Source organism: Halobium salinum (assembly GCF_026586625.1).
GTDB classification, from domain to species: domain Archaea; phylum Halobacteriota; class Halobacteria; order Halobacteriales; family Haloferacaceae; genus Halobium; species Halobium salinum.
In genome coordinates this window covers 320161-374948 of record NZ_JAODIW010000006.1, presented here as the reverse complement: position 1 = coordinate 374948, position 54788 = coordinate 320161, and the positions used below count along the sequence as shown (strand labels likewise).

Below are 54788 nucleotides of genomic sequence, written 5' to 3'. Positions count from 1 at the left end.
CAGCGCGACCCGACGCAGAAAAAGGTCGGACGCAATGCTTTTCTATCCGTATTGGTAGCGTTCGCTAACCGAATGGAGCCGACCATCCGCGTCCTCGTCGTGGACGACGACCCCCAGTTGGCGGAGCTGACGGGGCTGTGCCTCGAGCGCCACGGTGACGACGTCGAGGCTGTCGTCGAGACGACGGCCGCCGACGGGTTCGACCGCCTCGACGGCGTGGACTGCGTCGTCAGCGACTACGACATGCCGGAGACGAACGGGCTCGACTTTCTCGCGGCGGTCCGCGAGCGCGACCCCGACCTCCCGTTCGTCCTGTTCACTGCGAAGGGAAGCGAGGAAATCGCGAGTCGCGCCATCAGCGCCGGCGTGACGGACTACCTCCGGAAGGGAAGCGGCGGCGAGCGCTACGAGATGTTGGCGAACCGCGTGCGAAACGCGGTCGAACGCCATCGAGCCGAGACCGAACTCGAACGGACCGAGACACGCTACCGACGGCTCGTCGAACAGGAACTGTTCGGCATCTACATCGTGCAGGACGGCCGCATCGAGTACGCGAACCCGGGACTCGCCGAGATTCTCGGACACGACCAGGAGGCGCTCGTCGGGATGGAGTTCGCCCGCTTCATCGACGACGAAGACCTCTCCCTGGTGCGCGAGCAGGTCCGTCGCCGCGTCGAAGGGGAAGTCGACGACATCCAGTACACCTTCACGATTACGCGTTACGACGGGCGGGAAGTCGACGTGGAAGTCCACGGGGGCGTCGTCGACTACGGGGGCGAGCCGGCGGTGATGGGTGCCCTCGTCGAGGTGAGCGACCGCGAACGACGGAGTCGCGCCATCGGCGCCCTCAACCGCGCGAGTCGCGAACTGATGCGGGCAGGAAGTCGGGAGTCGGTGGCCTCGGTCGCCGTGTCGGCCGTCGAGGACATCCTCCACTTCGAGGCGGCGGGCGTCCACCTCGACCACGGAGCGGGGGCGCTCGCCCCGGTCGCGACGAGCGAGACCGTCTCGGCGGAGTTCGACGGCGACCCGGAGACGTACCGCGAGGACTGCGGGGACCGGCGACACCGACTCGTCTGGAACGTGTTCCGGAGCCAAGAGCGACGAACCGTCGGGGACGACGGGCCGAATGACCGGCGCAGAGGCGGCGTCGTCGCCCCGCTCGGTGACCACGGCGTCCTCCTCGCGTTCGGGGAACGGAGCGCCGAGCCCGACGAAGCGACCGTCGAACTGGTCGACCTGCTGGCGGCGAACGTCGAAGCCGCCCTCGACCGGACGGCACACGAGGAGCGCCTGAACGAGCTCCACGCCGCGACACGACGGCTGATGACCGCACCGACCCGGGAGGACGTCGCGGAGGCCGCCGTCGACACCGCACGCGACGTTCTCGGCTACGAGATGAACGGCGTCCACCTGGTCGACGAGTCGGGGGAACGGCTCCCCCCGGCGGCAGTCAGCGAGCGCTCGATGACACTGCTCGAGTCGGCACCGACGCTCTCGGTCGACGACAGCGTCGCCGGCGAGGCGTTCCGGAGGGGTGAGGTGCGAGCGTACGGGGACGTCCGGGAGGCGTCCCAGGTCGCGAACACGGAGACCGTCATCAGACGGGAGCTCGTCGTCCCCCTCGGCGACCAGGGAGTGTTCATCGCCGGCGGGACCGAGCCCGGGTCGTTCGAGGAGGCGGAGGTGTCGCTGGCGAAGGTGTTCGCCGCCAACGTCGAGGCCGCGCTCACCCGGGCGTCGCGGGAGGCGGCCGTCAGGGAGCGCGAGACCGAGCTCCGCCGACAGAACGAGCGACTGGAGGAGTTCGCGGGCGTCGTCTCCCACGACCTGCGCAACCCCCTGGAAGTCGCCCGCGGCTACACCGAACTCGCCCGCGAGTCGGCGGACACGGAGGAGCTCGCGGCGGTCTCGCGGGCACACGACCGGCTGGCGACCAGGGTCGACGAGCTACTGGCGCTCGCGAGAGAGGGTGCTCCCGTCGAGGCGGTCGAGACGGTCGACGTCGGCGAGGTCAGCCGCGAGGCGTGGCGTCGAATCGGCGACACCGCCGGCCGATGCGGAGAGGGCGACCCGGACGAGCCGACACTCACCGTCGCGGAGGCGACCCCGACGGTGGACGCCGACCCCGAACGCCTCCGACTCCTCCTCGAGAACCTGCTGTCGAACGCCGTGGAGCACGGCGGGGAGTCGGTCGCGGTCCGGGTGGGGCCGCTCGGCGGCGAGAGCCGGGGAGCGGACGAGAGCGGGAGCGCCGAGACCGGGTTCGCCGTCGCCGACGACGGTCCCGGCGTCCCGGCCGAGGAGCGCGAGGCGGTGTTCGACTACGGCCACACCACGACGCAGGAGCGTGGCGGCAACGGGTTCGGGCTGGCGGTCGTCCGGACCGTCGCCGACGCCCACGGCTGGGACGTTCGGCTCGTCGGAAGCGAGTCCGGCGGGGCGCGCTTCGAAGTCGTCGTCTGAGCCCCAGGTGTGGAAAAGAAAGCGAGAACGGGAGGCGAGGGAATCAGGCCGCGTCGGTGTCGAAGTCGTCGTCGGCCACGTCGATGTCGACCTCGTCGCTCTCGTCGAACGCGAGGTCGTCCGGGTCGAGGTCGGCGCCGGGCAGTCGGCTCCGGACGGCGTCGACGCCGAGGTAGGGGAGGACGGCCGGCAGCCCGAGAACGAGCGTGCCGAGAGCCCAGCGCTTGTCCCGGCCGGTACGGACGGCGTCGACCAGGACGAAGACGGCCATGCAGGCGTGAAGCAGTACCGTCAATTGTGCGAACTGTTTGAGGACGCGTCGTTGCATGGGCGGGGGGACGTGCCGGGGGGTGATAGAAGTAGGCGGTTCGAGAACGCCGGCGATTCGGTGCGCGGCGCCGGCTCCCGGCGGTCACGGCTCGAACGACTCGTCACGGTCGGTCACAACGAATAAGGCCGGGCCATCGGTATGCAGTCTATGTCGCTTACTTCGGGAGCGATTCCGGTGCTCGTAGCCGTTGCGCTCCCGTTTCTCGCGGCGGCGCTGGTCCCCCTCCTCTGGCGCGTCCTGGGCGAACGGACCGGGTACGCCGGCGCCGGGGTCGCCCTCGTCTCCTTCTCCCTGCTCGCGGGCGAACTCGGCCGGGAGGGGACCGTCGCCGTCCCCTGGATTCCGTCACTCGACGTCGCGCTTCGGTTTCACGTCGACGGCTGGGGGCTCCTCTTCGCCCTCCTGGCGAGCGGAATCGGCGTTCTCGTCTTTCTGTACTCGGCGACGTACATGCACGGCGAACGGGGCCTCCGACGGTACTACGGGTCGCTGCTGGCGTTCATGGGGGCGATACTCGGTGTCGCGCTCGCGGCCGACCTCGTCGCGCTGTTTCTCTTCTGGGAGCTGACGAGCGTCGCCTCCTTCCTCCTCATCGGCCACCACGACGGCGACGCGGAGTCGCGGTACGCCGCCCGGATGGCGATGGTCGTCACCGTGGTCGGCGGGCTGTTCCTGCTCGTCGGATTTCTCCTCCTGGTGGTCGCGTCCGGCCGGGCGTTCGGGACCGAGACGTTCGACCTGACCGCGATGCTCGCGAACGCCGACGCCATGCGCGCGGCGCTGCGCGAGACGGGGCTGTTCCTCCCGGCGCTCGCCTTCGTCGCCGTCGGCGCCGCCTCGAAGTCCGCCCAGGTGCCGCTTCACTTCTGGCTGCCGAACGCCATGGCGGCGCCGACGCCCGTCTCCGCGTTTCTCCACTCCGCGACGATGGTGAAGGTGGGCGTCTACCTGCTCGGCCGGCTCCGGCCGCTGTTTCTCGGCGTCGAGTGGACGCTCCTGCTCGTCACGCTCGGGCTGGCGACGATGGTCGTCGGGGCCGTCCTCGCGGTGGCCTCGACCGACATCAAGGAGCTGTTGGCGTACTCGACGGCGAGTCACCTCGGACTGATGGTCGCCGGGTTCGGCTTCGCGTCGGCCGCCGGCGCCGAGACGGGCGCCTTCCACCTGTTCAACCACGCCCTGTTCAAGGCGGCGCTGTTTCTCGTCGCCGGCATCGTCGCCCACGAGGCGGGGACGCGCCGGCTCGACGAACTCGGCGGACTCCGTCGGGACCTGCCCTTCACCGCGGTCGTCGCCGGCGTCGCCGCCCTGTCGATGGCCGGCGTCCCGCCGTTCAACGGGTTCTACTCGAAGGAGTACCTGTTCAAGGCCGCCTACGAGGCCGCCAGCGCCGCGGGCGGGCTCTGGTGGCTCTACCCGACGGCCGCCGTGGTCGCGAGTATCTTCACCGTCCTCTACTCCGCGCGCTTTCTCGCGCTGTTCTTCGGCGACCGCCCGGAGGCACTCGGCGAGGTCCACCGACCGCCCGCGACGATGCTCGCTCCCCCGGCGCTGCTGGCGGCCGTCGCCTTCGTCGTCGGCCTCGCCCCCGGCCTCGCCGTCGACGTCGCCGTCGGGGCGGCCATCGACGCGACGGCGGTCGGCGCCCCCGAGTTCGACCCGCATCTCCCGACCGAACTCTCGCCGCCCGTGGCGATGAGCGTCGTCTCGCTCGGCGTCGGCGCCTCCACGTATCCCGTGTACGGGCGCGTCCACCGCGCGATTCGGCGGGCGCGGGCGTCGGCCCCGGCCCTCCGGCCGAACTGGTGGTACGACCGGACGCTCGGCGGAATCGACCGCGTCGGCGCCGAACTCCTCCCCCGAATCCAGACCGGGCTCCTCCGGACGTACGCCGCGTGGGCGCTCGGCGCCGCCGCCGCGCTCGTCGTCGCCGGGTACGTCGCCGCGGGCGTCGCCCTCCCGACCGAGGTGGGGGTGGACGCGCCGCCGGCGACGCTCGTCGTCCTCGCGGTCGCACTCGTCGGCGCCGTCGCCATGACCCGGGCGCCCTCGCACGTCGTCGGCGTCCTCGCCCTGTCGTTGCTGGGGTTCATGGTGGCCGTGTTCTACACGCTCGCGAGCGCCCCCGACCTCGCGCTCACGCAGCTGGTCGTCGAGACCCTGTCGCTGCTCGTCTTTCTGCTCGTCCTGGAGAAGCTCCCGGAGTACTACGGCGAACTCGACCGACGGCTCGCCCTGCGCGACGCCGTCCTCTCGCTCGGGGTCGGCGCCGCCGTGTTCCTCACCGTCCTCGTCTCGACGCGGGGGCCGGACGGCGAGACGGCGCTGGCGCGCTACTTCGTCGAGAAGGCCGTCCCGGAGGGCGGCGGCACCAACGTGGTGAACGTCATCCTCGTCGACTTTCGGGCGTTCGACACGCTGGGGGAGGTCGCGGTCATCGTGATGGCCGCCCTCTCCGTGTTGACCCTGCTGACCATGCGTCGCCGGGGGGAGTCGCCGTGACGACGGTCATCATGCGGACGACCGCGCGGACGGTCGTCACGCTCATCCTCCTCGTCGCGGCCTCGCTGTTCCTCCAGGGCCACAAACAGCCCGGCGGCGGGTTCATCGGCGGCGTGCTCGCGACTACGGCGTTCGCGCTCGTCTACGTGGCCTACGACCTCTACTTCCTCGAGGAGCGCGTGCTGGGGCGCGAACTGGCCTCCCGGGACAGCGCCTTCGGCGACCGGACGGTCGGCGCGTACCTCCGGCTGTTCACGGTCGGCATCGCGCTCGCGGCGGTCGCGGGGCTGGCCCCGCTCGCCTTCGGCCTGCCGTACCTCTCACAGACGTACGTCATCCTGGAGGGGCTGCCCGTCTACCACGAACTCGAGGTGGCGAGCGCGCTCGCGTTCGACCTGGGCGTCTTCTGTGTCGTCGTCGGGGCCATCCTCACCGTCCTCTCGGTGGTGGGGGCCGAATGAGAGCGACCGGCATCCGCACCCGAGCGGGATTGGCGACGGAGGGAGCGACCCGGCCGTCCGCATCGGCCCGGCGCAGCGAACGGAGGGTGGGCGCGTGACCGCGTTCGGCCTCGCGGCGGTCGTCGGCGGCATGTTCGCGGTCGGCACCTTCCTGCTCCTGCGCCGCGACCTCGTGCGGGTCGTCTGGGGCGTGACGGTCCTCAGCCAGGCGGCGAACGTGTACCTGCTGACGATGGGGGGTATCGTCCTCGGTATGGGTGAGACGGTCCCCGTGCTCGCCCACCACGGCGGGGAGCCGCCGCAGACGGCGGACCCGGTGGTGCAGGCGCTCGTGCTGACCGCCATCGTCATCAGCTTCGGGATGACGGCGTTCGCGCTCGTGTTGAGCCTGCGGGTGTACGAGGAGAACGGGAGCCTCGACCTCTCGAAACTGGAGGGGGACGCGTGAGCACGTTCGTCGTCGCCCCGATACTGACGGCGCTGTTCACCGCGGTGACCGCGCTGCTGCTCCACAGGCGCACCCGCCTCCAGACGGCGGCGAGCCTCGCGGGGACGGTCGCGTACGCCGCCGCGGTGGGGGTGCTCGCGTGGCGCGTCGCCCTCGCACCCGACCCGGTCGGCGCGACGACCTACCAGGTCGGCGGCTGGCCGGCGCCGTTCGGCATCACGCTCGTCGCCGACGCGCTGGCGGCGTTCATGCTCGTGATGGTCGCGACCGTCGGGGTCGCCTCGCTCGTCTTCTCCACCCGGTACGTCGAGGCCCCCGAGGAGAAGCGCTTCTACCACCCGCTGTTTCACTTCCTCCTGGTCGGCGTCAGCGGGGCGTTCCTCACGGGCGACGTGTTCAACCTCTTCGTCTGGTTCGAGGTGATGCTGATGGCGAGTTACGTGTTCGTCGTCTTCTACGGCGGCCCCCAGCACACCCGGGCGGCGCTCCGGTACGTCGCGCTCAACCTCGTCGGGAGCGCGCTGATGCTGCTCGCCGTCGGGGGGCTGTACGCCACGACCGGGACGCTCAACATGGCGGATATGTCGCGTCGCCTCGCGGAGCCGGCGGCGTACGGCATCTCGGTCGAGCCGGTCGTCGGGCTGTCGGCGCTGCTGCTCTCCGTGTTCGCGCTGAAGGCCGGGCTGGTCCCGTTCCAGTTCTGGGTCCCCTCCGCGTACCGGGCGGCGCCGCTCCCGGTGACCGCGATGCTCGCGGGCGCGACGAAGAAGGTCGGCATCTACGCCCTCGTCCGGCTCTACTTCACGGTGTTCGCCGCGGCGGAGCTCCCCGTCTCGCTCCCGCTCCCGGGGGTCGACGGCGGGTCGCCGCTTGCGTTCTTCGCCCCCGCGCTGTTCCTGATGGCGGTCGCCAGCGTCGTCGTCGGCGGGTTCGGTGCCGTCGACGCCGACAGCTTCGAGGGAGTGCTCGCCTACTCGAGCATCGGCCAGATCGGTTTTATCGCCATTCCCGTCGCCATCGGGGCGGCGGCGTCCTCGCCCGCGCTGCGTCGGCTGGGCGTCCTCGCCGGGCTGGTGTACGCGCTCAACCACGCGCTGGCGAAGGGGACGCTGTTTCTCACCGCGGCGGCGACCCGCAGCGCCGTCGGCACCAGCCGCCTCGAGGACCTCGGAGGGCTCGCCTCCCGGTCGCCGCTGCTGGGGAGCGTCTTCCTCGTCGGCGCGCTGGCGCTGGTCGGCATCCCGCCGCTGTCGGGATTCTTCGGGAAGTTCCTCGCCTTCGACGTGGCCGTCAGGGCGGAAGCCGCCGTCGCCGTCGCGGTGCTGCTGCTCGGGACGGGGCTCACCATCGCCTACACGACCCGGGCGTGGAACCGCGCGTTCTGGGGCCAGCAGTCCGCGGCCGTCGGCGCCGCGGACGTCGACCCGGTGCAGGCGGCGGTGCTGGTCGGACTCGCGCTGACCATCGTCGCCGTCGGCGTCGGCTTCGACCCCGTCTACGAGTTCGCCGAGGCGGCGGCGCGGGCCGCGACGGACCGCGGGGCCTACGTCGACGCCGTCGACCCGGCGGACGTGGAGACGGGAGGTGAGTCGGCGTGAAGGTCCGAACGTGGCCGGTCGTCGGCGTCGCGCTGGCGGTCGTCTGGCTGTTCGTCCGCGGGGTCGACCCGACCGCCACCAGGGTCGTCGAGGAGTTCCTCATCGGCCTCGCCGTTGGGCTCCCGCTCGCGTTCGCGTTCCGGCGACTCGCCGCCGACCGGGTCGATATCGGGCGCGCCGCCCGCGCGGTGCCGGACGTGCTCAGGTATCTCGCCGTGTTCAGCCGCGAGGTGGTCGTCGCCAACGTCGACGTCGCCTACCGCGCCGTGGCCCCCGGCCCGCCCATCGAACCGGAGGTCATCCTCATCCCGCTGCGCGTGCAGACGCCCCTCGGCATCACGACCATCGCGAACAGCATCACCATCACGCCGGGGACTATCACCCTGGACCACGACGAGGACGTCAACGCCATCTACGTCCACCTGATAGACGGTCGCGACCCGGCGGACGTCGTCGAGCCCATCCGCACCTGGGAGGACTACGCCCTCCGGATATTCGACGAGGAGCACGACCCGGCGGACCCGGCGGGCGAGTTCGTCGTCAGCGGAGGTGAGCGCCGTGACTGAGGCCGACCCCGCCTACCTGACGGTGGCAGTCCGTGCGGCCATCCTGCTCGTCGCGGGGCTCTGCGTGCTCTGTGCGTATCGCGTGGTTCGTGGCCCGACGGTGCCCGACCGCGTGGTCGGCCTCGACGCCGTCGCGACGAACGTGGTCGCCATCGCGGTGCTGTTCGCGCTCCAGACCGGCCGGGGGCTGTTCGTCACCGGCGCGCTCGTGCTCGCCATCATCGGCTTCATCACCACCGTCGCCGTGGCGAAGTTCGTCACGGAGGGGGACGTCATCGAATGACCGCGGTCGGAGAGCTACGGGCCGTCCTCGTGGTCGCCCTCGTCGCCGTCGGCTGTTTCTTCCTGGTCGTCGGGACGGTCGGCCTACTTCGGTTCCCGAACGTGTACAACCGGATGCACGCGACCAGCAAGCCGACCACGCTGGGCACCGCCGCGGTGTTCTTCGCCGGGTTCGTCTACTTCGGCCCCGGCGGCGCCGGCCTCACGTCGCTGCTGGGCATCGTCTTCCTGTTCCTGACGGTGCCGACCGGCGCGCACATGATAGCTCGGTCCGCCGAGCAGATGGGCGTCCCCTTCCAGGGGAGCGTCACCTGGCCCGCCCTCCCCGGGTCCGACGAGGACGAGAGTCCGGAGGAGAGCGGTCGGACGGACGAAGCGGAGGAAGACGACGGTGGGAGCGAAAGCGGAGGCGGTAGCGGGGACGGAGACGGCAGCGCGGGCGACGGTGGAGACGAAGACGGAAACAGCGGACGCGCCGGCGAGGGGTCCGCCGGAGCGTAAGCGCCGGACGAACGGGGCGTGAAGTCCGGCCCGGTCGTCGACGGCGGCCGGTGGCGAGGGTCAGTCGTCGGCGACCTGCTTGTCGATACCGGCGGCGCGGAGGTCGTCGCCGTCGACCGACGACCGAAGCGAGTCCATCCCGTCGTCGCGGTCGATGCCGAAGTTCGTGCGGTACAGCTCCTCGACGCGCTCGACCTCCTCGTCGCTGAGACGGGGGGTGTCGGGCGCGGCGGCCCACTCGTCGATGTCCTCCTCGGTGCGGAACGTCGGCGTCACGGAGGCGACGGCGTCGTGCGAGAGGAGCCACTGAATCGAGGCCTGGCCCATCGTTCGTGCACCGTCACGTTCGAGGAATCGGAGGGCTTCGACCTTCTCCCAGCCCGTCTCGTACCACGCGTCGGGGCGGAACCCGCGGTGGTCGCCGGCCTCCAGTTCGGTGTCGGGAGTGACCTGCTCGTTCAGCAGGCCCGAGGAGTGGGGGACGCGGGCGACGACGGAGGTGTCCGCGTCCTGCTCGTCGATGTAGTCGAGGACGTGCCGGCCGGGGGTCTGCTCGAAGACGTTGAACACGGTCTGAATCGCGTCGAAGTCGTGGTCGACGGCGGCCTCGTGCTCCGCTATCCAGCCGATGGAGGGGCCCATCGCCCACCCCAGCGCGTCGACGAGCCCCTCCTCGCGCAGGTCGTGGAGGGTGGAAACGAGTTCGGGTGTCACCTCGTCGGCGTTCGCGTTGTGAAGCTGGAGGAGTTCGACGTGGTCGGTGCCGAGTCGCTCCAGGGACCGCTCGACGCAGGTGCGGACCCAGTCGGGGTCCAACCGTTTTGGAAGTTCCCCGTGACCGGCCTGCGGGTGATTGTAGAAGTCGTAGCCGACCTTGGTGGCGAGGGTGACCTCGTCGCGGTGTTCGGCGAGCGCGCGACCCAGAAGCTCCTCGCTGTTTCCGTGGCCGTACACGTCGCCGGTGTCGAAGAAGGTGATTCCCCGGTCGAGGGCGTGCTGGACCATGTTCACGGCCTGCTCCTCGGTACGGTCGCCCCACCAGTCGGTGCCGACGACCCACGCGCCGAAGCCCACTTCCGAGACCTCCACGCCGGAGTCGCCGAGCGTCCGGTACTGCATGGACGAGGCTATGGAAGGGGCGCACTTAGCGGGTGCGGTTCGTCGGCCGACGGCGCGACGTCTCGCGTCGCCGCCCCGTGACCCCCGCTCGCGGTGGCGTCGGTGACGCGACTGACACTTTGCCGGCTCCCGCCCGATTATGACAGGTGAGTCCCTAGCACGTTCGATGGCACCCACCCCCAGCAGTAGCCGTCGCACCGTACTGAAGAGCCTCGGCGCGGCCGCCGCGCTCTCCGCCGTCGGCGGGCGCGTCGCGGCCGACGGTCACGACGGGGACGACTCCCCGACGGTCGAGGAGCTGCTCTCGGTCCCCGACGAACTCGTCCCCGAGAACATCGGATTCGACGCCGAAGGGAACCTCTACTTCGGCATCACGGCGGGCCAACTCCGCCGACTCCCCGCCGACCTGACCGACGAGACCGGTCTCACCCTCGACGACGCCGACCTCGTCACCGACGAACTCCCGGGCGCCGCCGGCGTCGAAGTCGGTCCGAACGGCGACGAGGGCGAGGACGGCGGTCCCGTCTACGTCGCCGGGGGGAGCTCCGGTCTCGTCTTCGCGGTCACGCCCGACGGCGACGTGACCGAGTTGGCGCGACTGGTCGAGCAGGGGTCCGGATTCGTCAACGACGTCGTCGTCGACGCCGACCACGACCGCCTGCTCGTCACCGAGTCGTTCGCCGGGACCGTCTACGAGGTGCCGTTGGACGACGGCGACGACGAGGCCGACGGTGACGGCGGCGCGTCCGTCTTCGTCCAGAGCCCGTTGCTCGACACCGCGACGTTCGGCGCGAACGGTCCGGCCATCGGCCCCGGCGGCGACCTGTTCGTCGCCGTCACGCGAGTCGGCGAGCAGGACGCCGGCGGGACCGGGCGCATCGTTCGCGTGCCGGTCTGCCGGAAGGACGGCCACGCCGGCGACCCCTCCGTCTACGTCGAGGACGAGGAACTGTTCGGCGCCGACGGGCTGACCGCCCGCGGCGAGGAGCTCTACGTCGCCGTGAACTCACAGAACAAGGTGACCCGGGTGACGGCGGACCGGGAACTGGAGACGGTCGTCGAGGGTGACCCCCTCGTGTTCCCCTCCGAAGCCGTGTTCGGGACGAAACCCGGCCAGCGCTGTGACCTGTTCGTCTGCAACTTCGCGAACCAGACCCCCGAGGCGGCGGGAATCCTCCGGGTACCCGGCGTCGGGAAGGACGACGACTACGGCGGGGACGAGTCCGAAGCGGGCGGCCCGAGCGGGGGCGGCGACGACAGTGACGACGGAGACGACGGCGCCGACGCATACAGCGACGAGTGACCGGCGGTCGGGAGCTCCGGGACCGTGTCGCCGGCGGGCGCTCGGATTCGGCGAGTCTCTCCGGTAGCGGGCTTCGGTGTCGGGTTCGCACATCCGAATCCATTTGACTGCGCCGCGCAAACGGAGGTGACATGACAAAGCGTCACGTCTCCTTGCCGCCGGACGCCGAGGCCGGGCTCCAAGCCTTCCTCGACGAGGTGGACGAGCGACTCTCGTCCGAGGAGGACACCTGCGCGGTCGTACAGGACACGCTCGTCGACCTCTTCGGCGACCGCGACGCCTACGAGCGCTGGCAGGCCGGCGACCCCGTCTCCCCCGCCGCCCGCGTCCGCCTGCAGGGGTACGACCCCTGCAACGCGACCCTCGAATCCGAGTACTACGCCGAGAAGGACGAGGAGCGCTTCAAGCGCTCGAAGCATCTCCAGTGGCTGTGGCGACAGTTCGACGCGACGCCGATGGCCGACAACATCTCCTTCGCGCTGCGCTTCCGGCAGATGCTGGCGAACCACCTGTTCGAGGAGGCCGGCGACGACCTCCGCATCTTCAAGGGCGTCACCTTCTCGTACGGGCACAACATCTCCGTCGGCGACAACACGGTCATCCACGACGACGTACACCTCGACGACCGCGGGAAGCTGACGGTCGGGAACCGCGTCTCCCTCTCGGACGGTGCCCACGTCTACAGTCACGACCACGACCTCGTCGACCAGACCGAGGTGCTGAACTACCACACCCGCATCGAGGACGACGCCCGCGTCACCTTCGACGCCATGGTCCGCGCCGGCTGTGTCGTCGGCGAGAATAGCGTCGTCGGCGCCCGCTCGGTGGTCCAAGGGGACGTACCAGCCCACCACGTCGTCGTCGGCTCCCCCGCACGGAGCGTGAAGGTGAAGCCGGGCCACGAGGACGACGCCGAACCGGTCGGGGACGGGAAGCTGACCAACCGCGCGGACGAGCGCGAGATTCCCTACGAACTACCCGACGACCTCGACCGCTTCGACGAGTTCGGTCGCCGGATGGACGGCCCGACCACCCCCCACCGCGAACGGTAGGACCGGCCAGCACCCGACACGCGTCCCGACCGGACCGGGCCGGACGGGACGTCGTTTCCTCCCTGACTGACCTGTTAGCCACACAAGCAACACACCGAAGTGAGGTGCCAACGTATCGCACGGTATGGAGGTCTGGACCGTCGTCTTCGGGGTCGTCCTCGGGTTGGTGCTCCTACAGGTGGCCGTCTACCGCTACCTGGGCGCCGGGAGGGAGCCCCTCGTCGACCGCGAGCCGTCCGCCCGCAGTTCGGCCGGCGACGAGGACCCTCGCTTCCGGGAGGGCCACGACCCGGTCGACACGTCGACCGCGGGGTTGGCGGGCGTCGTCGAGCGACCGTCGGCGGCCGGTCCCCGGCACTGCCCGCACTGCGGCGTGGAGAACGAACCGGAGCCGGGGTTCACGTTCTGCTGGAACTGCGCCGGGCGGCTAGCCTGAGACGGCACTCGAAGGAACGAGACGGGGAAGCGGTGAGACCGAGGTCTCAGACCGACGCGGCGAGCAGACCGCTCGTCCGGACGAAAAAGTAGACGACGAACGCGCCGGCGAGTGCGAGGTGGCCGAGGCGGAGCTCGTCGGCGCGACCGGCGAACACCTTGACGATGGGGTAGGAGACGATGCCGGCGGCGATGCCGTACGCGATGGAGAACGTGAAGGGCATCACGAGGATGGTCATGCCGGCCGGGACGGCGTAGGTGATGTCGTCCCACGCGATGTCGACGACGTTGCCGAGCATCACGACGCCGATGACGACGAGCGCGATGTGTGAGGCGTACAGCGGGACCGCGGTCGCGAGCGGGACGAGCGCGAGCGAGAGCAGGAAGAGCACGCCGACGGTGAGGGCGGTGAGTCCGGTGCGTCCGCCCTCCTCGACGCCGGCGGCGGACTCGATGTACGTCGTCACCGTCGAGGTGCCGAGCATCCCCCCGACCGTGGTACCGACGGCGTCCGCCATCAGCGGCCTGTCGATGTCCGGGAGGTCGCCGTCCTCGTCGAGGAAGTCGCCGGCCTGGCCGACGCCGACGAGCGTGCCGGCGGTGTCGAAGAAGTCGACGAAGAAGAACGTGAACACGACGAGCGCGAAGGCGAGCCCGTCGACGTCCGAGAGGCCCGAGAGGAACGCCCCCGCGAGCGGGGTGATGTCGTAGGTCGCGGCGGCGGTCGCGGCGCCGGTGAGTCCGGCGTCAGCGGAGACGACGCCGAGCGCCGTCAGACCGTAGCCGACGACCGTCGTAGCCGCGATGCCGAGCACGATGGACCCGCGGATACCGCGGGCGTACAGCGCGAAGGTGAGGAAGAGGCCGACCACCGAGAGCGCGGCCACGGGGTCGGAGGCGACCGGTCCGAGGGTGACGAGCGTCGCCGGGTCGTCGACGACGAGGTTCATCTCCTGCAAACCGATGATGGTGAGAAAGAGGCCGATACCGGTGCCGACGGCGAACTTCACCGGTTCGGGAAACAGCCGGATGACGTACTCGCGGGCGCCGACGGCGGTGAGGGCGACGAAGAGTATCCCCTCGACGACGACGGCGGCGAGGGCGGTCTGCCACGGGATGCCGAGCGCGCCGACGACGGTGAACGCGAAGAAGGCGTTCAGGCCGAGGCCGGGCGCCTGCGCGAACGGCCGGTTGGCGTAGAACGCCATGACGAGGGTGGCGACCGCGGCCGCGAGGATGGTGACGACCGCGAGCATCGACACCACCTGGCCGTGGCTGAAGCCGGAGACGACGATGCCCGGCTTCTCGCCGGGGATACCGGCCATGATGGACGGGTTGACGATGACGATGTAGGACATCGTCAGGAACGTCGTCAGCCCCGCCAGCACCTCGGTCGTGACGGTCGTATCGTGCGCTTCGAGGTCGAAGTAGTCGGCGAGGCGTCCCCCCGACTGCCCGCTGGTCTCCGTGCTCGTATCGGTGCCCATTACGCGTGAGTGAGCATATTCGTGCTACTCCTCATAAGCGTTCGGAAACGGGGCCGATAGAGTATGCACGAACACGTACAACCTTAGCGAATCGGGCGGCGGGGACTCGTCTACTCGAACGTCGACAGCGCACCGACCGGGGCGTCCACGAGCGTCTCGGCGCGGTCGATACCCTCGTCGCCGACGGCGATGAGTGCGAACACGCCCGTCACCGACGCGTCGGCCTGGAGGGCGATGTCGAGCAGCAGTTCCTGAGTCTCGCCCGACCGGATGAGGTCGTCGACGACGAGCACGCGCTGACCGGAGGAGAGCGCGCTGGCGGGGAGGTAGTAGGTGAGTTCGATGCCGGAGGCGAGGCGCTGGCGGGACTCGATGAACTCCTCGACGGCGGTCTCCTTGGACTTCTTCGCGTAGGCGAGGCGTGCGTCGAAGTAGGAGGCCATCGCCGCGCCGAGTGTGATGCCGTCGGTGGCCGCCGTCAGCACCACGTCGGGGCGTTCGAAGCCGAAGGCGTTGGCGGCGACGGGGGCGACGAGGTCGAGAAAGGACTGGTCGAAGACGACCGCGGAGTTGTCGACGTACCCCTCCTCGTCGAAGGCGACGCGGGCTTCGAGTTCGTCGGAGAGCGCGTCGCGCCCGACGCCGTCGACGACCTCGTGGGCGCGTTCGACGCCCGGGAGGACGTGCCCGTTCACGTACCGGTTGAGGTCGCCCGCCGGCAGGCCGGTGAGGTCGGCGAGTTCGTCGTACGTCCGCGTCTCCTTCAGCATCCGCAGGACGGCGACCGCCTGCAACTGGAGGGCCGCCTTCTCGGCTCGGTTCATGCCCGCATACTCACTATCGCACGAGTATGAACACTCCGGTATCGAGGTCGCGAAAGAATGTGCACGGTCGTGGGAGTCGGTACCGCGGGTGCCGGGCGGGTCGGTGCCCACTTCAACGGTCCGCGAGCAGGTCAGACGCCGTCAGCAGCGAGTCGAGTTCCACGTCGTGGTCGGCGAGCAGGTCGCTCGCCCCCTCCTCGCGGTCGACGACGACGAGCACGCGGTTCACCTCGGCGCCGGCCTCGCGCAGGGCTTCGACGGCGTCGACGGCCGACTGGCCGGTCGTCGCGATGTCCTCCAGGACGAGCACCTCCTCGCCGTCGTCGAGGCGGCCCTCGATGCGCTTGGCCGTGCCGTACTCCTTCGCCTGCTTCCGGGCGATGACGTAGGGAAGGTCGGTCTCGACGCTCGTGACGGCCACGAGGGGGACGGCGCCGAGTGCGACGCCCGCGAGTTTCGTCGCCCCCAGCGACTCGACGCGCTCGGCGAACGCCTCCGCGATGAGTCGGAGACACTGGGGGTCGGTCTCGAAGAGGTACTTGTCGACGTAGTAGTCGCTGGTGCCGCCGTGTGAGAGTTCGAACTCGCCGAACTGGACCGCGTCAGCGTCGCGAAGCGCCGCGACGAGTTCCGCGTACTCCCCGGCGTTCTCGGTGGCCTCGACGTCCCCGGTGTCGTCGGTCGTCATGCGAGCGACTCTGACGGCCCTCGGCAAAACAGTCCCGGATGCGTCGCGTTCTTCAGTGGGCTCGGACCGCCGCGACGAGGTCGCGGACGGCCGGGTCGCGCACGTCGTCCGCACTCGCGAACTTCACGTGGCGCATGTGCTTGCCGGTCCCCGTCAGGAGCCCCTCGGGGTCGGCGCCGTCGAGCGAGGCCCCGTCGTAGAAGCCGAGGTCGACGTGGTCGGTGTAGTACGCGATGTAGAAGCGGTCCTCGCCGTCGACGGCGTAGGAGGGGTGGTTCCACTTCGTCGTCTCGACGGCGTCGGGGTGGCAGTCGAAGACGAGGTCGCGAATCGCCAGGACGGTCTCGCGGTGTTTCGCCGGCACGGTCTGGAAGTACGAGGTCGCGTGCGACATCGAGGGGAGAGACGCCGTCAGCGGGCATATCCTTGTACGGTGGCGGGTGACAGCAGTCGGCAGGGAGGCGGTGGTCGTAGGCTGTGGCGGTGGCAGGGCGCTCGCGGTGCGGTGACGGGTGCGGAGGCGTTCGCAGTCCCCGGGTCGCGCCGCGAGCGAGGCCGAAGGCCGAGCGAGCGGGTCGTTTTTTGGTCCAGCTTTTTTGCCGGGGGTTGAGGCGGTCGAAGGCCGCCGATTCCCCCGGGGAAAAAGGTGGGTGTGCCTTACCAGGGCTCCTCCTTCAGCCCCACGAGGTAGGCGCCGGCGTTGGTGACGACGTGGAGCACGGGCGTCATCAGGAGCACGACCGCCATCACCGGACCCTCGAACTGTTCCTTTCGCCACGTGGGGGCGAGGAGAGCGAGCAGGGAGAGCGAGCCCGCGACGAAGTCCAGTTGGTCGAGGCCGGGGAAGGAGGCGCCGCGCTCCCGCCCGGTGCGGCGCTTGAGGAAGGAGGCGCCCACGTCGCCGAGCATCGCGCCGAAGGCGAGGGCGAACGCCGCCCGAAGGGAGAACTCTGGGAGGTCGACGCCGAGTCGGTCGCCGGCGGCGGGGCGGAGCCGGTTGAGCACGAGCGCGAGGCAGACGCCGGCGAGCGTCCCCGCGGCGGTGCCGCGCCAGGTCTTCCCGTCGCCGAGCACGCGGCGGCCGCCGAGCGAGCGACCGCCGTCGATGGGGCTCCCGCCGGTCTTCCCGGCGAGCACCGCGACGTTGTTCGGCACGTACGCTGGCAACATCGTCCAGAACGCCTTGACCACGAGAGCACGGAGCATACGCGGTCCGTCGGGCGGCTGGCATTTAACCGGAGGCGGTTCGTGGTGGGGGGGTTCGTGGCGGGGCCGGTCGTGACGAAATGGACCGGGGCGGGACGGGCCGAAACGGGGTGTGAGCCGACGGCGACCGAGCAGGAGCGATGGCCCCGACGAATCATTCGCGGGAACCGATAAGGAACAATGAAGGTGGGGCCGTCGGAAACGTCGACAATGATTCCGCCCATCGCCAGCCGGTTCGTCGCCGGGGAGACGCCGCCGGAGGCGCTCGACCACGCCCGCCGGGTGAACGAGGACGGCGTGAAGGTCATCCTGAATCTGCTCGGAGAGCACTACGACGAGCGTCCGCCCGCCGACGCCGACACCGCGACGTACCTCCAGCTCGTGCGCGACATCGAGGGGTCGGGACTCGACGCCTGCATCTCGGTGAAACCCTCGCAGATCGGCCTCGACGTGGGTGAGGGCGCCTTCGAGGAGAACTACCGCCGAATCGTGAAGGAAGCCGACGACCACGGCGTGTTCGTCTGGTGTGACATGGAGGACCACGAGACGACCGACGCGACCCTCGACGCCTTCGAGGCCTGCGCCGAGGAGTTCGAAGGCGACGTCGGCCTGTGCGTGCAGGCGAACCTCCACCGCACCCGGGAGGACTTAGAACGCCTCGCCGACGTGCCGGGGAAGGTCCGGCTCGTGAAGGGCGCCTACGACGAGCCGAAGTCGATATCGTACAAGGACAAGGCCGAGGTGAACGAGGCCTACCGGGAGGACCTCGAGTTCATGTTCGCCCGGTTCGACGACGGCGAGGTCGCCGTCGGCAGTCACGACCCGGCGATGATAGACTACGCGAAGGAGCTCCACGAGGAGTACGGCACCGGCTACGAGGTGCAGATGCTGATGGGCGTACGCGAGGACGCCCAGCGCGACCTCGTCGCGGAAGGGGTCGATGTGTGGCAGTACGCGCCGTACGGGCCGAAGTGGGCCTCCTACTTCTACCGGCGGGTGCGCGAGCGCAAGGAGAACCTGCTGTTCGCGGCGCGGGCCGTCTTGGGCCGGTAGGCGCGGGTCGCCCGCGGTCGCCGGCAGCGTTCGGTTTCGAGCGGCGAAAGCGGAGCGGGTGGTCGTTCACACCGACAGGAAGGCCTATTACAGTCCCCCCTCGCATACCGGACAGAGAATGTCCTCGTGGAAGCGCGACGTCGCCAGCGGGTTGGTCGTTCTGCTGCCGCTTCTCGTCATCGCCTTCGTCGTCAGCTGGGTCTACCAGAAGCTCGCGACGTTCCCGCTCATCGAGCGAATCACCTTCAGGAACGTCGACTTCCCCGTGTGGTTCGTCGAGGCCGGCGGCGAGCAGGTGCTGAAGGTGATTCTCGCGCTCGTCGTCTTCTTCATGCTCACCCTCGCGGTCGGCTACCTGATGCGCACCACGGTCGGCCGACTCGGCGAGGACGTACTCGACCGCGTCGTCAACTTCGTCCCCGGCCTCCGCGTCGTCTACAACGCCTCCAAACTCGCCGTCGAGACCGCTCTCACCGGCACCGACGAACTGCAGGCCCCCGTCCGCATCGAACTCCTCCCCGGCCTCCGGATGACCGCGTTCAAGACCGGCAAACGCACCGACGACGGCCGCGACATCGTCTTCATGCCGACCGCACCGAACATCACCACCGGGTTCGTCATCGAGGCCGACCCCGAGCGAATCGAGGAGACCGACGAGAAGGTCGAGGAGGCGCTGACGCGTATCCTCTCGGCCGGCTTCGGCGACGCCGACGAGGGCGTCGACATCGACGTCACCGACGAGGGCATCGAGGACCTCGGCCGGGTCCGGTAGCTCCGTCCCTCGTCCCCCGTCTTCGTCGCCCGTCCAGCCGACCCGCTGCTTGTCATTACAGCCACAACCTTTTCACCCGAACTAGAGTTATCGAAAGCAACCCCCCAAATGCCACTTCACGAATCACGCGCCGACGCCGAGGCGACCGAGGTGACCGTGGTCCGTCCGATGAACGCCCACGGCGGAATGACGCTCGAAGACGCCTCGGGCGCACAGTACCACGTCGTCGAGTACCGGACGACCGGCCTCCGGAAGACGCTCCGGTCGCTCCCGGTGGGGGCGACGCTCCCCGTCGACCTCGTGGCGGTCGGCTCGCGCGGGAACGCGTGGCGGGCGGTCGCGATGGGCGAGGACTGAGTCACTGCATCTCGGGCCTGAATCGCCGACGAAAAGAGCGATCAGCGCGTCGGGCGGCGCGTTCGACGGCGACTCAGACGTACGTGAACCACTCGTCGTGGTCGTCGGTACGGCGCTCGACGAGGTCGAAGAACGCCTGTTGGAGCTCCTCGGTGACCGGGCCGCGTCCGCCGTCGCCGATGACGACGTTGTCCACCTTCCGGATGGGCGTGACCTCGGCCGCCGAGCCGGTGAAGAACAGTTCGTCGGCGGTGTTGAGTTCGCCGCGACTGATGGAGGCCGTGTCGTTCACCTCGTAGCCGCGCTCCTCGGCGAGTCCGATGACCGTGTTGCGCGTGATGCCGTCGAGGATGCTCTCGCTCAGCCCGGGCGTGTAGATGGTCCCGTCGCGCACGAGGAAGATGTTCTCGCCGGGGCCCTCCGCGACGTTCCCCTCCTTGTTGAGGACGATGGCCTCGCGGAACCCGTTTCGGCGGGCCTCCTCCCCCGCGAGCAGGGAGTTGACGTACAGCCCGGTCGTCTTCGCGTTCGTCGGAATCTGGCTGGAGGCGTGCTTGCGCCACGAGGAGACCATCACCTCGATGCCGTTCTCCAGGGCGTCCTCGCCGAGGTAGGCACCCCACGGCCACGCGGCGATAGCCACGTCGGTCGGACAGTCGCCCGGGCTGACGCCGAGGGTATCGTACCCGTAGTAGGCGATCGGCCGGATGTAACAGGAGGCGAGGTCCTGCCGGCGGAGCAGTTCGAGCGTCGCCTCGGTGAGCTCTTCGGGTTCGAACGGAATCTCCATGTCGTAGGGCTTGCAGGACTGGTAGAACCGTTCGAGATGCTCCTCCCACCGGAAGATGGCGGGGCCCTCCTCGGTGTCGTAACAGCGGACGCCCTCGAAGACGCCCGTCCCGTAGTGGAGTCCGTGTGTGAGGACGTGAATCTGTGCGTCCTCCCAGTCGACGAACTCACCGTCCATCCAAATCGTGTCGACGTCCATCTCGTCGAATCCCATGGGCGGGGGGAAGCGGGGCACCGTGATAAAATCATGAGAAACGACCGGGCGGCGGTCGGCCGGCGGCGACACCGGAGGGGTCCCGCCTCAGCGCGAGCGAAGTTCCACGTCCCCGTTGCCCGTCGTCGCCGTCAGGACCGGCCCGCCGGTGCCGGGTCGACCCGACGCCGAGCGGCGCTCGTCGACCCGGTCGGTCGCGTCGAGGTCGACGACGCGGACCCGACCGACGCCGGACTCCGCGCGGTAGTCCGCCGACAGGTCGGGGTCGAGTCGGAGGACGACGTTCCCGTTCCCGGAGTCGAACGCGACGTCCCGGCGGAGCGAGGCCAGTTCGACGTCGACGTCGCCGTTCGCCGTCCGCGCGCCGTCGACGCCGCGACAGCCGGTCGCCTCGACGTTCCCGTTGGCCGACTCGAGCGTGACGTAGCCGTCCACGTCGCGGACGCGGGCGTTCCCGTTCTGCGTGACGGCCCGGAGGTCGCCGACGACGCCCTCGACGTCGACGTCGCCGTTCCGAGTCTCCAACAGCGCGACGGGGAGGTCCTCGGAAACTCGGAGGTCGAGGTCGACGGTCGCGCGCTGCTGGGTCCCGCGACTCGTGTCCGTCGTCCGAACCGCGAGCACGCCGTCCGTGACCGCGGCGTCGACCCTCGCCCGACCGAGCGCCGCGTCGTCCGTCGCTCGCTTGGTGACGGTGAGGTCGACGCCGTCGCCGTCCCACGAGGTGACGCCGATGGCGCCGTTCAGGTTGTGGACCGAGAGCGACGAGGCACCGTCCAGCGGGAGAGTTCGCCCCTCGGACGAGGAGCGGGTGACCGCGCCGAGGGAGAGACAGCCGGCGAGCCCGACGGCGAGACCGGTCGCGCCGAGCGCGAGGAGGCGACGGCGGGAGGCGTCGGAGACGGGGGTGTCCGGTTCGGCGAAACTACGTATCATCGGGGATCGAACGGCGGCCGCAGAGATGAACGTGTCGAGCGACGGACAGACGTGCGAGACGGTGGCTCGGTCGCGAGCAGGGCCGACCCCCGAGCGGAGTCGCGGCGGTTGCAAGTGTGGACAGTCTTTATTGAGGACCGTTCCACTCGTGTTGGCGCGAGACAAATGACACACCCCAGCACACCGAGGTCGGTTCGAGCGTCGTCGCGGCCGGACGAACACGGGAGTCCGGGCGGACGGAGTGAGCCGAGCGGACGAGGGAGAGAGAGCGCACGTGGCGAGGAGGTTCGGCAGGCACGTGGCGACGAGGTTCGGCAGTGACCCTCTCACGCGGGGACCTGCCGCCGGAACACCGAGAGGCGTTCACCGACGACCAACTCGCGGCGCTCGCGGCGCTGCTCGACCGGCCGGAAGCGGATGCCGGCACCGGAGGAAACGAAAGTGACGGAGGCGGAGACCGTCCCGAGCGAGGCGAGCGGACGGACGGGCGAGTCGATGCCGCGACGACGCTCACCCGACGCGGGACGCTCGCGGGCGGGGCGGCGGTGCTCGCGGGCGGCCTGCTCGGGAGCGACGCGACCGGGCGGGCGAGCGCCGCCGGGGACCCCGACGCCGAGGACGTCGGGTCGCCGGACGAACCCGTCGACGTGTTCGCCGAGGAAGTGCACGCGAACCGACTGCACAACGGCCTGCCGGCGACGGCGACGACGGGTGCGGCACAGCCCCGCGGGTACAGCCAGTACCAGGATTGGTCGGTCGCGTCGAAGACCCCGCTTCTGAGCGCCGCCGACCTGTCGTGGACGACCCGGGACGTGTACTGGCCGTGGGTGCTGAAGGCGGACGAGGTGCTGTCGAACCCGCTCGACACGTACTACCTCTACTTCTCGGAGGACCACACGAGCGGCGGAGTCGGCCTCGCCACGTTCTCGGAACCGGGCGGCCCCGTCACCGACCGCGGGAAGGTGTTCGACGCCCACGCCGGACAGGACGAGACGCCGGCGGTCGTCTGGGACGACCGGGCGGGCGAACTGAAGATGACCTACCACTCGACCGACCTCGGGACGTTCCAGTCGACGGGGGTCGCCACCTCGACGGACGGCGTGAACTGGACCGACGAGGGGCTGTTGCTCGACGCGCCGGCCGAGTATCCGGGGAACTCACACACCGGCTACTTCCGGCCGTTCCGCCACGGCGAGCGCTGGGTCGGCTACCACCTGATGGGCGGCGGCGACTACCCGCGATTCGCCTACTCGACGAGCACCGACTTCCAAAACTGGCACACCTCGGCGCCGCTCGTGAACGACGTGGAGACGCTCGGCGGCGACGACCGGCGCATCGAGTGGAACGCCACCAACGTCGTCGCCTACAACGGGACCTACTACTGGGTCGGCGTCGTGAGCCCCCAGACCTCCGGCGCCGACGGCGGCGGCAAGGAGGTGTACGCCGCCCCGTTTCTCTCCCCCCGGCGCATCGCCCCGCCGACGCGAGTGTTCGGCGAGACCGAAACCTGGGAGTCGGGCGGCGTGTACAACCCGTACTGGTTCGTCCACGAGTCGACCGCGTACGTCGCCTACACCACGAACGGCGGGCTCGCGCTCGCGGAACTCGACGGGGGTGTGTACTGATGTGGGACCGGCCGTCGCCGCGAATCGAGAAGACCCTCCACACCGGGTTCATGACCGGGACGCCCGACTGGCTTCGGGGGTACGGCGGCGTCACCCTCGACGAGAACCTCCGGAAGGCGCAACTGGAGATTCAGGCGCCGAACACCGCCGGCGGCGTCGAGTTCGCGACCGAGGACGGGGCGAGCCCGCGGTGGCTGTACACCTCGTACTTCGCGGAGCTCCGCCTCGGCTGTACGTTCAGCCACGACCTGACCGGCCGCAACAAGTTCAACCTCACCTTCTCGGACGCGGTCGGGCCGACGGTGTCGGACGACTGGGTCGTCGCCGGCGAGGACGCCCGCTCGGTCGGAAACCACCTCATGTTCGGACGGAACGGCTCCCAGACCGACCGCCGAATCGAATACGGCTGGGTCACGGCCGACGGACGGGTTCGGTGTGAACTCCGCATCCGCCCGGGAGACGGCGAGGCGACGTTCCTCCTCGGCGACGCCGACCAGCCCGTCCTCCACGTCGCCGACGCCGACTTCGGGACGAGCGACTTCGTCCCGAAGCTCCAGGTGGAGACGGACAACGAGGGGACCACCCAGAGCGTGTGGCTCGACGAGGTGTGGCTGACTGCGGTGCCGTTGTAGCCTCGTCGACCGCACGGTTCGAGTCGCCCGCCCCGACCCGGCCTGCCTGGCCGCACGCTTTTGTCCGACTACGGTGAAGCGCACACCATGGCAATCGACGCCGCGACGACCGTCGCCGTCACCGGCGGTAACGGGACGCTCGGGAGCGCCGTCCTCGCACACCTCGCCGAAGCCGGGTACCGGACGGTCAACCTGAGCCGCGGGAGTCGCCGCGAAGAGACCGCCGACGCCTACCGGCGGGTGGACCTCCTCGACGCCGGGCAGGTGTACGCCGCGCTCGCCGAGAGCGACGCCGACGCGGTCGTCCACCTCGGGTCGGTTCCCACCCCGACCGAGGACCCCGGCCACGTCGTCTTCGAGAGCAACGTCGTGTCGGCCTACCACGTTCTGGAGGCGGCGGGGGCGCTCGGCCTCGAATCGGCCACCCTCGCGTCCAGCATGAGCGCCCTCGGAGCGGGATTCGAGGAGAAACCCGTCGAGGTCGACGCCCTCCCGGTCGACGAGTCCCACCGGCTCAGCCCGTCGAACCCCTACGGCCTCGGCAAGCAGACCGTCGAGGTCGTCGCCGACGGGTTCGCGCGCCGCGAGAGCGCCCCCGGAAAAATCGCCTCGCTTCGCTTCCCGTGGGTGACGAGCGACGCCGACTGCCGGGAGACGTTCGTCGAGGCCGACCGCTCGCTCGACGGGCTACGCGAGTCGACGCACCACCACACCGCCCACAACACGCTGTTCGCGTACGTCCACGTCGACGACGCGGTCCGGTTGGTTCGACGCTGTGTCGAGGCCGACTTCGCGGGCCACGAACGGTTCTGGCTCTCCGCGCCCGACACGAGCGTCGAGGCCGAGAGCGAGCGCGTCGTCGCCGAGGAGTACCCGGCGGCGACGCTCCGGCGGGAGTTGGAGGGGTACGAGGCGCTGGTCGACACCGCGAAGGCGGAGGAACTGCTGGGGTGGGAGGCGAAGAAGAGCTGGCGGGACCTGCGATAGGGGGAGTCAGCGGAGCGAGGAGAGCAGGGCGGCGCCCTCGACGTAGGCGAACCCGTTGCGGCGGGCGTAGTCGCGGGCGGCGGTCGTCGGCAGGGCGCCGCCGGTCTCGTCGTCGAGCATCTCACAGACGACGACCGCGGGCGGGAGGTCGGCCTCGTCGGCGAGCGCGATGCCCAACTCCGTGTGGCCCTGGCGGTCGTCGAGCAGGCCCGGCGCGGCCCGGAGCAGGTGGACGTGACCGGGCGCGCGGAACTCGGCGGCGAAGTCGTCCGCGTCGTAGTCGGTCTCGACGGCGGCGTCTGCGGCCGCCGCGAGCGACGAGATGGTGAGCGCGCGGTCGTCGTCGGTGACTCCGGTGAACGTCTCGCGGTGGTTCACCGTGAGCGAGAACGACGAGCGGTCGTCGTAGGACACGTCCTGATTCGCCGCCGCCGGGTGGTCGAACGCCTCGTGGAGGAAGGGGAGGGAGAACGCCTCCGCGACCGCGTCGGAGAGCGCGGCACAGACGAGTCCCCCGGCGTCGTTGCGCATGCGGGCCACGGCCGCGGCGTCGACGGCGCCGGCGGGGTAGACGAGGTCGGTCTCCCCTTCGCGGTCGTCGAAGTCGTGAATCAGCACGGGCTCGCCGGCGCGAAACGCCGCGACCGCCCGGGCGACCGCGTCGTCCGCCTCGTCCGCGTACTCGTGTTCCGCCGTCGACGACGCCGACTCGCCCTCGGCGTCGGCCGGGGTCGCCCCCGCCGCGCCCTCCACGTCACCCGTCATTCGGCGTCCTCCACCCGGACGACGACGGCGTCACCGTCGTCCAGGCCGAGTTCGTCCCGGAGCTTCGCCGGGGCGATGACCTCGAGTTGGGTCTCGTCGTGGTGGGTGCGCTCGGGGACGATGATGTGCGCCGGGGCGGCGATTTCGTCCCCGTCCGCGTTCCCGTCCACGTCCGTGTCCTCGACCCCGTCTCCGCCCGTCGCCTCGTCGTCGGCGCGGCGCACCGTCGCCTCGTAGCACGAGGCGGGGCCGAACGTCCGTTCTTCGTCCTCCCAACCGTCGATGGGGACCGGGTCGAGCGAGCTCACCGCGGCGCGGGCGCGCACGCTCTCCTCGTCGAGGTCGACGTTCAGCGTGCCCGGGAACGGCTCGTAGCCGAGTCGCTCGCGGAACTGCTCCATGTACCCCGGCAGCGAGATGTAGTGGCGACCCTCGCCCATCCCGCCGGTGACCGTCCCGCGGAGGGAGACGCTCGCGGCCGACTCGAACAGCCGACGATACTGCTCGTACTCCTCGCGGAGACGGCTCTTGCCGGCGGGCGTGAGCTCGACCCACTGCCCGTCGCTGACCACGTCGCGGTCGACGAGCCCGGCGGCTTCGAGCCGCTGGAGTCTCCGGGAGGCGGTCTGGGTGGAGGCGTCGAGGCGGGAGGCGAGACCGGAACAGGAGACCTTCACGGGCCCGGTCAGACCCCCGTCGAGGGCGACGTGCTTCAGCGCGGCGACCTCGTCGGGTCCGACGGCGGTCGCTGCTGCCGTTTCTGCCATGACTCAGGCTTGGGAGGCGCTCGGGATAAGCGTGACGGAAGTGGAATGCGTCTCAGAATCGTTACGGGGTTGTCCGGCGGACCTTCCCGCGTCGACCGACGCTACGGAGCGCCCCGGCCTAAGCGCGTCGGTCCCGACGAGTCACTCCGGAGCGGTGGCTACGCGACTCGGGAAGCGAGCGGGGACGGGGCCGTCGCTCGTGGGGGTGTAGTTCGGAGGGGTATGGGAGGGAGGGAGGGAACTGACCGCTATCCTGGAAACGTCCGTCCGAGGGGACGGACGTCGCCGGAATGCACGGCACGCGAATGAGTCGGTGCCGTGTATGGGACCAGGGGGCCGTTCTGCATAGCTCTGATTCCAACACGATTTGGTTTCCAGAGATTCTGATACGTCTCGCTCGTGGACCAGGCGTATCCCGAGCGGACCGCCGACGCGGCCGAGCGAGACGTGGCCCTCGCGACCGCAGGTAGCAACCCATTTACCCGCCGCTCGTGAAGCCGGGCACATGTTCAGGGAGTTCCGCCGCGAGGTCGAGGACGCGCTCACGGCCGCCCTCACCTCGATGGACCTGCCGACCGACGACCTCGGCGTGGAGGAGCCGCCCGAGGACGTGCCGGCCGTCCTCGCCTCGAGCGTCGCCTTCCGGCTCGCCGGCGAACTGGGGCAGGCACCGCCACAGGTCGCCGCGCGGGTCGCCGACGAAATCGACGGGTCGGGCTACGAGTACGTCGGCGACGTGGGCACCCAGGGACCGTACGTCAACTTCGAAGTGAGCGACGCCTACTACGCCGCCACGCTCGACGGGAGCGGCGACGAGTCGTGGGGCCGCCTCGAGGACCGAGGAACGAGCGTCGTCGTCGAGCACACCAGCGCGAACCCGACCGGCCCGGTTCACGTGGGGCGTGCGCGTAACCCCATCATCGGCGACGCCATCGCGAACAGCCTCGACTTCGCCGGCTACGACGTGACGCGGGAGTACTACGTCAACGACGCCGGCCGCCAGATGGCGCTGTTCACGTGGGCGTACGAACGCTTCGACGAGGAGGACCTCCCCGTGCCCGAGCGCGACCGCGCCGACTACGAGTTTGTGCGCTACTACCGCAAGGGGAACGCGTGGCTCGACGACGCCGACGAGGAGGAAGCCGAGGCCGCCGAGGCCGAAATCGAGGCCATCATCCGCGGACTGGAGACCGGCGACGACGAAACCTACGAGCGCGTGAGCCACGTCGTCGACAGCGTGCTCGCCGGGATGCGCGAGTCGCTCGGGCGCCTCCCCGCGGAGTTCGACCGGTTCGTGAAGGAGACGCAGTTCCTCCGGGACGGGAGTTCGGACGCGCTCGTCGACCGCCTCCGCGAGAGCCAGTACGCAGAGCGCGACGAGGGCGCGTGGGTGCTCGACTTGGAGGAGTGGGGTATCGAGAAGTCGTTCGTCTTCCTGCGCTCCGATGGAACGACCCTCTACACGACCCGCGACCTCGCCCACCACGAGTGGAAGTTCGAGCGCTTCGACGAAGCCATCACCGTGCTCGGGGAGGACCAGAAGCTCCACGCCGACCAGCTCGAAGCGGCCCTCGAGATTCTCGGCAACGACATCGACCAGCTCACCTCGACGTTCTACTCGTGGGTGAACCTCCCCGAGGGCGGGATGAGCACCCGTGAGGGCACCGGCGTCGACCTCGACGACCTGCTCGACGAGGCTATCGACCGCGCCCGCGACGAGGTCGAGAAGCGCCTCGACAGCCGGATTCGCGACGACGAACTCGACGACGACGACGTCGAGCGCATCGCCCACCAGGTCGGCATCGGCGCCGTCCGCTACGACATCGTCTCGAAACAGCCCACGAAGGGAATCACCTTCGAGTGGGAGCGCGCCCTCGACTTCGAGGCCCAGAGCGCTCCGTACGTCCAGTACGTCCACGCGCGCGCCTGCGGCATCCTCGACGAGGCCGACTCGGAGGGGTTGACGGTCGACCCGACGGCCGCCGACCCGGCCGTCCTCGACCACCCCGCGGAGCGAGAACTGCTTCGCACTATCGCCCGGTTCCCCGCGGTCGTCGAGACCGCCGCGGAGGACCTCGAACCCCACACCGTCGCGACGTACGTCCGCGAGTTCGCCGAGGCGTTCAACGCCTTCTACCGCGAGTGCCAGGTGCTCGGCGCCGAGAGAGAGGAGGTCCGCACCGCCCGACTCGCGCTCGTCGTCGCCGCCCGCAACACGGTCGCCAACGCGCTGGCCGTGCTCGGCATCGCGGCGCCGACCTCGATGTAGCTCGACGCGAGGCGGACGGAGTCACGCAGGAATCGCCGAGAGAGACGGCGAGTGGGCGCCCCATCCTCTCGCTCGGTGGGCGACTCGCTTCTCGCTCGTCATGCGCGGCTGTGTCCACGGCGCCGAGCCGAGCGCGACACCGACTGCGGCACCGAGCCGATACGTGGACTGCGCCGAGGCCGCCGAGGCGGAGCCGGTGGCGCGACCGTGCGTCCCACCCGGTCAGATGAGGGTACCGCCGACCGCGTACACCGCCGCGGCGCCCAGACCGAGCGCGAGCAACAGGAAGACGACGATCCACCAGAACGAGGGCGAGTCACTTTCGGCCATAGCCATGTCACGCCTCCCGTGGGCGGGATAAAAGAGCTTCCCGTTTCAGCCGAGGAGCCGACCGAGGAACCCGCGGTCGCCGTCCGCCTTCTCGCTCTCGGCGTCCTCCTCCGCCTCGTCCTCCGCCACGCGCGCTTCGGCCTCGATACGCTCTGCCTCCTCGACGAGCGCCGTCTCGGTCACCGTGGAGGCGGGGTCGGCCGCCTCGGTCGTTTCGGGGGCGTCGGCCTCCGCGTCGGGGACGAGTACGCCGTCCGTATCGCTCGACGACCCGGATTCGTCGGATTCGCTCGACCCGCCCGGTTCACCGGACTCGGTCTCGGCTGCGGTCTCCGACGCCTCCGCGTCCGCCTCGGCGTCGACGCGCTCGATACGCTCGATATCGCCCGTGGCCGCGGCGAGGACACTCGTGGCCGTCGTCGACTGTTCGCGTGGGGCGGGTGCGTCCTCGGTGCCCGCATCGTCCCCACTGTCGTCCGCTTCGTCGGTCTCGTCGGTCTCGTCGACCTCGTCGGCCTCGTTCGCTGGTGTCTCCTCGACCGTCGTCGCCGGTTCGTCGCCGGCGAGCGCGTCCCCACCCGCGAGGTCGCCGTCCGCGAGGTCGGTGGCGAGTTCGCGGTACGCACTCGCGGCCGGGCCGTCGGGGTCGTAGACGGTGAGCGGTTCGCCGCGCCCGGCGGCCGTCGAGACGGCCGGGTCCTCCGGGACGGTGACGAGACGGTCGGCGGCGACGCGGTCGGCCGCCGCCTCGGCGGCCGGGTCGTCGTCGCTTCGGGTCAGCACGAGTCCTCGCACGTCGCCGTCGAGGCGCTCTGTCACCTCGCGGGTCTTCTCCGTGTCGCCGATGGCCGTGGCGTCGGTCGTCGACACCAGCAGGACCTCGTCGGCCAGTCCGAGCGGGAGCACCGAATCGTGGCTGAGGCCGCCGCCGGTGTCGATGACGACGTCGTCGTAGTCGACGAACTCGCCGAGCACTTCCCGGAGTCGCGCCGGGTCCGCGTCGGCGAACGCCGCGAGGTCGGTCTCGCCCGGGACGACCGAGAGGCCGTGTGGCCCCTCGTGTGCCGCCTCGGCGGGCGTCGCCCGACCCGCGAGCACGTCGTGCAGCGTCGGTTCCCCCTCGACGCCGAGGACGCCCGCGAGGTTCGCCATGCCCAAGTCTGCGTCCACGACGGCGACCCGCCGGCCCCCCGCGGCGAGCGTCGCCGCGAGGTTCGCCGCCGTGGCCGTCTTCCCCACCCCTCCTTTCGCGCTTGCGACCGCGTACACCCGAGCCATGAATTCGTCTGGGACCTACCACGAACATTATATAAAAGTAGTTTTCGCCGCGTGACACGAGCGGCCGAGAAATCGTCAGACGTTCGGCTGTCGCGTGACCGACGCCGTCGGGACGGGTCCGACCGGTCGACGGTGCCGTCGGCCCCGGACGCCGACCGCCGTGCGCGTGGGCCGCACCAGTCAAAGGTTACTTAGCCGCGCACCGGGCTAGTACCCCCAATGGCTACTGACGCGGAGGAGGCGAACGAGGACCGCCGGAAGTACGAGTTCCGGAAGGTCATCGAGGAGCTCAAGGACTTCGAAGGCTCCGGTACTCAGCTCGTCACCATCTACATCCCCGAGGACAAGCAGATTTCCGACGTGGTCGCCCACGTCACCCAGGAGCACAGCGAGGCGGCCAACATCAAGTCCAAACAGACCCGGACGAACGTACAGGACGCCCTCACCAGTATCAAGGACCGTCTGCGCTACTACGACACGTTCCCGCCGGAGAACGGCATCGTCATCTTCTCCGGCGCAGTCGACGCCGGCGGCGGCCAGACCGACATGGTCACGCGAACCCTCGAGTCGCCGCCCCAGCCGGTCGAGTCCTTCCGCTATCACTGCGACTCGAACTTCCTCACCGACCCGCTGGAGCACATGCTCGCCGACAAGGGGCTGTTCGGCCTCGTCGTCCTCGACCGGCGCGAGGCGAACGTCGGCTGGCTCCGGGGCAAGCGCGTCGAACCCGTCAAGAGCGCCTCCTCGCTCGTCCCCGGGAAACAGCGCAAAGGTGGCCAGTCCGCCCAGCGTTTCGCCCGCCTCCGGCTCGAAGCCATCGACAACTTCTATCAGGAGGTCGCCGGGATGGCGAACGACCTGTTCGTTCCCGACCGCCACGAACTCGACGGCGTGCTCGTCGGCGGCCCCTCCCCGACGAAAGACGAGTTCCTCGACGGCGACTACCTCCACCACGAACTTCGCGACAAGGTCATCGGGAAGTTCGACGTCTCCTACACCGACGAGTCGGGCCTCTACGACCTGGTCGACGCCGCCGAGGACGCCCTGGCCGACCAGGAGATTATGCAGGACAAGTCCCAGATGGAGGAGTTCTTCGAGAAACTCCACACCGGGGAGGAGGCCACCTACGGGTTCGACGCCACCCGGCGCAACCTCATCATGGGCTCCGTCGACCGCCTGCTGCTCTCCGAGGACCTGCGCTCGGACGTCGTCGTCTACGACTGCCCGAACGACCACGAGGAGTTCGAAGTCGTCGACCGTCGCCACTCCACACCGAGCCACGAGTGTTCGGAGTGCGGGGAAGAAGCCGAGGTGCAAGAGCGCGAGGACGTCATCGAGCACCTGATGGGCATCGCCGAACAGCGCGGCACCGAGACCAAGTTCATCTCGACGGACTTCGAGAAGGGCGAACAGCTCCTCGACGCCTTCGGCGGTATCGCCGGGATTCTGCGTTACTCCACGGGCGTATAGAACCGGTACCTCCACCTTCTTTCGCCGGGGGGAATCGGCCGGCGAAGCCGGCCTCGACCCCCGGCAGAAAACCTGGACGAAAGAAGGCCGCTCGCGGTGTGAATCGGAACGATACAGTAACCGCCACCGCGACAACTCCGCATCCGCCACCGCCGCGACACCGCTCCCGCGACCGCCTCGCTACTCCATCAACTGCTCCAACTGCGGCCGTCGCCGGTCGATGTCGAAGTGCGGCTCTATCGTCGGCGACGACGCCAGTCGGTCGAGCGTCAAGAAGGGGTCGGCGCCGGCCTGCTCGGCTTCGTCGGCGAGTTCGGAGATGTCGGCCCGGTTCAGCGCCAGCGAGTCGAGTTTCCCGAGCAGGAGCGCGGTGGCGACGCCGCCGCGGCCCGAGGGGAACGAGTCGTCGACGGCCGAGAAGTCGGGGTCGGCGCCGGCGGCCTCACCCTCGGCGGCTTCGACCCGGAGGCAGGTCGCACAGATGGTCGCCGACCCGGTCTCGTCCGGCGCGTACTTCCGGAAGTCTTCGGGAACCGCGAACGCGACGAGGTCGCCGTCGCAGTGTGGACAGTCCATGACCGACCGTCGTGCGGCCGGGAGGAAAGCTCCGTCGTCGTGGCGTCGCGGCCCTTCGACGGACTGGCCACCAGAGTGAACGGCGTACTCCGCGAAGCGCCGGCTATGACCGACCAGCCGAGCGTCCGACCGGCCGAAGCCGAGGACGGCGAGCGCATCAGGGAGGTCGCGGAGAGCTCGATGACCAGCTCCTACGCGATGAGTCCGGCGGAGATAGAGGCGCTCGTCGAGACGGAGTTCGGCGAGGACGCCCGCCGAGCCGCCCGCGAAGACGACGACCGCTTCCTGCTCGTCGCCGAGGTCGACGACGTGCTCGGCGGGGTCGTCGCCGGCTCGCTCGCCGACGGCGAGGTGCGCTGGCTCCACGTCGACCCCGAACGCCGGGGGCTCGGCGTCGGCTCCGCCCTGTTCGAGGCGGCACGCGACGAACTCGCCGAGGTCGACGCCGAGGTGAAGGCCGTCGCCGTCGCCGACAACACCTCCGCCGGCGACTTCTTCGAGCGTTGCGGCTTCGGGAAGCGCGAGGAACGGACGGTTACCCTCGGCGACCGGGAGACGGTGGAGTACGTCTTCGTCGAGGGGGCGAGCGAAGAGGAGACGGGAGGCGACGGCTCACCGACCGAAGACGACGGTACCCCCGACTCGGCACCCCAGACCGCCGGCGGCATGGACGAGTCGACCGGGGACGACACCGAGCCGACGTTCCCCGAGACGACGACCGTCGACGGGGAGGAGCTATCCCTCGGGGACGACCACCTCCAGGGAACCGAGGCGGCGTTCGCGCCGACCTACACCGACGCCGACCGCGAGGAGCGCTTCGGCTTCTACTGCGGGAACTGCGGCTCGACGGACGTGAGCGCCGACAGCATGGAGCGTCTCGAGTGTGAGAACTGCGGGAACGTCCACAAACCCGACGACGACTACGACGGGTCGTACCTGTAGAGACGAGAGATAGAGCGGGTCGCGGTGCGGTACGGGACGGTCATGGCGGAGGAGTCCGGTGTCGTACCGAAGCCATCCAGTACGTCGCACCGCGAGCGACCGAAGGGAGCGAGCGGCCGTTTTTGTCGCCAGAAACCTCCGGTTTCTGGCTGGATAGCCAGAACGCGGCGCGTTCTGGCGATGGTCGAGCTTTTTGAGGAGTGGCGGCCGAAGGCCACCCGACGACGAAAAAGGTCGCTAGTCGTCCGCGACCGCGCCGGGTTCCTTCGCCGCGGCCTTGTCGGCCTCCTTCATCTCCGCTTCGCGGGCCTCCTTCTCCTCCTCTTCTTTCTTGCCCTTGATCTTCTTCAGGCGGAAAATCTCCTCGCGCTCCTGCTCTTCGAGCTTCTGCTCGATGTACTCCTGGTTCTCGTACAGCTCGGGGAGGAGCTTGAACTCCAGGGCGTTGACGCGGCGCTTGGTGGTCTCGATCTCCTCGAGCATCTTCTTCATCGCCGTCTCGACCTCGGCGGCGAGGATGATGGACTCGAGCAGCTCCTCGTAGGCTTCGGCGGCCTCGTCGATGCGGGCGCTCGTCCCCAAGAGACCGTACCCCCGCTGGTCGAGGGTCTTCTTCACGCGCGAGGACTCGATCTGCGGGACGACGACGCCCATGATGTTCTTCGACTGGGTGGTGATTTCGGGGTGCTCCTGCAGCGCGGAGGCGGCGCCGCGGACGGCGACGTCCCCCTCCATCGCGCGCGCCATGTTGATCTTCCGCTGGGCCTCCTCGTAGTCGGCCTCGAGCTCCGCCCGGACGTCCTGTGCCTGGTCCAGGATGTCCATGAACTCCATGATGAGGCCGTCACGCTTCTGCTCCAGCGTGTCGTGACCCCGCTCGGAGAGCTCGATGCGGTCCTCGATCGCCATGAGGTTCTTGCGGGTCGGTTTGACGTCTTCGGCCATCTCTTGGCGGGGGGTTGCCTCCGAAGCGGGTTAATAGTTGCCTGTTCGTCCGCTCGAGGCGACGGAACGGGGAGGTGCGAAACCCCACAGCGACCCCCGAAGCGGCCGCTCACGGGGAGAAAACGTAGGACCGCCAGCGGACGAGCGTCGAGTGACGCTCGCCGCCGGCGGGTGGAGACGACGAAGAGAGCCGAGGAGAGTCAGTCGGCGGCGACTTCTTCGGCTTCCTCGGAGTCGGTATCCTGGTAGTACTGCTCGATGAGCTCCTCGTCGACGCGGTTGAGCTCCGTCTTCGGGAGCGTCGAGAGCAGTTCCCAGCCGATGTCGAGGGTCTCCGCGATGGAGCGGTTCGTGTCGTACCCCTGGTCGACGAACTCCTCCTCGAAGCGCTCGGCGAAGTCGAGGTACTTGTTGTCGCGCTCGGAGAGGGCCTCGCGGCCGACGATGTTCACGAGGTCGCGCAGGTCCTCACCCTCGGCGTACGCCGCGTACATCTGGTCGGAGACGTCGGCGTGGTCCTCGCGGGTGAGCCCCTCGCCGATCCCGTCGTCCATCAGGCGCGACAGGGACGGGAGCACGTCGATGGGCGGCTCGACACCCTGGGAGTTGAGACCCCGGTCGAGCATGATCTGCCCCTCCGTGATGTACCCCGTCAGGTCGGGGATGGGGTGGGTGTCGTCGTCGCCGGGCATCGTGAGGATGGGAATCTGCGTGACCGACCCCTCACGACCCTTGATGCGGCCGGCGCGCTCGTACAGCTGCGCCAGGTCGGTGTACATGTACCCCGGGTACCCGCGTCGACCCGGAACCTCCTCGCGGGCCGCGCCGATCTCGCGGAGCGCCTCACAGTAGTTCGTGATGTCCGTGAGGATGACGAGCACGTGGTACCCCTTCTCGAAGGCGAGGTACTCGGCGGTCGTCAGCGCCATCCGCGGCGTGACCGTCCGCTCGACGGCGGGGTCGTCCGCGAGGTTCATGAACACGACCGAGCGCTCCAGCGCGCCGGTCTGCTCGAAGTCCTCCATGAACTCGTTGGCCTCCTCGGCCGTGATGCCCATGGCGCCGAAGATGACGGCGAACTCGCTCGCGTCCTCGCCCTCCTCCGCGGCTTCCTCGGGGACGGTCGCCTGGCGGGCGACCTGCAGCGCGAGTTCGTTGTGCGGCAGCCCCGACCCGGAGAAGATGGGGAGCTTCTGGCCCCGAACGAGGGTGTTCATCCCGTCGATGCCGGAGACACCGGTCTGGATGAACTCCTCGGGGTACTCCCGGGAGTAGGGGTTGATGGCCGCGCCGACGATGTCCTCACGCTCTTCGGGCACGATTTCCGGTCCGCCGTCGATGGGGCGGCCGGAGCCGTCGAGCACCCGTCCGAGGAGGTCCTCGGTGACGGGCATCTTCATCGTCTCGCCCAGGAAGCGGACGGACGCGTTCTTGTCGATACCGGTCGTCCCCTCGAACACCTGGATGGCGACGACGCCCTCCTCGGATTCGAGAATCTGACCCCGCTTGGTCTCGCCGTTCGGCGTCTCGATTTCGACGATCTCGTCGTACCCGACCGGCTCGTCGACTTCGGCGAACACCAGCGGACCGCTGATCTCCGTGATGGTCTTGTACTCCTTCATCTCAGTACTTCTCCCGAAGCTGCGTCTCGATAGTGTCTTTCAGCTCCGCCACGTACTCCTCCCAGTCCTCCTGGGTCGCGATGCGGTTGAGCCGCGGCGCGGCCTCGATGTCGGCGATCTCGTCGACCGGGACGCCGGCTTCGAGCGCGCGGAACGCCTCGTCGTTGAACTTGTGGATCGCCGTGAGGATGGCGTAGGTCTTGGCGGGCGGGCAGTACATGTCCGTCGGGTTGAACGCGTTCTGCTGGAGGTACCCCTCGCGCAGGTAGCGCGCGACCTCGAGGGTGAGCTGCTGGTCCTCCGGCAGGGCGTCCTTGCCGACGAGCTGGACGATCTCCTGCAGTTCGCCCTCCTCGTCGAGCACGTCGACGGCCCACTGGCGCTCCTCGGGCCAGTCCTGTTCGACGTTCTCCTGGAACCACGGGTCCAGCTGGCTCTGATACAGCGAGTAGGACTCGTTCCAGTTGATAGCCGGGAAGTGCCGGCGCTCGGCGAGGTCGGCGTCCAGCGCCCAGAACGTCTTCACGATACGCAGCGTGTTCTGGGTGACCGGCTCGGAGAAGTCGCCGCCCGGCGGCGACACGGCGCCGATGGCCGAGATGGAGCCCTCGGTGTCGTTGATGTTCTCGAAGTAGCCGGCGCGCTCGTAGAACTCGCTGAGGCGGGCGGCGAGGTACGCGGGGTACCCCTCCTCGCCCGGCATCTCCTCCAGTCGGGAGGAGATCTCGCGCATGGCCTCGGCCCACCGTGAGGTGGAGTCGGCCATGAGCGCCACGTCGTACCCCATGTCCCGGTAGTACTCGGCGATGGTGATGCCGGTGTACACGCAGGATTCGCGGGCCGCGACGGGCATGTTCGAGGTGTTCGCGATGAGCGACGTCCGGGCCATCAGCGGGTTGCCCGTGGACGGGTCCTCGAGGTCCGGGAAGTCGTCGATGACTTCCGTCATCTCGTTGCCGCGCTCGCCACAGCCGACGTAGACGATGATGTCGGCGTCGGCGAACTTCGCGAGGCTGTGCTGGGTGACGGTCTTCCCGGAGCCGAACGGCCCGGGAATCGCGGCCGTCCCACCCTTCGCGATGGGGAAGAGGCCGTCGAGGATGCGCTGTCCGGAGACGAGCGGCTCCCGCGGCGTCTTCTTGTTCGCCGAGGGACGGGCCTCGCGGACCGGCCACTCCTGGCGCATCGTGATCTCCTCGCCGTTGTCGAGTTCGACGACCGTCTCCTCGACGGTGAAGTCGCCGGATTCGACGCTCGTGACCTCGCCGCCCTCGAAGGTCGGCGGAACGAGCACCTTGTGGTCGATGGTGACCGTCTCCTCGACGGTCCCGACGATGTCGCCGGGTTCGACCTCGTCACCCGCGGACACCTCGGGGGTGAACTCCCAGTGCTTGTCCAGTTCGATACCGGGCGCGTCGACCCCGCGGTCGAGGAACGCGCTGTCCATCTTCGACTCCAGGACGTCGAGCGGGCGCTGGACGCCGTCGTAGATGGAGTCCAGCAGGCCCGGGCCGAGGTCGACCGTCAGCGGCTCGCCCGTGTTCATGACGGGTTCGCCGGGGCCGACACCGGAGGTCTCCTCGTACACCTGGATGGTGGTGATGTCGCCCTCGATCTCGATGACCTCGCCCATCAGTCCTTCGTCGCCGACGTAGACGACGTCGTTCATCCGGGCGTCGAGGTCGACGGCCTGTACGACCGGACCGCTCACGCTTCGAATCTTGCCGTCCTCACGGACGGTCTCTTGTTCTTGTGCTTGACTCATGGTTTCAGTCGTCCTCGTCCTCGTCCATCAGGTCGATCCCGATGGCTCGCTTGATCTGATCGCGCAGTCCGCTGGTGCCGCCCCCGCCGACGGTCACCATCGTCGGTTCGATGGAGGTCTCGGCGCGCTGGCGCACCTGCCGGGAGAGGTGGTCGAGGTCGTCGGACTTCATCACGACGATGCCGACGCCCTCGTCGTCGAGGGCCTCGGTGACCGCCTCGTCGAGGCGCTCGTCTTTCTCCTCTTCGGGGACGTTGTGGACCTTCCGGACTCCCGCGAGGCGGAAGCCGGTGGTGAACTCGGAGCTGCCGACGACGGCGATCTCCTGGCTCATAGAATCACCAACTCGTCCTCGATCTCGTCCTCGCTCAGGCCGGCTTCGCGGCCGCGAGCGATGGCGCGGATGTTCTCGACCTCGCGCTCCTTCGCGAGGATGTACGACACGACGGGCGCCACCGACAGCGGGTGGACGTTCCCGAGGTTCCGCGAGTACTCGAGCAGCGCCGCCTCGAGGGCGCGCTCGAAACCGATGAGGCTGTTCGCCTCTTCGAGGTCGTCGAGCGCGCCCGAGAGGTCGTCACCGTACGACGACTCGCGCAGGCGGTTGACGAGTTCGTCGGGGTTCGACGCGAGCGTCGACAGCTCGCTCGCGGAGAACAGCTTCCCGCCCTCGATGTAGTACTCGGCCGGGTCGATGTCGGCGCCCGAGCGGGCCAGCCGGAGCGCGTTCCGGGCGTTCCGGAAGTCGATCTCCGCACGGAGGAAGTCGCGGTAGTCCGCGGAGGCCTCGTCGAAGGTGAGCCCCTCAAGGAGGTTCTCGTAGAAGGCGCGGTCGACCGCGTTCTCGAGCGGGACCAGCACGCCCGTCTCCTCGTAGTCCTCGTAGGCCTCGGCGAGCGGGTCGCCGAACATCGTCCCGTCGAGGCGGTTGACGACCTCCTCGATGGTGCCGGCCTCGACCAGTTGGTCGAGGCGGCGGTCGTCGAACTCGCCGGCGCGGATGAGGTCGTCGTCGACCGACTGCTTGTCCACGTCGGCGTAGATGCCGCGGATGACCGTCTTGATGTTCCACGCGTCGAACTTCTGCAGGTAGCGGACGACGAACTGGTACAGTCGTCCGTCCGACCAGCGAAGCACGTCGTGGAACTGCTTCGCGAGGTTGCGGTTCAGCGCGTACTCGACGAGGTCGACGCCCGAGTAGCGACTCCCGAGGGCGTTGATCTCCTCTTCGTACTCCGACTCCTCCATGTACCGCGCGATTTCGGCCGGCCCCATCCGGGTCAGCTTCCGATACTCCTCCTCGTCGTACAGCTGCGACCGGCGGGACCGGACGCGAGCGTTGACGTACTCCGGATTGGAGCTACCGGTATAACTCATGGTGTGGGCGTGTCCTGGTCGAACAGTCGGGCGCTGATCTCCTTCAGTTCGTCGTCCCAGACCGACTCTAGGACGGAGTCGAACGTGTTGTTGACCCGGACCCGCGAGGCGTCGCTCTCCGCGACGAGACCGCCGAGGCAGTCGTACTCGCCGGCGTAGCTGTAGCCCGGGTAGTCGGCGAGCAGCTCGGTCAGGAGCTCCTCGTCGTCGGCGCGGCCGTACACTTCGACGGTCGCGTCCTCGCCGAACTCCTCGACTGTCGCCTCGAGGAGGCTCTCGGTCAGGTTCTCCCGCTTGGCGCCGTCGATGTCGGCGATCTCGGACTCGACCTGCTCGCGGACCCGCTGGAGCATCTCCCGGCGGGCCTCGAGGCGCTGCTGCTTGGCCTCGAGCTTCGCACTGGAGAGCGTCTGTTCGCGCTCCCGTTCGATCGTGCGCTCGACCTCGCGCTCGCGCTCAGCGATGATCTCCTCGGCGTCCGCTTCGGCGTCGGCGACGATCTCCTCCGCACGTCGCTCGCCCTCCTCGCGGATGTCGTTCGCACGCGCGCGGGCTTCGTCTCTGATGTCTTCGGCTACCGTATCCAGACTCATTGTGGAAAAGGCGTGGGGGGGTTTACGCCGGGACCAGGAAGACGACGACCAGCGCGAGAATCACGAGCGTCTCGGGCAGGACCGTCAGGATGAGGCCCTGCACGAAGAGGTCCGAGTCCTCGGCGACGGCGCCGACGGCGGCGGAGCCGATACCGCGCTCCGCGTAGCCTGCACCGAACGCCGCGAGCCCGACGGCGAGCGCCGCAGCCGCCTTGTTGGGGATGGCCGGCGCGGCCGAGCCGCCTTCCTGAAGCAGTACATTCGCCAACTGGAGTGCGATGTCGAACATGTATTAGCTGAGTTCTCCGTCCGTGTTCTGTCGTCTCCGAACAGTTCAACCGTGCCGTAGCGAGTTCATAAAACTTCCCAAACGAATCGACCGCCAGGACCGCGGAGACGCAACTATTCGGGGAATCGTCGTTCGTCACCGCGTGACACCACACGGCGACGGGTGTCGGAGCCGTCTCCGACGCGGAGTGGCCGAGACCACGGGCCGGCCCGGTGACGGAACGGCCCGGGGGGTGGAGTCGGTCAGTCCTCGGTCGTGTACTGCCGGTCGTAGCCGAACGGCGAGTACGGGCGGCCGCCGCCCTCGAAGAACTTCCCGAAGAACTCCACGTACTCGAGACGCACGGCCTGCAGGCCGGCACTCGTGATACCGAGCACGAGCACCAGCAGGTGGCCGAGCACGAGCACGAGGATGCCCACGAGCAGCATGGCGACGCCGCCGTGGACCAGTCCCGGGAAGAGCACGCCGGAGACCTCGTACCCGTGGTACATCACGGTCTCGCCCGCGGGAGGCGCCTCCGGCATCCCGGTGAGCCCGAAGTGCCACGCTTCGCCGCCCTCCTCCTCGGAGACGTACACACCGAAGAAGAGGAGGTTGACGGTGAACGCCATCCCCGCCTTCGCGAGCAGCACCGCGGCCAGTCGGGTGTACGACAGCGCGTTCACCAGCACGTTGAGGATTTCGACGACCTCGACGGGGCTGGCCATGTACAGGAGGCCGGCGCCGACGAAGACGAGCAGCAGTGAGACGGTGATGGGGAACCCGCCGACGACCGGTAGCCCCTGTGGCAGCGCGAACAGCTCGAACGCCGGGAACCCCTCGAAACCGAACGGGAACGGCTCACCGTTGAACACCTCGAAGAGGAACGCCGGCTTCTGCTCGGCGAGCGACTCGCTGAAGATCCAATACCAGAGGCCGAGCATCGCGATGATCCACGAGAGGCTCTCCGTGATGGCGTCCCACAGGCCGTGGAACTGGAGGTTCTCGATGAAGTCGAGCCCCCAGCCGAGCGTCAGGTGGGCGATGCCGACGAGAACGCTGACGAGCAGCCAGCCCAGCGCCCACTCGGTCGTCGCGGGCGACAGCCCCTTCTCCATCGGCGGGTGGCCCGAGGGCCACACGATTTCACCGAGGACGTGTAGACCGAAGAACTCGCCGTACAGCACGCCGAATATCATCGTGAACACGCCGGCGAACACCGCCACGCCGCCGAGGCTCTTGATGGCCTCGCTGTCGAAGGACGTGTACATGAACGCCCCGAGGGCGGTGTACAGCAGCCCGTACCCGAGGTCCCCGATCATGAACCCGAAGAACAGCGGGAACGTCAGGAACAGGAAGATGGTCGGGTCGAACTCGCGGTAGTTCGGCCGGTTGACCGCCTGCACCAGCAGTTCGAACGGCTTGACCGCGCTGGGGTTGTCCTGAATCACCGGCGGCTCGTCGCCGTCGACGGCGTGGCCGCCGTCGGTGGCCGCCGCGGCGCCCTCGGGTCGGTCGCGGACCGTCTCCTCGTGGGTGCCGGTGCGACCGAAGGAGGCGCGCCGGAGTTCCTCGACGTCGACGTGCTGGCCGACGTCCTCGCGGAGGGCGGCTTCGAACTCGTCGAACCGCTCGGTGGGAACCCAGCCTTCGGCGACGAAGGCGTTCTCCGTCGTCGCGAAGGACAGCGGCGCCTCGGTCTTCTGAACGTCGATGGAGAGCTTCTCCTCGGCGGCGAGGAGGAAGCCCGCGGCGTCCAACTTGACCTCCTTCAGCTCACCCTCGACGTTGTCGAGCTTCGAGCGGAGCTGCTGGCGCTGGTGTTCGAGCTCCTTGCGGTACTCCTCGGGGCTCCCTTCGGCGTCGGGCACGTCGATGGCCGCGAAGTCGGCGGCCACGAGCGCGTCCGCCAGGGCGCCCTCGTCGGCACCGTCGCGCATCCGGGCGAAGACGGCGACGACCTTGCCGCTGGAGTCGACACGGTACTGCTCGACGTCTTCCGAGCTCTCGAGGGCGGCCTCGACGGAGTCGCGGCTCCCCTCGCCGACGGCCACGTCGAGCGTCCGATACCCCGACAGGAGGTCGAGGTCGATGCCGAGCGTCGCGAACGGCTCCATCACGTCGAGACGCTCCTCGACGTCGCGGAGCTGGTCGCGAATCTCGTCGCGCCGGTCGTCGAGTTCGTTGACGCGGTGGCGCAGCCCCTCCAGTTCCTCCTCGATGGCCTCGTCGGTGACGATGCGGGTCGGGCCCGCGTCCTCGTCGTCGACGTCGAGGATGCTCTCGAGCGAGCGGACGGTGACGAGCTTGTCGGAGGCCTCCTCGGCGCCCTCGATGGGGTCGCCGGCGGAGAAGCCCGCCCACGACTCGTCGTAATCCGAGACGTGCAGCAGTCTCAGGTCGTGGACCGTCTCGATGACGTCCCCCATCACCCGCTTGGAGCCCGTCACCGAGACCTTGCTCATCTGTTCAGGTCTGAGCATCTACCGCCTCCTCGAACCTGCGTAGGGCGTAGTCGACCGCCTCCTCCATGTCCTCCTCGGCTTCCGCGACGAGACGTTCACGAGCGGCCTCGCCCTCTTCGACGATCTCCTCGCGGCGGGCCTCGATCTCCTCGCGGGCCGTTTCGAGGCGCTCTTCCTCCAGTTCGTCGGCCTCCTGTCGTGCCTCTTCACGGATCTCGTCGGCCTCTCGGCGGGCCTCGGCGATGCGCTCCTCGCGGTCGCTCTCGGCTTCCTCGACGATTTGGTCGGCCTCCTGTTCGGCCTCCTTGATCCGGTCGAGAACCTCTGGTCTCGGCATGCTGGCTAATCGTCCGTCGTTCCGTTGCGGGCCTTTAAGGTAATTTCGAAAGCCCTCGCCAGCGCGCCGGGGCGCGCGCTGGCTCGCCCTTTTCATGTCCACCAGGCCCGCAAGAGCGAGCGCCGCGCGACGGCGGCGCACGCTCGGTGCCTCATCCTCCCCAACCGCCTCCCTCCCTCGCTTCGCTCGGTCGGTCAGCCCTCGCGCGGCACCTCGCGGCGATAACCCGCCGCTCGGCGCGCGCCTTGCGCCGGTTTATCGGTGCAAGCGTCGTGCGAGGGATAAACGAGGAGCGGCAGCGACCCAGTGAATCGGTTGGGGAGAATGTGGCTGCGGTGCGGTCGGGGGCTTTCGGAAGCACTCCCCACAACTCGGGTTCAGCAAACGGTCGCTACCGAGTCAACCCAGTCCAGCAAAAAAGAGCCACCCGACACCGAGACGGACGAATCCGCACGCTTAACCCGAGCCCATCCCAACCCCCATTTAATGGGAGTTCTGGAGAACAAAGCGCGGGCCCGCCTGTTCTACAAGTACCTCTCGAAGGTGTACGACCGCATCAACCCGTTCATCTGGAACGAGGAGATGCGCGGCGAGGCCCTCGAGTGGCTCGACCTCTCCCGGGACGACCGCGTGCTCGACGTGGGCTCGGGCACCGGCTTCGGCACCGAGGGGTTGCTCGGCCACGTCGACCACGTGTACGCGCTCGACCAGAGCGAACACCAGATGGAGAAGGCCATCCGCAAGTTCGGTCTCCACGGCTCCGTCTCCTTTCACCGCGGCGACGCCGAACGGCTCCCCTTCGCCGACGACAGCTTCGACGCCATCTGGTCCTCGGGCTCTATCGAGTACTGGCCCAACCCCGTCGACGCCCTCGAGGAGTTCCGTCGCGTCGTTAAGCCGGGCGGGAAGGTGCTCGTCGTCGGTCCGGACTACCCCCGCTCGCAGGTGATGCAGCGCCTCGCCGACGCCATCATGCTGTTCTACGACGAGGCGGAGGCCGACCGGATGTTCCGCGAGGCCGGCTTCGAGGAGTTCGAACACCACATCCAGCAGGCGCGCCCCGGCACCCCCCGCGCCATTACGACCGTCGCGCGCGTGCCCGAGAAGTAACAGCGGGTCGACACACAAAACAGCGGGTCGACACACGACGACCCGACATCCGGAGCGGTACACGACGACACCGCGCGTTTCTCACCCGTCACACCCGTCACACCTCGGGTACACCCCATCACACCGTCGCCGTCAGCGTCGCGACCGGCGTCCCCTCCCGGTAAATCGCCACCTCGACCGTCGACCCCGGCTCCAGCGCGGGACTGTTCGTCCCGGCGACGACGAACCCGGCCGACTCGCCCGCCGTCAACCCCTGGTCGGCGGCGACGTTGAACGGCCCCGTCGGGCCGGGTGCGAACCCCCTCGCCGAGAAGAACGGCACCGGCGGCTGGTGGGCGAGGGGCTCGCCGTCGACCGTCACGACGAGTCGCAGTCGGCGGGTGTCGAGCGCCGCGCCGCCCTCGTGCGTCACCGTCAGCCGGTCCCCCTCGACCGAGAGCGAGAGCGCCACCGTCGGCGCCGGCTCACCCACCGTGGAGGCCGCACGGTCGACGAGGACGGCGCCGACGCTCCCCGCAGTGACGACGGTCAGCGCGAGCAGGAGCGCGACCCCGACCGTGGCGTTCGCGCGGGTCGAATCGGATGGGGGCCCGGGGGCTGGAGCGAACACGGCGTCGGTGGCCCCGTCATCGGATAAGAGGGCTCGGGGGACGGACGCCGGGGCTGTAGGGGGTCGGTCGGGCCAGCGTGGCGGTCAGGGGGTGACGCCGGCCGGAAGCGCGGCCGACGACGCCGCGGCGGTCCGCCCCGCGGATACCGTCGCGGTCGCCGGCGACGTTCGTGTTGCGAACCGCTCCCGGGTCGCCAGCGACCCTGTCGTCGACGGCGTCAACGATGTCGACGGGGAGAGCGCGGTCGGCGCCGTCGTACCAACCGACGTCGACGCCGGACCGCCGCTCGCGTTGGGGTCCGCGCCGCTCTCGTTCTCGTCCGGCGCGGTGGTGTTGTCGTCGGCCCGGACCTTCCGTGGGTCGGCCGGTGACACCATCACCGAGGCGATTTCGTAGCTCCGGCTCGGGTGGATGGTCCGGACGCGGACGCTCTCGTTGGGCATCACGGCCCAGAGCCGACCGCGGGCGTCGGCCTCACCGATGAGACGGGTGCTCCCGTCGCCGGTGGTGAAGGTGACGTTCGCCCGAACCGGCTCGCCGGTGCGGGCGTCCGCGACCTCGACGAGCATGGGTCCGCCGGAGTAGGAGGGGTAGACGGTGAGCTCGAGGTTCGACTGGGTCACCGTCCGTGGCTCGGTGGGCGGCGACTGGTTGAGCTGGACCGTCTGGACCTCGCGGAACACTCTCGCGCTGGAGCGGTCGATGTACGCGAGGACCCGCCCGTTCGCGTACTCCATCTCGGCGCCGAAGGTGGGGCTCGCCTGACGCTGGTCCTGCAAGGTACTGAACATCCCGTTGGCTCGGTCGTAGATGAGCGGATACCCGTCCTGCAGGACCTCGCCGATGCGGTCGACCGGGATGCGCGAGTCGCCCCCGCCGCGTCGGGTGCCGTCGTACACCTCACGGACGTACTCGCCGTCGACGACCGCGGCGAGGACGACCCCGTCGTCGGCCGTCTGAGCGTACACCCGCGTCGGCGGGGCGTCCCCGCGGAGCGCCTGGTCGACACGGTCACGCACCGGCCCGCGGAGGGTCCGAAGCTCCAGCCGGAGGACGCCGATCTCGCTGTTCACGCTCAGCCCCTCCACGTCCTCGGCGGCCGCCGCGAACATCGTCGCGTTCTTCGAGAGTCGCTCGGCGCGCCGGTCGACGCGGGCGAGGCGGACCAGTAGTTGGCGGGTCGAGATTCGCTCCTCGTTGTGGAGACGGTAGGCTGCCTGCTCCTCCGCGCGGAGCTCCTCGGAACGAATCTCGAGTTCGACGATGGCGTGGCGAATGTACCGCTGTTTCCGGTCCGTGTCGTTCATCCGGGCGAGCTTCTCGCGAACGCTCCGACGGTCGAGCTCCGACTCGAGCCCCTCGGCTCGGAGCGACAGCGCGGCGCTGAGGTTCGACTTCGACCGAGTGGCGTTCGCCCGCCGTGGCTCGCCGACGGTGAGAACGTTGGTGAACGCCTCGGACTGTTCGAGCGTCGTGAGAGCCGCTCGCGGCGCGTCGACCGGGTGGCCGGTGTCGGCGAAGGATTCGGCGTCGGAGCCGACCGCCGTCTCGGTCGACGGCGCCACCGACACGTCGGATTCGCCACCGGACGCAGGAACGGCCACGCCGGCGACCGAGGCGAGCAGGAGGGCGACCGCGAGGAGGGCCGGGAGCGGCTTCATCGACCAGGGGTATCCACTCCTCGCATAAATATTGAACCCCATCCCCGTGTACGTCCGACGGAAGAGGTCGACATCGGGCGACGAAGCGTCCGCAGACCGCCCGAGAGACCGGCTGTAGCCGGTCGCTCCCATGGAAAGCGTTTTCACGCCCCGACGTTAGGGGCGAAACGTATGCGGCGTGCCGTCCTCGCGTTCGTCCTCCTCGCGACCGTGGTCGGGCTCTCGGCCCCAGCGGTCGGTGTGGCGGTCGGCGTTCCCTCCAGCAGCACGTCCGGCGCCGCGTCCGCCGGCGCCGGGCCGGCCGGCCCCGGAACACCCGCGCAAGTCGACGCCGAGGAACGGGTCAACGAGAGCGTCAAGACGGTGCTCGTCGTGGAAGTCCACCCCGACGCGAGCGCCACGTGGACGGTCAAGACCCGGTACCTGCTCGAGAGCGAGAACGACACGCGAGCGTTCAGGGAGCTCGTCGACGAGCGCCGGACGACCGAAGGGAACGCGAGCGCCGACGAGCGTCTGTTCCGAAACTACGCCGACCTGGCCTCGCAGGCCACCGGCCGCGAGATGAACGTCACGAACGTCAGCTACCGCGGCGAGGTGCTCGACGGGAGCCCCGACGCCGCCGACGAGTACGAGAAGGTCGGCGTACTCTCGATGTCCTTCGAGTGGTCGAACTTCGCCGCGACGGGCGAGGAGGGTCGGCTCCGCGTCGGCGACGCCTTCGCGGCCCCCGGTGGCGGGCTGTGGTTCCCGTCGCTCTCGGCCGACCAGCAACTCGTGTTCGTCACACCCGAGGGGTACGACATCACCCGGAGCACCGTCTCCTCGGAGACCCGCGGCGACCGGCAGGTCATCGACGACGCCCGGGAGTTCGAGCGCGGCGTCTGGTTCGCGTTCGCACCGGAGGCCGGTGGGTCCGGCGGGCCGACGACCGACCCGCCCGGTTCTGACCTCTTCGGTCCGCTCGACCCGCTGGTCGTCGGCGGTGGCGGACTCGCGCTCGCCGCCCTCGTCGCCGCCGCCTACCTGTTCGTCGACCGGGACGGCGACGACCAGTCGCCGGGCGGCGGTACCGGTGACGGTGGCTCCGGGGGGACCGCCGTCGAGTCCGTCCAGCAGGACGACTTCGACCTCTCCCTGCTGTCGGACGAGGAGCGCGTCGAGTACCTGCTCGAACGTAACGGCGGGCGGATGCGGCAGGCCGCCATCGTCGAGGAGACCGGCTGGTCCGACGCGAAGGTCTCACAGCTCCTCTCCGCGATGGCCGACGACGAGCGTGTCAACAAGCTCCGCATCGGGCGGGAGAACCTCATCTCGCTCCCCGGCCACGACCCCGCCGAGGACCCGCCGGGCGAGGGTGGCGAAAGTACGAACGGCGACGCCGGCGGGGCCAGCGAGGCCGGCGGAGCCGACCCCGACCCCGGGGCCACCAGCGACACGGGCGTCTGAGTCGCTTCGAATCCCGACACGGACACGGACACGCGGAGACGGCTCCCGGGACGAACGCGGTCGCTGCCGGTCCCGGCCGGTCGCGAAGAGCAGGGAGTCGGGTGCGGTCGTGTCGGCGTCGGCAAGTCTTGCGTTCCGAAACCGTTTAGCCCCGACCGTGGGAAACGAACGACGATGAAGGTTCTCGTGACCGTCAAGGAGGTCGCCGAAGTCGAGGATGACTTCGAAATCGACGGGACCGGCGTCGACGACCGGTACCTGGAGTACGACCTCAACGAGTGGGACGACTACGCCGTCGAGGAGGCCGTCCAGCTACAGGAGGCCGGCGACGATATCGAGGTCGTCTCCGTCACCATCGGCCCCGAGCGCGCCGAGGAGACCATCCGCATGGCGCTGGCGAAGGGCGTCGACCGGGCGATTCGCGTCTGGGACGACGCGCTCGACCAGGACCTGCTCGACACCGCGACGAAGGCCCGCGTCTTCCGCGCGGTCGTCGAGGAGGAGGAGCCCGACCTGATTCTGACCGGCGTCCAGGCCGGCGACGACGCCTTCGGCGCCACGGGCGTCGCGCTCGCCGAGTCCGTCGGCCAGGAGTGGGCCGCGGTCGTCAACCAACTCGACATCGACCACCTGCTCGCCGAGAACGTCGCGCGGGTCCACCGCGAGCTGGAGGGCGGCGTCGAGGAGCTCACCGACGTGGAGCTCCCGGCCGTCCTCACCATCCAGACCGGCATCAACGAGCCCCGCTACGCCAGCCTCCGCGGGATTCGTCAGGCCCAGTCGAAGGAGATAGCGCCGAAGACGCTCGCCGACCTCGGACTGGAGGCCGGCGACGTGGAGAGCTCGCTGTTCCTCACCGAGATGTACGAACCCGAGAGCGAGTCCGACGCGACCCTCTTCGAGGGGAGCGCGGAGGAGACCGCCGCAGAGCTTGCGAGTGTCCTGCGGGAGAAGGGGGTGGGCGCGGAATGAGCGCCGACGTGCTCGCCGTCGCCGAACACCGCCGCGGCGACCTCCGGGACGTCTCGTTCGAACTCGTCACCGCCGGCCGCGAACTGGCCGACGCCACCGGCGGCGACCTCCACGTCGCCGTGATTTCGGGCGACGTCGACGGGTTCGCCGAGGAGCTATCTCTCGACGGCGTCGACGTCGTCCACACCGTCGACTACGGCGAGGAGTTCAACCACGACGTGTACGTGCAGGCCGTCGAGGCGCTGTACGACGAGGTGGACCCGACGGCCGTCGTCATGCCCAACTCGGTCAACGGGCTCGACTACGCGCCCGCGGTCGCAGAGCGCCTCGCGCTCCCGCTCGTCACCGACGCGGTCGGTTTCGAGTGGGACGGCGCGCTGACCGCGACCCGCGAGATGTACGGCTCAAAGGTCGAGACGACCGTCGAGGTCGAGTCGGAGCGCGTCGCCGTCACCATCCGCGGCGGCGAGTGGCCCGCCGAGGAGACTCACGACGGCGCCGAGGTGCGGGCGTTCGACTTCGAACCCGACGAGGACGCCATCCGCTCGACGGTCACCGGCTTCGAGGAGGTCGGCGCCGGCGACGTGGACATCTCGGAGGCCGAGGTGCTCGTCTCCGTCGGCCGCGGCATCGAAGAGGAGGAGAACATCGAACTCGTCCAGCGCCTCGCCGACGCCCTCGGCGCGACGCTCTCTTCTTCCAGGCCTATCGTCGACAACGGGTGGCTCCCGAAGAACCGGCAGGTCGGCCAGTCCGGCAAGGTCGTCACGCCCAAGGTGTACATCGCGGTCGGCATCTCCGGCGCCGTCCAGCACGTCGCCGGCATGAAGGGCGCCGAGACCATCGTCGCCATCAACACCGACCCGAACGCGCCCATCTTCGACATCGCCGACTACGGCATCGTCGGCGACCTGTTCGAGGTCGTCCCCGAACTCATCGAGGAGTTCGGCGGCGAGTAGGCGTCGGAGCGACGAGCGGACCGGCACGCTTTTTCGGCGGTTCGGCGAACTCGACCGCTCCATGAGTGACGACGACGCCGGCGGCGACCCCGCCGCCCGCGACCCCGCCGACCCACCGGTCGCCCTCGCCGCCTACGAGGCGCTCGCCGACGACTACGCCGCGAAGGCGCCGACGAAGCCGTACAACGCCGACCTCGAACGGCCCGCGACGCGGTCGCTGCTCCCTCCGGTCGAGGGCCTCGACACCCTCGACGCCGGCTGTGGACCCGGCATCACGACCGAGGAACTCCACGAGGCGGGCGCCCGTCGCGTCGTCGGCGCCGACGTGAGCCCGCGGATGCTCGAGCACGCCCGGGACCGCGTCGGCGACCGGGCCGACCTCGTCCGCCTCGACATGGGCCGCCCGCTTCCCGTCGCCGACGACAGCTTCGACCTCGTGCACTCCTCGCTCGCGGTGACGTACGTCCGGGAGTGGGACGCGCTCTTCTCGGAGTTCGCACGGGTCCTGCGACCCGGCGGCGTCCTCGTCTTCTCCACCCAGCACCCCTTCGACGACGCGACCCGACTGGAGCCGGCGGACTACTTCGCCGTGGAGGAAGTGACCGAGACGTGGGACGGGTTCGGCGACCCGGTGGACGTGACGTTCTTCCGGCGGCCGCTGGAGGTGACGCTGAACGCGCTACTCGGGGCTGGGTTCCGGCTGGAGGCGGTCGAGGAGGCGAAGCCGACCGAGCGGTTCCGGGAGCGGCGCCCCGACGCCTACGACCGAGTGCGGCGACGGCCGCCCTTTCTCTGTCTGCGGGCCAGTCTTCCGGGCGTACCCGACCAGTAAACCACCACGTACTTGCCGGGTGCGCCCTGAACCCCGGTGATGGACTACCTGGAACGGCGGGTCACGCGGGTGAACGAGCGACTCGAGGAGGTCGTCGACGGGGTCGAACCCGACGCCCTCGCCGACGAGCTCGGGCACGTCGCGCTCGCGGGCGGCAAGCGGGTCAGGCCGGCCATCACGACCCTCTCCTGTGAGGCCTGCGGGGGGACGGCCGACGACGCCGTCGACTTCGCCGTCGGCATCGAACTCGTCCACAACGCCTCGCTCGTCGTCGACGACATCATCGACCGGTCGGACGTGCGCCGGGGGACCCCGAGCGCGTGGAACGAGTTCGGCTACGGGCCCGCCATCGTCGCCAGCGACGGGCTGCTCGGCGAGGCGTTCGCGCTCTTTTCGGAGGACGAGCGGGCGATGCAGTTGGTCAGCGAGGCGATGGTCGAACTCGGCGAGGGGGAGGCGACGGAACTCGTCGCCCGCCCGACGAACGAACGCGAGTACATGGAGCTCGCCCGCCGCAAGACCGGCGCGCTGTTCCGCGCCGCCGCCGAACTCGGCGCCGTCGCGGCCGACGCCGACGCCTTCACCGTCGAGGCGTTCGGCGAGTACGCCGAGCGCGTCGGTATCGCCTTCCAGATTCGCGACGACGTGCTCGACGCGACCGCCGACGCCGACGACCTGGGCAAGCCGACCGGCCAGGACGCGGAGATGGACCGCCCCTCCGTCGTCCAGGTCACCGAGTTGACGCCCGAGGAGGCCAACGCCCGCGCCCGTGAACAGGCCGACCTCGCGCTCGACGCGCTGGCGACGACGGAACTCGACGACACCGCTGCGATGGGATACCTCCGGGACCTCGCGGAGTTCGTCGTCGTCCGCGAGCGGTAGGGCCGAAAGACAGCCCCCGAACAGGAAGCGTGCGCGTTATTCTCCCACACGCCCTATCGGTGGTGGGAACGACGATGCCCAACGAGTTCGCCTGCACCCAGGAAGGCTGTACGTACATGATTCGCTCCGACGACGAGGGTGAGATCATCCACATGGCGCGCGAGCACGCCGAGAACAAGCACGGGATGTCCATCACCGACAAGGACGTCCGCAAGGGGATGGCTCACGCAGCCTGATTCCCGCCCACTCGAACGCCCGCGAAACCGACTTTTCTACCGAACGTCCACCGGACAGCTCGACGTTTCGGGCAGTATAAACGCCCGACCCGCCTGAGACGACGTATGGACTCGGACGGTTCGGAGGGCACTGACGACGCGGACGGCGCGGACGGCGTCCGGCGGGGGTGGGCGGAGCGCTCCGGCACGTTCTCGCCGGCGTACTACGCCGACCTCGGCCCGAACGAAGTGAGCGAGACGCTCGCCAGCGTCCTCGACTTCTACGCGGACGACGACGCCGCGGTGCTCGAACTCGGCTGTGGCTCCGGACGACATCTGGCTCACCTCCGCGAGCAGGGGTTCGAGAACCTCGCCGGCGTCGACATCAACGACGAGGCGTTCGAGGTGATGGCCGACCACTACCCCGTACTCGCCGAGGCGGGGACGTTCCACACCGGGGCGCTCGAGGACCTCCTGCCCGAGTTCGACGACGACGCCTTCGACGTGGTGTACTCGGTCGAGACGCTCCAGCACATCCACCCGGACGACGAGTGGGTGTTCGAAGAGGTCGCCCGCGTCGCCGGCGACCTGCTCGTGACCGCCGAGAACGAGGGCAACGGCCCGCAGCGTGGCCGTGCGGACGCGACGGTGAGCTACGTCGAGGGCGAGTTCCCGCTGTATCACCGAAACTGGAAGGAGATTTTCTCGTCGTACGGGTTCGCACAGCTCATCCGGGAGCCGACCTCGCGCGACACGATTCGGGTGTTCCGGGCGCCGTAACCGCGTCGGACCGCATCGAGTCGCATCGAATTGCGTCGAGCCGCGTCGAGTCGTATCGGTGGCGACGCGGGCGACGACGGCGATTTCGCGAGTTCACTCCTCGGCACCCGCTCCACTTTCACCGCCGGTCGCCCCACGACGTGGCTCGCGGACCGTCCCGAAGACGAGGCGAACCTGTGCCCGTGTCGGGTCCGCGTGTGCGTCTCCCGGAGTTCCGGCGAGCGCGGGTCGGGGCGCTCACGCCTCGAGCGAGGGCGTTCACTTTCGGCCCGGGGGTGGCAAACGATTAAATAGCCTACCGAGCATGGTGAAAGTGATGCCGGACGACCCCGAGGAGGGGATGCTGGGGTGGGACGAGTCCGTCTTCCGTGACGAACACGTCTTCGAAATCGACTACGTCCCGGAGACGTTCCGTCACCGCGAGACCCAGCTCCAGAGCATGAAGTACGCCCTCCGGCCCGCCGTGCGCGGCTCCCGCCCGCTCAACACGATGGTTCGGGGGCCGCCGGGCACGGGGAAGACCACCGCCGTCCAGAAACTGTTCGGCGAACTGCAGGGCCAGAGTTCGGTTCGGCCGGTGCAGGTGAACTGCCAGGTCGACTCCACCCGCTACGCGGTGTTCTCGCGGGTGTTCGAGCACGTGTTCGACTACGAGCCGCCCTCCTCGGGTATCTCGTTCAAGAAGCTGTTCGGCCAGATTACGGACCGGCTCGTCGAAGACGACGAGGTGCTCGTCGTCGCGCTCGACGACGTGAACTACCTGTTCTACGAGAACGAGGCCTCCGACACGCTGTACTCCCTTCTCAGGGCGCACGAGGCCCACTCCGGCGCCCGGGTCGGGGTCCTCATCGTCTCCTCGGACCTGAGCCTCGACATCATGGACGAACTCGACAGTCGCGTCCAGAGCGTCTTCCGGCCCGAGGAGGTGTACTTCCCCGTCTACGACGAACCCGAAATCGTCGACATCCTCCGGGACCGCGCGAAGCGCGGGTTCCACGAGGGCGTCGTCGGCGCCCCCGAACTCGACCGGGTCGCCGAACTCACCGCCGAGACCGGCGACCTCCGGGTCGGCATCGACCTCCTCCGTCGGGCGGGGCTGAACGCCGAGATGCGCGCCTCGCGAACCGTCACCGTCGAGGACGTAGAGGCGGCCTACGACAAGTCGAAGTACGTCCACCTCTCGCGCAGCCTCCGGGGACTCACCGACAGCGAGCGCGAACTGGTGAAGGTCATCGCCGAGCACGACGGCGAGCAGGCCGGGACGGTGTACGAAGCGTTCCACGACCGGACGGGGCTGGGATACACCCGCTACTCCGAAATCGTCAACAAGCTCGACCAGCTCGGCGTCATCGAGGCCGAGTACGCGAGCGTCGACGGCCGCGGCCGGTCGCGCTCGTTGACGCTGTGTTACGACGCCGACGCGGTGCTCGACCGGCTCTGACGGGGCTCCGACCGACGCCGGCCCTCACGCGCCGTCTACCGTCGCCTCCAACTCCTCGTCCATCTCCTCGGCGATGTCCTCGGGGGTCGCAGAGAGATACCGCGCACCGACGAGTGCCACGAGAACCCCCCCGACGAGGTCGAAGGCGAGGTCGAGGACGATGTCCTCCCAGCCGAACTGGATGAGCACGCCGCTCATCCCCAGTTGCTTGGCGACGACGCTGGTGCCGTACTCCATGACCTCCCAGACGACGCCGAAGGCCATCACCGCGAGGACGACGTACACCTGGACGAACCGGCGGGGGAGCCGGTTCTCGTCGGAGGCGAGGTCGATGGCGCGGACGAACACGTACCCCGTCAGCGCGACGACGGTCGCGGAGAGCCCGTGGGCGAACTGGTCGTACCAGCCGTACTGCTTGTAGGGACCGAGTGCGCCGACCGCGTGGACGAGTACCGCGGCCGTGATGAGGAAGGTGAGTCCCGTCTCGACCCGGACGTTCCGGTCCTCGCGCAGGTAGCCCGGAATCAGGGTGATGGCGAGCGGGAGGAGTCCGTTGAACACCATCCCCGGCGTCGCCGAGTAGACGCCGTAGGCGGCGATACCGAGGAGTGCGGCCTGCATCAGGCGGACGGCGCCCTGTTCGAGGTCGTCGGGGACGACGTAGCCGGTGACCGACATCGTCAGGCCTCCACGGGGTCCTCGGAGCGACCCCGGAGCCCGCCGCCCTCGACGTGGTGGAAGTACCGCTCGAAGACGGCGCCGCCGACCAACCCGGTGAGGACGGAGGCGATGAACTCCCGGTTGAGTTCGGCCATCCCGGCGACGTAGTTCGTGCCGAGCAGCATGTCCGAGAGACCGACGAGCATCACCCAGACCCCCGAGAGCCCCATCGTCGTGGTGACGACGACGAGGACGCCGACCCGAGGGGTGAACCGCACGTCGGTGAGCGCGTTGAGGTTCACCGCGGTCATCAGTGCGAGCACCGCGATAGACGTGTACGTCGCGAGGTGTGCGAACGGCTGGTACGGGCGGACGACCAGCGGCGCCGCCGCGAGCAGTGGCACCCACACCGGCGGAGTGACGCGCGGGTCGCGATAGGAGAGCGCCGGCACCGCGGTCAGTCCCACCGCGGCGAGTGCGAGCGCCGTCCAGAGCCACTCACCGGCCAGCGCCTGTAGGACGGCGGCGACGAGGAGCGCGGCCGCGACGACCCACACCGCCGCGGCGTTCGCCCGGTCCGTCCCCAGGACCTCCTGTAAGGACATGTACGCTCAGCAGTACGACGCTCTCCCCCGTAAAGGCGGTTGCCGCGGTCGGCGCACAGAGGAGTCGGGATGGACTCTCGGTAGTTGTGCGGAGCGGGGCAGAGTGGGGCGGTGTGGTGCCGTGCGGGGCGTGATACTGGTAGGACCGCGAGCGAGGCCAGAGGCCGAGCGAACGGCCGTTTTTGGTCCAGCTTTTTCAAGGAGTGGTGGG

At 69.3% G+C, this 54788-nt stretch carries 54 protein-coding genes and 1 pseudogene; 29 read left to right on the top strand and 26 right to left on the bottom strand.

The features are described 5' to 3' along the window. The first annotated feature begins 72 nt into the window (after positions 1–72). Entirely contained in the window at positions 73–2466 is a 2394-nt protein-coding gene (locus N5095_RS05260; RefSeq protein WP_267621686.1) for a hybrid sensor histidine kinase/response regulator, read from the top strand. A 43-nt stretch (positions 2467–2509) separates the two neighbouring features. Here N5095_RS05260 and N5095_RS05255 read toward each other — a convergent pair whose 3' ends face one another. Continuing rightward, a complete protein-coding gene (locus N5095_RS05255) occupies positions 2510–2794 on the bottom strand; it encodes a hypothetical protein (protein ID WP_267621685.1) in 285 nt (94 codons plus the stop codon). A 150-nt stretch (positions 2795–2944) separates the two neighbouring features. Here N5095_RS05255 and mbhE point away from each other — a divergent pair, with 150 nt between their 5' ends. The 7 genes and pseudogenes from mbhE to mnhG all read left to right on the top strand — a co-directional run. Continuing rightward, positions 2945–5299, top strand: a complete 2355-nt coding sequence (mbhE, locus tag N5095_RS05250) for a hydrogen gas-evolving membrane-bound hydrogenase subunit E (protein ID WP_267621684.1) — start codon at positions 2945–2947, stop codon at positions 5297–5299. Next, positions 5296–5760: an MnhB domain-containing protein gene (locus tag N5095_RS05245; RefSeq protein WP_267621683.1), complete on the top strand. Its 465-nt coding sequence runs from the start codon at positions 5296–5298 to the stop codon at positions 5758–5760. Before mbhE ends, N5095_RS05245 begins: the two co-directional genes overlap by 4 nt. A 94-nt stretch (positions 5761–5854) precedes the next feature. Continuing rightward, complete coding sequence (locus N5095_RS05240) at positions 5855–6208, top strand: sodium:proton antiporter (protein ID WP_267621682.1); 354 nt, start codon at positions 5855–5857, stop codon at positions 6206–6208. Then, positions 6205–7806 (top strand): complex I subunit 5 family protein, encoded by a 1602-nt coding sequence (locus N5095_RS05235; protein WP_267621681.1) that lies wholly within the window; start codon positions 6205–6207, stop codon positions 7804–7806. The genes N5095_RS05240 and N5095_RS05235 overlap by 4 nt, the downstream gene beginning before the upstream one ends. Beyond that, a complete protein-coding gene (locus tag N5095_RS05230; RefSeq protein ID WP_267621680.1) occupies positions 7803–8372 on the top strand; it encodes a Na+/H+ antiporter subunit E in 570 nt (189 codons plus the stop codon). The genes N5095_RS05235 and N5095_RS05230 overlap by 4 nt, the downstream gene beginning before the upstream one ends. Continuing rightward, on the top strand, positions 8365–8655 hold the full coding sequence (locus N5095_RS05225) for a monovalent cation/H+ antiporter complex subunit F (RefSeq protein WP_267621679.1): 291 nt from the start codon (positions 8365–8367) through the stop codon (positions 8653–8655). The genes N5095_RS05230 and N5095_RS05225 overlap by 8 nt, the downstream gene beginning before the upstream one ends. Beyond that, a pseudogene (gene mnhG / locus N5095_RS05220) lies at positions 8652–9044 on the top strand (monovalent cation/H(+) antiporter subunit G); the annotation flags it as partial. The gene N5095_RS05225 and the pseudogene mnhG, both read left to right, overlap by 4 nt. Positions 9045–9215: 171 nt before the next feature. On the opposite strand, the gene N5095_RS05215 reads toward mnhG, so the two are convergent. Beyond that, the gene (locus N5095_RS05215) at positions 9216–10274 is read right to left on the bottom strand and encodes an aldo/keto reductase (RefSeq protein WP_267621678.1); all 1059 of its coding nucleotides are present in this window, start codon (positions 10272–10274) and stop codon (positions 9216–9218) included. 166 nt (positions 10275–10440) lie between these two features. Here N5095_RS05215 and N5095_RS05210 point away from each other — a divergent pair, with 166 nt between their 5' ends. The 3 genes from N5095_RS05210 to N5095_RS05200 all read left to right on the top strand — a co-directional run bounded on the left by N5095_RS05210 (position 10441) and on the right by N5095_RS05200 (position 13065). Then, a complete protein-coding gene (locus N5095_RS05210) occupies positions 10441–11577 on the top strand; it encodes an SMP-30/gluconolactonase/LRE family protein (protein ID WP_267621677.1) in 1137 nt (378 codons plus the stop codon). Positions 11578–11708: 131 nt separating this feature from the next. Beyond that, a complete protein-coding gene (locus N5095_RS05205) occupies positions 11709–12629 on the top strand; it encodes an acyltransferase (protein ID WP_267621676.1) in 921 nt (306 codons plus the stop codon). A 124-nt stretch (positions 12630–12753) separates the two neighbouring features. Beyond that, complete coding sequence (locus N5095_RS05200; protein WP_267621675.1) at positions 12754–13065, top strand: DUF7577 domain-containing protein; 312 nt, start codon at positions 12754–12756, stop codon at positions 13063–13065. A 46-nt stretch (positions 13066–13111) separates the two neighbouring features. On the opposite strand, the gene N5095_RS05195 is transcribed toward N5095_RS05200, so the two are convergent. The 5 genes from N5095_RS05195 to N5095_RS05175 form a co-directional block, all read right to left on the bottom strand. Beyond that, positions 13112–14551: an NCS2 family permease gene (locus N5095_RS05195; protein ID WP_267621673.1), complete on the bottom strand. Its 1440-nt coding sequence runs from the start codon at positions 14549–14551 to the stop codon at positions 13112–13114. A gap of 110 nt (positions 14552–14661) precedes the next feature. Then, entirely contained in the window at positions 14662–15375 is a 714-nt protein-coding gene (locus tag N5095_RS05190; protein ID WP_267621672.1) for a phosphoribosyltransferase family protein, read from the bottom strand. A gap of 112 nt (positions 15376–15487) precedes the next feature. Then, entirely contained in the window at positions 15488–16063 is a 576-nt protein-coding gene (gene pyrE, locus N5095_RS05185; protein ID WP_267621671.1) for an orotate phosphoribosyltransferase, read from the bottom strand. Between the two features lie 52 nt (positions 16064–16115). Continuing rightward, on the bottom strand, positions 16116–16457 hold the full coding sequence (locus N5095_RS05180) for a DUF1801 domain-containing protein (RefSeq protein WP_267621670.1): 342 nt from the start codon (positions 16455–16457) through the stop codon (positions 16116–16118). Positions 16458–16720: 263 nt separating this feature from the next. After that, a complete protein-coding gene (locus tag N5095_RS05175) occupies positions 16721–17269 on the bottom strand; it encodes a CDP-2,3-bis-(O-geranylgeranyl)-sn-glycerol synthase (protein WP_267621669.1) in 549 nt (182 codons plus the stop codon). A gap of 210 nt (positions 17270–17479) precedes the next feature. Between N5095_RS05175 and N5095_RS05170 the strand changes: the two genes are divergently transcribed. From N5095_RS05170 to N5095_RS05160, 3 genes are all read left to right on the top strand, one after another. Then, positions 17480–18322, top strand: a complete 843-nt coding sequence (locus tag N5095_RS05170) for a proline dehydrogenase family protein (protein ID WP_267621668.1) — start codon at positions 17480–17482, stop codon at positions 18320–18322. Between the two features lie 118 nt (positions 18323–18440). Then, positions 18441–19094 (top strand): DUF502 domain-containing protein, encoded by a 654-nt coding sequence (locus tag N5095_RS05165; RefSeq protein ID WP_267621667.1) that lies wholly within the window; start codon positions 18441–18443, stop codon positions 19092–19094. Between the two features lie 108 nt (positions 19095–19202). Continuing rightward, positions 19203–19451: a DUF7999 family protein gene (locus tag N5095_RS05160; protein ID WP_267621666.1), complete on the top strand. Its 249-nt coding sequence runs from the start codon at positions 19203–19205 to the stop codon at positions 19449–19451. Between the two features lie 73 nt (positions 19452–19524). Here the strand turns inward: N5095_RS05160 and N5095_RS05155 are convergent, their stop codons facing one another. Both N5095_RS05155 and N5095_RS05150 read right to left on the bottom strand, forming a co-directional pair. Continuing rightward, the gene (locus N5095_RS05155) at positions 19525–20454 is read right to left on the bottom strand and encodes a branched-chain amino acid transaminase (protein WP_267621665.1); all 930 of its coding nucleotides are present in this window, start codon (positions 20452–20454) and stop codon (positions 19525–19527) included. Positions 20455–20541: 87 nt separating this feature from the next. Then, positions 20542–21390, bottom strand: coding sequence for a DUF4097 family beta strand repeat-containing protein (locus N5095_RS05150; protein ID WP_267621664.1), 849 nt, complete (start codon positions 21388–21390; stop codon positions 20542–20544). Positions 21391–21707: 317 nt separating this feature from the next. On the opposite strand from N5095_RS05150, the gene N5095_RS05145 reads away from it, so the two are divergent. The 3 genes from N5095_RS05145 (at position 21708) to N5095_RS05135 (ending at position 24634) form a co-directional block, all read left to right on the top strand. Then, the gene (locus N5095_RS05145) at positions 21708–23015 is read left to right on the top strand and encodes a glycoside hydrolase family 32 protein (protein WP_267621663.1); all 1308 of its coding nucleotides are present in this window, start codon (positions 21708–21710) and stop codon (positions 23013–23015) included. Further along, positions 23015–23647 carry a hypothetical protein gene (locus N5095_RS05140; protein WP_267621662.1) on the top strand — a complete coding sequence of 211 codons (633 nt, stop codon included), beginning with the start codon at positions 23015–23017 and terminating at the stop codon, positions 23645–23647. Before N5095_RS05145 ends, N5095_RS05140 begins: the two co-directional genes overlap by 1 nt. Before the next feature lie 87 nt (positions 23648–23734). Then, a complete protein-coding gene (locus N5095_RS05135) occupies positions 23735–24634 on the top strand; it encodes an NAD-dependent epimerase/dehydratase family protein (protein ID WP_267621661.1) in 900 nt (299 codons plus the stop codon). A 6-nt stretch (positions 24635–24640) separates the two neighbouring features. Here the strand turns inward: N5095_RS05135 and ribB are convergent, their stop codons facing one another. Together ribB and N5095_RS05125 are read right to left on the bottom strand one after the other, a co-directional pair. Continuing rightward, positions 24641–25399, bottom strand: coding sequence for a 3,4-dihydroxy-2-butanone-4-phosphate synthase (ribB, locus tag N5095_RS05130; RefSeq protein WP_267621660.1), 759 nt, complete (start codon positions 25397–25399; stop codon positions 24641–24643). After that, positions 25396–26166, bottom strand: a complete 771-nt coding sequence (locus tag N5095_RS05125) for a CTP-dependent riboflavin kinase (RefSeq protein ID WP_267621659.1) — start codon at positions 26164–26166, stop codon at positions 25396–25398. Before N5095_RS05125 ends, ribB begins: the two co-directional genes overlap by 4 nt. Before the next feature lie 505 nt (positions 26167–26671). Between N5095_RS05125 and argS the strand changes: the two genes are divergently transcribed. Beyond that, positions 26672–28435: an arginine--tRNA ligase gene (gene argS, locus N5095_RS05120; RefSeq protein ID WP_267621658.1), complete on the top strand. Its 1764-nt coding sequence runs from the start codon at positions 26672–26674 to the stop codon at positions 28433–28435. Between the two features lie 375 nt (positions 28436–28810). On the opposite strand, the gene N5095_RS05115 is transcribed toward argS, so the two are convergent. After that, a complete protein-coding gene (locus tag N5095_RS05115) occupies positions 28811–30043 on the bottom strand; it encodes a nucleotide-binding protein (protein ID WP_267621657.1) in 1233 nt (410 codons plus the stop codon). 219 nt (positions 30044–30262) lie between these two features. Between N5095_RS05115 and prf1 the strand changes: the two genes are divergently transcribed. Further along, complete coding sequence (gene prf1 / locus N5095_RS05110; RefSeq protein ID WP_267621656.1) at positions 30263–31513, top strand: peptide chain release factor aRF-1; 1251 nt, start codon at positions 30263–30265, stop codon at positions 31511–31513. A gap of 180 nt (positions 31514–31693) precedes the next feature. Here prf1 and N5095_RS05105 read toward each other — a convergent pair whose 3' ends face one another. Next, positions 31694–32089, bottom strand: a complete 396-nt coding sequence (locus tag N5095_RS05105) for a DUF6276 family protein (RefSeq protein WP_267621655.1) — start codon at positions 32087–32089, stop codon at positions 31694–31696. Between the two features lie 105 nt (positions 32090–32194). On the opposite strand from N5095_RS05105, the gene N5095_RS05100 reads away from it, so the two are divergent. Beyond that, positions 32195–33031 carry a GNAT family N-acetyltransferase gene (locus N5095_RS05100; protein ID WP_267621654.1) on the top strand — a complete coding sequence of 279 codons (837 nt, stop codon included), beginning with the start codon at positions 32195–32197 and terminating at the stop codon, positions 33029–33031. Between the two features lie 237 nt (positions 33032–33268). Here the strand turns inward: N5095_RS05100 and N5095_RS05095 are convergent, their stop codons facing one another. The 9 genes from N5095_RS05095 to ahaH form a co-directional block, all read right to left on the bottom strand. Next, complete coding sequence (locus tag N5095_RS05095) at positions 33269–33976, bottom strand: V-type ATP synthase subunit D (protein WP_267621653.1); 708 nt, start codon at positions 33974–33976, stop codon at positions 33269–33271. A gap of 200 nt (positions 33977–34176) precedes the next feature. Then, positions 34177–35598, bottom strand: a complete 1422-nt coding sequence (locus N5095_RS05090) for an ATP synthase subunit B (protein ID WP_267621652.1) — start codon at positions 35596–35598, stop codon at positions 34177–34179. A 1-nt stretch (position 35599) separates the two neighbouring features. After that, positions 35600–37363, bottom strand: coding sequence for an ATP synthase subunit A (locus N5095_RS05085; RefSeq protein WP_267621651.1), 1764 nt, complete (start codon positions 37361–37363; stop codon positions 35600–35602). A gap of 4 nt (positions 37364–37367) precedes the next feature. Further along, complete coding sequence (locus N5095_RS05080; RefSeq protein ID WP_267621650.1) at positions 37368–37697, bottom strand: V-type ATP synthase subunit F; 330 nt, start codon at positions 37695–37697, stop codon at positions 37368–37370. After that, a complete protein-coding gene (locus N5095_RS05075) occupies positions 37694–38740 on the bottom strand; it encodes a V-type ATP synthase subunit C (RefSeq protein ID WP_267621649.1) in 1047 nt (348 codons plus the stop codon). Before N5095_RS05075 ends, N5095_RS05080 begins: the two co-directional genes overlap by 4 nt. Continuing rightward, positions 38737–39333, bottom strand: coding sequence for a V-type ATP synthase subunit E (locus tag N5095_RS05070; protein WP_267621648.1), 597 nt, complete (start codon positions 39331–39333; stop codon positions 38737–38739). The genes N5095_RS05075 and N5095_RS05070 overlap by 4 nt, the downstream gene beginning before the upstream one ends. A gap of 22 nt (positions 39334–39355) precedes the next feature. Beyond that, the gene (locus N5095_RS05065) at positions 39356–39622 is read right to left on the bottom strand and encodes a F0F1 ATP synthase subunit C (RefSeq protein WP_267621646.1); all 267 of its coding nucleotides are present in this window, start codon (positions 39620–39622) and stop codon (positions 39356–39358) included. A 242-nt stretch (positions 39623–39864) separates the two neighbouring features. Beyond that, positions 39865–42084 carry a V-type ATP synthase subunit I gene (locus N5095_RS05060; RefSeq protein WP_267621645.1) on the bottom strand — a complete coding sequence of 740 codons (2220 nt, stop codon included), beginning with the start codon at positions 42082–42084 and terminating at the stop codon, positions 39865–39867. Then, on the bottom strand, positions 42071–42403 hold the full coding sequence (gene ahaH, locus N5095_RS05055) for an ATP synthase archaeal subunit H (RefSeq protein WP_267621644.1): 333 nt from the start codon (positions 42401–42403) through the stop codon (positions 42071–42073). The genes N5095_RS05060 and ahaH overlap by 14 nt, the downstream gene beginning before the upstream one ends. A gap of 486 nt (positions 42404–42889) precedes the next feature. Between ahaH and N5095_RS05050 the strand changes: the two genes are divergently transcribed. Beyond that, entirely contained in the window at positions 42890–43513 is a 624-nt protein-coding gene (locus N5095_RS05050) for a methyltransferase domain-containing protein (RefSeq protein ID WP_267621643.1), read from the top strand. Positions 43514–43631: 118 nt separating this feature from the next. Here N5095_RS05050 and N5095_RS05045 read toward each other — a convergent pair whose 3' ends face one another. Both N5095_RS05045 and N5095_RS05040 read right to left on the bottom strand, forming a co-directional pair. Then, entirely contained in the window at positions 43632–44123 is a 492-nt protein-coding gene (locus tag N5095_RS05045) for a type IV pilin domain-containing protein (protein WP_267621642.1), read from the bottom strand. 84 nt (positions 44124–44207) lie between these two features. Then, entirely contained in the window at positions 44208–45785 is a 1578-nt protein-coding gene (locus N5095_RS05040; RefSeq protein WP_267621641.1) for a DUF7096 domain-containing protein, read from the bottom strand. 171 nt (positions 45786–45956) lie between these two features. Between N5095_RS05040 and N5095_RS05035 the strand changes: the two genes are divergently transcribed. The 8 genes from N5095_RS05035 (at position 45957) to N5095_RS05000 (ending at position 53312) form a co-directional block, all read left to right on the top strand. After that, positions 45957–47231: a helix-turn-helix transcriptional regulator gene (locus N5095_RS05035; RefSeq protein ID WP_267621640.1), complete on the top strand. Its 1275-nt coding sequence runs from the start codon at positions 45957–45959 to the stop codon at positions 47229–47231. A gap of 174 nt (positions 47232–47405) precedes the next feature. Further along, on the top strand, positions 47406–48203 hold the full coding sequence (locus N5095_RS05030; RefSeq protein WP_267621639.1) for an electron transfer flavoprotein subunit beta/FixA family protein: 798 nt from the start codon (positions 47406–47408) through the stop codon (positions 48201–48203). Next, entirely contained in the window at positions 48200–49162 is a 963-nt protein-coding gene (locus N5095_RS05025) for an electron transfer flavoprotein subunit alpha/FixB family protein (RefSeq protein ID WP_267621638.1), read from the top strand. The genes N5095_RS05030 and N5095_RS05025 overlap by 4 nt, the downstream gene beginning before the upstream one ends. A gap of 61 nt (positions 49163–49223) precedes the next feature. Then, complete coding sequence (locus N5095_RS05020; protein ID WP_267621637.1) at positions 49224–49994, top strand: class I SAM-dependent methyltransferase; 771 nt, start codon at positions 49224–49226, stop codon at positions 49992–49994. 39 nt (positions 49995–50033) lie between these two features. Beyond that, positions 50034–50876 (top strand): polyprenyl synthetase family protein, encoded by an 843-nt coding sequence (locus N5095_RS05015; protein WP_267621636.1) that lies wholly within the window; start codon positions 50034–50036, stop codon positions 50874–50876. A 74-nt stretch (positions 50877–50950) separates the two neighbouring features. Next, positions 50951–51112, top strand: coding sequence for a DUF1059 domain-containing protein (locus N5095_RS05010; RefSeq protein ID WP_267621635.1), 162 nt, complete (start codon positions 50951–50953; stop codon positions 51110–51112). A gap of 105 nt (positions 51113–51217) precedes the next feature. Continuing rightward, on the top strand, positions 51218–51871 hold the full coding sequence (locus N5095_RS05005; RefSeq protein ID WP_267621634.1) for a class I SAM-dependent methyltransferase: 654 nt from the start codon (positions 51218–51220) through the stop codon (positions 51869–51871). Positions 51872–52187: 316 nt separating this feature from the next. Continuing rightward, positions 52188–53312: an ORC1-type DNA replication protein gene (locus tag N5095_RS05000; RefSeq protein ID WP_267621633.1), complete on the top strand. Its 1125-nt coding sequence runs from the start codon at positions 52188–52190 to the stop codon at positions 53310–53312. A 24-nt stretch (positions 53313–53336) separates the two neighbouring features. Here N5095_RS05000 and N5095_RS04995 read toward each other — a convergent pair whose 3' ends face one another. Beyond that, entirely contained in the window at positions 53337–53990 is a 654-nt protein-coding gene (locus tag N5095_RS04995) for a DUF2238 domain-containing protein (RefSeq protein WP_267621632.1), read from the bottom strand. Between the two features lie 2 nt (positions 53991–53992). Further along, positions 53993–54577 (bottom strand): hypothetical protein, encoded by a 585-nt coding sequence (locus N5095_RS04990; RefSeq protein WP_267621631.1) that lies wholly within the window; start codon positions 54575–54577, stop codon positions 53993–53995. Positions 54578–54788 lie beyond the last annotated feature (211 nt).

What these genes read in the sequence shown, in the direction of transcription:
- N5095_RS05260 (WP_267621686.1), top strand. Translation starts at nt 73, where the DNA reads ATGGAGCCGACCATCCGCGTCCTCGTCGTGGACGACGACCCCCAGTTG.
- N5095_RS05255 (WP_267621685.1), bottom strand. Translation starts at nt 2,794, where the DNA reads ATGCAACGACGCGTCCTCAAACAGTTCGCACAATTGACGGTACTGCTT.
- mbhE (WP_267621684.1), top strand. Translation starts at nt 2,945, where the DNA reads ATGTCGCTTACTTCGGGAGCGATTCCGGTGCTCGTAGCCGTTGCGCTC.
- N5095_RS05215 (WP_267621678.1), bottom strand. Translation starts at nt 10,274, where the DNA reads ATGCAGTACCGGACGCTCGGCGACTCCGGCGTGGAGGTCTCGGAAGTG.
- N5095_RS05210 (WP_267621677.1), top strand. Translation starts at nt 10,441, where the DNA reads ATGGCACCCACCCCCAGCAGTAGCCGTCGCACCGTACTGAAGAGCCTC.
- N5095_RS05205 (WP_267621676.1), top strand. Translation starts at nt 11,709, where the DNA reads ATGACAAAGCGTCACGTCTCCTTGCCGCCGGACGCCGAGGCCGGGCTC.
- N5095_RS05200 (WP_267621675.1), top strand. Translation starts at nt 12,754, where the DNA reads ATGGAGGTCTGGACCGTCGTCTTCGGGGTCGTCCTCGGGTTGGTGCTC.
- N5095_RS05195 (WP_267621673.1), bottom strand. Translation starts at nt 14,551, where the DNA reads ATGGGCACCGATACGAGCACGGAGACCAGCGGGCAGTCGGGGGGACGC.
- N5095_RS05190 (WP_267621672.1), bottom strand. Translation starts at nt 15,375, where the DNA reads ATGAACCGAGCCGAGAAGGCGGCCCTCCAGTTGCAGGCGGTCGCCGTC.
- pyrE (WP_267621671.1), bottom strand. Translation starts at nt 16,063, where the DNA reads ATGACGACCGACGACACCGGGGACGTCGAGGCCACCGAGAACGCCGGG.
- N5095_RS05180 (WP_267621670.1), bottom strand. Translation starts at nt 16,457, where the DNA reads ATGTCGCACGCGACCTCGTACTTCCAGACCGTGCCGGCGAAACACCGC.
- N5095_RS05175 (WP_267621669.1), bottom strand. Translation starts at nt 17,269, where the DNA reads ATGCTCCGTGCTCTCGTGGTCAAGGCGTTCTGGACGATGTTGCCAGCG.
- N5095_RS05170 (WP_267621668.1), top strand. Translation starts at nt 17,480, where the DNA reads ATGATTCCGCCCATCGCCAGCCGGTTCGTCGCCGGGGAGACGCCGCCG.
- N5095_RS05165 (WP_267621667.1), top strand. Translation starts at nt 18,441, where the DNA reads ATGTCCTCGTGGAAGCGCGACGTCGCCAGCGGGTTGGTCGTTCTGCTG.
- N5095_RS05160 (WP_267621666.1), top strand. Translation starts at nt 19,203, where the DNA reads ATGCCACTTCACGAATCACGCGCCGACGCCGAGGCGACCGAGGTGACC.
- N5095_RS05155 (WP_267621665.1), bottom strand. Translation starts at nt 20,454, where the DNA reads ATGGGATTCGACGAGATGGACGTCGACACGATTTGGATGGACGGTGAG.
- N5095_RS05150 (WP_267621664.1), bottom strand. Translation starts at nt 21,390, where the DNA reads ATGATACGTAGTTTCGCCGAACCGGACACCCCCGTCTCCGACGCCTCC.
- N5095_RS05140 (WP_267621662.1), top strand. Translation starts at nt 23,015, where the DNA reads ATGTGGGACCGGCCGTCGCCGCGAATCGAGAAGACCCTCCACACCGGG.
- N5095_RS05135 (WP_267621661.1), top strand. Translation starts at nt 23,735, where the DNA reads ATGGCAATCGACGCCGCGACGACCGTCGCCGTCACCGGCGGTAACGGG.
- ribB (WP_267621660.1), bottom strand. Translation starts at nt 25,399, where the DNA reads ATGACGGGTGACGTGGAGGGCGCGGCGGGGGCGACCCCGGCCGACGCC.
- N5095_RS05125 (WP_267621659.1), bottom strand. Translation starts at nt 26,166, where the DNA reads ATGGCAGAAACGGCAGCAGCGACCGCCGTCGGACCCGACGAGGTCGCC.
- argS (WP_267621658.1), top strand. Translation starts at nt 26,672, where the DNA reads ATGTTCAGGGAGTTCCGCCGCGAGGTCGAGGACGCGCTCACGGCCGCC.
- N5095_RS05115 (WP_267621657.1), bottom strand. Translation starts at nt 30,043, where the DNA reads ATGGCTCGGGTGTACGCGGTCGCAAGCGCGAAAGGAGGGGTGGGGAAG.
- prf1 (WP_267621656.1), top strand. Translation starts at nt 30,263, where the DNA reads ATGGCTACTGACGCGGAGGAGGCGAACGAGGACCGCCGGAAGTACGAG.
- N5095_RS05105 (WP_267621655.1), bottom strand. Translation starts at nt 32,089, where the DNA reads ATGGACTGTCCACACTGCGACGGCGACCTCGTCGCGTTCGCGGTTCCC.
- N5095_RS05100 (WP_267621654.1), top strand. Translation starts at nt 32,195, where the DNA reads ATGACCGACCAGCCGAGCGTCCGACCGGCCGAAGCCGAGGACGGCGAG.
- N5095_RS05095 (WP_267621653.1), bottom strand. Translation starts at nt 33,976, where the DNA reads ATGGCCGAAGACGTCAAACCGACCCGCAAGAACCTCATGGCGATCGAG.
- N5095_RS05090 (WP_267621652.1), bottom strand. Translation starts at nt 35,598, where the DNA reads ATGAAGGAGTACAAGACCATCACGGAGATCAGCGGTCCGCTGGTGTTC.
- N5095_RS05085 (WP_267621651.1), bottom strand. Translation starts at nt 37,363, where the DNA reads ATGAGTCAAGCACAAGAACAAGAGACCGTCCGTGAGGACGGCAAGATT.
- N5095_RS05080 (WP_267621650.1), bottom strand. Translation starts at nt 37,697, where the DNA reads ATGAGCCAGGAGATCGCCGTCGTCGGCAGCTCCGAGTTCACCACCGGC.
- N5095_RS05075 (WP_267621649.1), bottom strand. Translation starts at nt 38,740, where the DNA reads ATGAGTTATACCGGTAGCTCCAATCCGGAGTACGTCAACGCTCGCGTC.
- N5095_RS05070 (WP_267621648.1), bottom strand. Translation starts at nt 39,333, where the DNA reads ATGAGTCTGGATACGGTAGCCGAAGACATCAGAGACGAAGCCCGCGCG.
- N5095_RS05065 (WP_267621646.1), bottom strand. Translation starts at nt 39,622, where the DNA reads ATGTTCGACATCGCACTCCAGTTGGCGAATGTACTGCTTCAGGAAGGC.
- N5095_RS05060 (WP_267621645.1), bottom strand. Translation starts at nt 42,084, where the DNA reads ATGCTCAGACCTGAACAGATGAGCAAGGTCTCGGTGACGGGCTCCAAG.
- ahaH (WP_267621644.1), bottom strand. Translation starts at nt 42,403, where the DNA reads ATGCCGAGACCAGAGGTTCTCGACCGGATCAAGGAGGCCGAACAGGAG.
- N5095_RS05050 (WP_267621643.1), top strand. Translation starts at nt 42,890, where the DNA reads ATGGGAGTTCTGGAGAACAAAGCGCGGGCCCGCCTGTTCTACAAGTAC.
- N5095_RS05040 (WP_267621641.1), bottom strand. Translation starts at nt 45,785, where the DNA reads ATGAAGCCGCTCCCGGCCCTCCTCGCGGTCGCCCTCCTGCTCGCCTCG.
- N5095_RS05035 (WP_267621640.1), top strand. Translation starts at nt 45,957, where the DNA reads ATGCGGCGTGCCGTCCTCGCGTTCGTCCTCCTCGCGACCGTGGTCGGG.
- N5095_RS05030 (WP_267621639.1), top strand. Translation starts at nt 47,406, where the DNA reads ATGAAGGTTCTCGTGACCGTCAAGGAGGTCGCCGAAGTCGAGGATGAC.
- N5095_RS05025 (WP_267621638.1), top strand. Translation starts at nt 48,200, where the DNA reads ATGAGCGCCGACGTGCTCGCCGTCGCCGAACACCGCCGCGGCGACCTC.
- N5095_RS05020 (WP_267621637.1), top strand. Translation starts at nt 49,224, where the DNA reads ATGAGTGACGACGACGCCGGCGGCGACCCCGCCGCCCGCGACCCCGCC.
- N5095_RS05015 (WP_267621636.1), top strand. Translation starts at nt 50,034, where the DNA reads ATGGACTACCTGGAACGGCGGGTCACGCGGGTGAACGAGCGACTCGAG.
- N5095_RS05010 (WP_267621635.1), top strand. Translation starts at nt 50,951, where the DNA reads ATGCCCAACGAGTTCGCCTGCACCCAGGAAGGCTGTACGTACATGATT.
- N5095_RS05005 (WP_267621634.1), top strand. Translation starts at nt 51,218, where the DNA reads ATGGACTCGGACGGTTCGGAGGGCACTGACGACGCGGACGGCGCGGAC.
- N5095_RS05000 (WP_267621633.1), top strand. Translation starts at nt 52,188, where the DNA reads ATGCCGGACGACCCCGAGGAGGGGATGCTGGGGTGGGACGAGTCCGTC.
- N5095_RS04995 (WP_267621632.1), bottom strand. Translation starts at nt 53,990, where the DNA reads ATGTCGGTCACCGGCTACGTCGTCCCCGACGACCTCGAACAGGGCGCC.
- N5095_RS04990 (WP_267621631.1), bottom strand. Translation starts at nt 54,577, where the DNA reads ATGTCCTTACAGGAGGTCCTGGGGACGGACCGGGCGAACGCCGCGGCG.